Raw genomic sequence first — 41,483 nt, forward strand, 5'->3', positions numbered from 1 at the left:
GCGAATCATCCTGTTGACCACCCTGGCCCTGATCCTGGCCGTGGCGCTGGTGGAGGTGCTGCTGCCGTCCTTCACCGCCTTCCTGGGCAAGTCGTCGCTGTCCTTCGACTACCTGAGGGACGTGCGCGTCATCGGCTGCCTGGTGGCCCTGGTTCTGGTGGTGGGCGGCGTCGGCGGCCTATACCCCGCCGTCTTCCTGTCGGCTTTCCAGCCGGGGCCGGTGCTGAAGGGCAACAGCGGCGGCACGGGCGCCGGCGGTCGGCTCCGGGTGGCCCTGGTGGTGCTGCAGTTCGCCATCTCCATCGGCCTGATGGTGGCGACGGGCGTGGTCTATGGCCAACTGGCCTACGCCCAGGGCCGGGCGCTGGGCTTCAACAAGGACAACGTGGTCGTCCTGACCGACCTCTACGCCCCCGACCTGCAGCAGAAGGCGCTAACCCTGCGCGACACGCTGCGGCAGGACCCGCGCATCGTGTCGGCCGCCTTGGCCGAGTCCTATCCCGGCAGTGGGACGGAGAACAACACGGGCGTGATCCGCCCCGGTTCGCCGTCCGACGACGGCGCCATGGTCCTGCGCCGTGACGCGGTGGACTACGATTACTTCGCCACCCTGGATGTGCGGCTGGCGGCCGGACGCGTCTTCGACCGGCAATACGCGGCGGACGCCATTCCGCCGGCGGATCCGGCCAATCCCCAGGTGCAGCGCCATGGCAGCGTGGTGCTGAATCAGTCGGCCGTGCGGCGCCTGGGCTATGCCAGTCCCGAGGCGGCGCTGGGCCAGCCGCTGATACTGCCCGGCAAGGCGGGTGAGGCGGGGGTGCGGGTGACGGTGGTGGGCGTGGTGGAGGACTTCCACCAGGGCAGCGTTCACACCGCGGTGGCGCCGCAGATGTTCCTGCTGATGCCCCGGAACTACAGCCAGCTGTTGATCCGGGTGAAGGCGGGGGAGATGCCGGCCGCGCTGGAGGCGATCGATCGCGCCTGGCGGGCCATGGTGCCGGACCGGCCGGTGCCCCGCGTCTTCCTGGATGCCCAGCTGCAGAGCGTCTATGAGCGCGAGATCAAGACCGGTCAGCTGTTCGCCGCCTTCTCAGGATTGGCCCTGGTCATCGCCGCCCTGGGCCTGTTCGGCCTGGCGGCATTCACCGCCGAACGGCGGACGAAGGAGATCGGGCTGCGCAAGGTGCTGGGCGCCGGCGTCGCCGACATCGTCCGCCTGCTGGTCTGGCAGTTCTCGAAGCCCGTCCTGGTGGCCAACCTCATCGCCTGGCCGGTGGCCTGGTTCGCCATGCGCCATTGGCTGGACGGCTTCGCCGACCGCGTCCCGCTGAACCCGCTGCTGTTCGTGGCCGCCAGCCTGTCGGCCTTGGCCATCGCCTGGGCGACGGTGGCCCTGCACGCCGCCCGGGTGGCGGCCACCAAGCCGGTCGCCGCGCTGCGCTATGAATAAGGAGGCTGTCAGATGACCGTGATGGGTAATTCGGTGAAGATGGCGCTGCGCATGATGGCGGGGCACAAGCTCTATTCGGCCATCACCGTCGTCGGCCTGGCGCTGGGCCTGGCGGTGGCCATCCTGATCGGCCTGTTCGTGCGCAACGAGCTGACCTACGACCGCGACTTCACCGATGCCGACCGCATCTATCAGGTCGACATGACGGCCACCCTGCCAGGCCGCGCGCCGATGGACACCGTGCGCCTCCCGGCCCCCACCGGTCCCGCCCTGCGCCAAGCCTTCGGCGAGGTGGAAGAGGTGACGCGGATGAGCGAGCAGCAGTCCGCCGTTAAGCGGGGCGACGCCGTCTTCTCCGAAGACCTGACGGTGGCCGATCCCACCGTGTTCCGCATGTTCGACTGGGCCTTCCGCTCGGGTGACCGGGCTACGGCGCTGGACGATCCGGCCTCCATCGTCCTGACGGAGAAGACGGCGCGCAAATATTTCGGCGACGCCGATCCCATCGGCCAGACCTTGCTGGTGGACGGTGCGCACGAGGTGCGGGTGACGGGCGTGATGCGCGACCTGCCGTCCAACACCCAGTTCGCGTTCGGCGCCCTGATCCCCCTGACCGGCGTGGCGTCGCAATACCCGCCCGAAATGCTGGGGATGTGGGGCGGCATGAGCATGCTGACCTTCGTGAAACTGGCCCCGGGGGCGGATCCCGCCCGGCTGACGGCAGGCCTCCCCGCTTTCACCGCCGCCATCCCGCCCCGGACCAGCAGCACCGGCGTGATCCATTTTGACACCATCTTCCACTTCTTCCTGGTGCCGCTGGCCCAGGCCCACCTGACGCCCGCCCTGCATGCCCAGGTGGCGACGATCACGCCGGCGGAGATCGCCACCTTTTCCGCCGTGGCCGTCCTGGTGCTGGCCATCGCCTGCATCAACTTCATGAACCTGGCGACGGCCCGCGCGTCCTTGAGGGCGCGGGAGGTAGCGTTGCGCAAAGTCGTGGGGGCCAGCCGGCGCCAAGTCATGGCCCAGTTCCTGGGGGAATCCCTGCTGCTCAGTGTCGTGGCCCTGGTCCTGGCCCTCGCCCTGACGGAGATGGCGCTGCCCTCCTACGCCGCCTTTCTGGGCAGGGATGGCCTGGCCTTCCAGTACTGGCGCGATCCCGTGGTCCTGGCGGGCCTGGCCCTGCTGATCCTGGTGGTCGGCGGCGTCGGTGGCTTCTATCCCGCCGTCGTGCTGTCCGCCTACCAGCCCGGCCCGGTGCTGAAGGCCGGGCGGACGGGGGGGGCCGCCGGCGGGCGTGCCCGCGCGCTGCTGGTGTTGCTGCAGTTCGCCGTATCGATCGCGTTGATGGTGGCGACCGGCGTGGTCTACAGCCAAATGTCCTTCGCTCAGGGTCGCGCACTGGGCTTCAACAAGGACGACGTCGTCATCCTGCCCCTGCCGCCGGAGGGCGTGGACCGAAAGGGGAGCCGGGCTGATACGCTGGCCGACACGCTGCGCCGCGATCCCCGCATCGCCGTCGTGTCCGCCGCCGCCACCATCCCCGGTGGCCAGATGGAAATGTCCGCCGGCATCCACCGCACGGGGGAAGGGGCGGATGAGCCCATCGTCATGCGCCAGGACGCCGTGGATTATGATTACTTCGCGGCCCTGGGCATACCGCTGGCGGCCGGCCGGGTCTTCGACCGCCAGCGTCCGGGCGACATCCTGGCCCCGGGCGGCGGCCACGCTGTGCGGCACACGTCCGTCATCCTGAACCAGACGGCGGTGCGGCGCCTGGGCTACACCACCGACGCGGCGGCCCTGGGCGCCACCTTGGTCGTGCCGTCTGATCATGACGAGCCTGGCGTCCAGGCCACGGTCGTGGGCGTGGTGAGGGATTTCCGCCAGGGCAGCGTGCGCACCATCATCGCCCCCAACCTGTTCATCCTGCAGCGGGAGGAGTTCCACCAGCTGATCATCCGGGTGAAGCCGGGGCAGATGGCGGGCGCCTTGGCGCTGATCGACGACACCTGGCGCCACCTGGTGCCGGACCAGCCCGTACCCCGCTTCCTGCTGGATGACCAGTTGCGCATCGTCTACGGCACGGAAACCAGGGCCGGCCAAATGTTCGCGGCGTTCTCCGGCCTGGCCATCGTCATCGCGGCGTTGGGCCTGTTCGGTCTGGCCGCCTTCACCGCCGAGCGGCGCACCAAGGAGATCGGCGTGCGCAAGGTGCTGGGCGCCAAGGTGGCGGACATCGTGCGCCTCCTGGTCTGGCAGTTCTCCAAGCCCGTGCTGGTGGCCAACGTCGTCGCGTGGCCGGTGGCCTGGTTCGCCATGCGGCACTGGCTGGATGGCTTCGCCGAGCGCGTGTCCTTGAACCCCCTGTTGTTCGTGGCCTCCAGCCTGTCGGCCTTGATGGTCGCCTGGGCCACCGTGGGCCTGCACGCCGCCCGCGTGGCGACGACCAGGCCCGTTGCCGCCCTGCGATATGAATAAGGAGTCACCGCCATGAAGATGCTGGGCAGTTTCCTGAAGGTGGCGGTGCGCATCCTGGTGCGTGACCGGATGTACACCGTGCTGAACGTGGCGGGCTTGGCCATCGGCATCGCCGCCGCCAGCATGCTGGGCCTCTATGTCTGGCATGAGACCAGCTACGACGCCTTCTTCACCAACGCCAACCGCATCTACCGCGTGGACAAGACGGAGCTGCTGCCCGGCCGGGCGGCCATCACCTACGATTCCACGGCCAAACCCCTGGCACCGCTGCTGAAGCAGGACTTCCCCGAGGTGGAGGCGGCGGTGCGTGTCCATTCCGAACCGGTGGTGGTGGCGCATGACGGCACCGCCTTCCGCGAACGGGCGCTGGTGGTGGACGCGGACTTCTTCCACCTGTTCGACCTACCCTTCATCGCCGGCGACCCGGCCACGGCCATCCGGGAGCCGGGCACCATCGTCCTGCCGGAAAGCATGGCGCGCAAATACTTCAACGGGGTGGATGTGCTGGGCCGGACGCTGACCCTGACCAATGGCATCAGCCTGACGGTCACCGGCGTCATGCGCGACCTGCCCACCAACACCCACCTGCGCCGCGACGCCATGGTCACCGCCATCACCACGCGCCTGGGCCCCAATTTCGACGACTGGTTCGCCCGCATGGACACGCGGTGGAACACCAATTTCCTGCGCACCTACATCCTGGTGAAGCCCGGCACCGACACCGCGGCGTTGACGGCGCGATTCCCCGCCTTCCTGGCGTCGCGCGACAGTGACTATCTGTCCCCCGGCACGGGCAAGCCCAGCAAGGCCCTGGTGCTGACGGGCCTGACCCACATCCACACCGACCCCACCGGGGTCGGCGCCAACCTGCTGGGCGTGCTGCATGGCCTGGTCGCCGTGGCCGGCGTGGTGCTGGGCATCGCCATCATCAATTTCATCAACCTGTCCACCGCGCGCTCCTCCCTTCGGGTGCGCGAGGTGGCGGTGCGCAAGGCGCTGGGCGCGCCGCGGGGGACCCTGATCGCCCAGTTCATGGTGGAATCGGTGCTGCTGACGCTGGGTGCCGCCCTGCTGGCCGTGGCCCTGACGGAAATAGCCATGCCCGTCTTCGTGCGGCTGCTGGGCATCCGCTTCGACCAGAGCTACCTGGCCAGCCCCTGGCTGATCCTGGCGGAGCTGGCCGGCGTGGTGGTGGTGGGCGGCCTGGCCGGCATCTACCCCGCCGTGGTGTTGTCGCGGCCGGCGGCGTCCGTGCTGCTGAAGGGTGGGCCGGCGTCGGCCGGGGGCGGGTTCGTGCGCACCATCCTGGTGGTCGCCCAATTCACCGCCGCCATCCTGCTGGCCATCTCCACCGTCGTCATCTTCCAGCAGACCCGCTACGCCAGCAGCCAGCAACTGGGCTTCCAGGCCGAGGGCGTGCTGCTGGTGCGCGAACTGCACCAGCCCGAGGCGCGCGATCATATCGACAGCTTCCGCCAGGCGCTGCTGCGCATCCCCGGCGTGGCCGGTGCCGGCGCCAGCGGCCACGCGCCCAGCGATGGGTCGGACAGCACCGACAACTACCATATGCCGGCCACCGTGGACGATGGCACCATCGTCTTCCGCAGCGAATTCATCGGCCACGATTATCTGCAAGCCATGGGCGTGCGCCTATTGGCCGGCCGCCTGTTCGACCGCCAAGCGACCGCCGACGCGTTGCGCAGCAAGACGGCGGCCGGCCAGGGGGAAGGCCAGGGGATCGGCAACGCCCGTCCCACCGACCCCCAGGGGCGCACCACCGTGCTGTCGTTGCGCGCCATCCAGCGCCTGGGCTTCCACACGCCGGAAGAGGCGATCGGCCGCCAGGTCATCTACGATGTCGACTATCCCCTGACCATCATCGGCGTCATCGACGACCTGCAGTTCAACAGCGCCCGGACGGAGCTGCAGCCCACCGCCTTCCTGCTGGATGAAAAGGGGCTGGATGTCATGGCCGTGCGCCTGGACCCCAGCGCCGGCCCCGCCACCCTGGCGGCCATCGACCGGCTGTGGGCGGACACCTTCCCCACCATTCCGCTGAACCGGCAGTTCCTGGATGACCACATCCGTGACGCGTACGTGGGCGAACAGCGCCAGGGCATGCTGCTGGGCGGTTTCACCGGCCTGGCCATCCTGATCGCCTGCCTGGGTTTGTTCGGCCTCGCCGCCTTCACCGCCCAGCGGCGGACCAAGGAGATCGGGCTGCGCAAGGTGCTGGGCGCCGGGGTGCTGGACATCGTGCGCTTGCTGGTCTGGCAGTTCAGCAAGCCGGTCATGGCGGCCAACCTGATCGCCTGGCCTCTGGCCTGGCTGGGCCTGCACCGCTGGCTGGAGGGCTACGCCTACCGCATCCAGATGAGCCCCCTGGTCTTCGCCGTGGCGGGTCTGGCGGCCCTGGTGATCGCCTGGGTGACGGTGGCGGGGCATGCGGCCCGGGTGGCGGCGGCCAAGCCGGTCAACGCCCTGCGCTATGAATGAGCCCAAGCCGCCGGATGGCGGCGCCCGGCGATTGAGGGGATGAAAATGCTGGGGAATTTCCTGAAGGTGGCGGTGCGGGTGCTGGTGCGCCAGCGGCTCTACACCATCCTGAACATCTCAGGCCTGGCGCTGGGCATCGCCACGGCGGCCATGATCGGCCTCTTCGTCTGGCATGAGATGCACTATGACGGCTTCTTCACCCATGCCGATCGCATCTACCGCGTGGTGCGCACCTATCAGACGCCCAGCGGCGCGCCCATGACGGTCGCGGCCGAGGCGAAGCCCTTGGGGCCTGCCCTGGCCCGCGATTTTCCGGAAATGGAGGTCGTGGTGCGGGCGGCCGGCCATGGCGTGGCGGTGCGCCGCGACGGCGCCGTGTTCGAGGCGCGGGTGACCGTGGCCGACCCGGACTACTTCCGGCTGTTCGACTGGCCCTTCCTGGCGGGCGATCCGGCAACGGCCATCCGGGGGTCGGGCACCGTGGTCCTGACGGAAACGGCGGCCCGCAAGTATTTTGGTACTACCGACACCCTAGGCCGGGTGCTGACCCTCACGTCGGGCGCCACGTTGACGGTGACAGGCATCGTGCGCGACCTGCCGTCCAACACCGTCTTCCATCTGGAGATGCTGACCAACATCGCCACCCGCTTCAACGACGGCTGGGACCCGATGTTCGCGGCCGCCGATGGGCAATGGGACCACAGCTTCCTGCGCACCTACGTCCTGCTGAAGCCGGGGACGGACCCGGCCGTCCTGACCGCCCGGCTGCCGGACTTCCTGCTGGCGCGCATGAAGGACTATCTGAGCGAGACGACGGGCAAGCCCAACATCCGCCTGGCCCTGCAACCGCTGACCCGCATTCATGTGGAAGGCATCAGCGACGACGGCGTGCCCTTGTCCCTGCTGCTGACCTTCGTCGGCATCGCCTTCCTGGTGCTGGGCATCGCCATGGTGAATTTCATCAACCTGTCGACGGCCCGCTCCTCCCTGCGGGCACGGGAGGTGGCGATCCGCAAGACCATGGGCGGCGGACGCGGCCTGCTGGTGGCGCAGTTCCTGACGGAATCGCTGCTGCTGGCCCTGGTTTCGGGCGTGCTGGCGCTGGCGCTGGTGGAACTGGCCATGCCGCGCTTCCTGGGCGCGCTGGGCCTGCACATGGACCAGCGTTTCCTGTCCGGTTGGTGGGTGGCGGCGGTGACCCTGCCGCTGGTGGCCGTGGTGGGGCTGCTGGGCGGCCTCTACCCGGCGCTGGTGCTGTCACGGCCCCGGCCGGGCGAGTTGTTGAAGGGCGGCACGGGGGCGGCCGGCGGCGGGCGCCTGCGCGGCGCCCTGGTCGTCATCCAGTTCGCCGCCGCCATCGTGCTGGTCATTTCCACCGTCATCGTGGTGCAGCAGACCCGCTACGCCAGCACCCAGCGCCTGGGCTTCCTGCCGGAGAACGTGGTGCTGCTGCGCGGGCTGGACAGCCCGGAGGGCCATGCGCACCAGGATGCCCTGCGCCAGGCCCTGTTGCGCATCCCCGGGGTCATGCGGGCGGGCGCCACCCTGGCACCGCCGGCCGATGGCTCGGACTGGTTCGCGACCTTCCATATGCCCGACGTCCCCAAGGACGGGTGGATGCGCCTGCGGACCGAGGGCGTGGACATGGGCTATATGGAGGCGCTGGGCATCCACCTGCTGGCCGGGCGCCTGTTCGACCCGACCCGCGCCATAGACATCGTCCTGGACCGGGGGGAGCCGCCGGAGCTTCCGGACATGCCTCGGGGCGGCACCATCATCCTGTCGTCCCTGGCCGTGGCCCGCCTGGGCCTGGGCACGCCGGAACAGGCGGTCGGCCGCACCCTGGTGATGGAGGACCGTACGGTCATGACCATCATCGGCGTGGTCGACGACGTGCAGTTCAGCACGGCGCGCGAGGTGCTGGAGCCCACGGTCTATGTGATGGCGCCGGGGCATGTGGAGACCATGGCCGTGCGTGTGGCGGCCGGCAGCGGCCCCGCCACCCTGGCCGCCATCGACGACGCCTGGCGCGGCCTTTACCCCGACCTGCCGGTGAAGCGGGAGTTCATGGACGACAATATCCGCGCCGCCTATGCCGGGGAGCGCCAGCAGTCGCTGCTGCTGGCCACGTTCGCCGGCCTGGCCATCCTGATCGCCTGCCTGGGCCTGTTCGGCCTGGCGGCCTTCACGGCGGAACGGCGGACGAAGGAGATCGGGCTGCGCAAGGTGCTGGGCGCCACCATTCCGGACATCGTGCGCCTGCTGGTCTGGCAGTTCAGCAAGCCCGTGGCGCTGGCCACCCTGGTCGCCTGGCCCGTGGCCTGGGTGCTGGCCGGTCATTGGCTGGGCGCGTTCGTCTACCGCATCGACCGTGATCCGCTGGTGTTCGCCGTGGCCGGCCTGGCGGCGTTGCTGGTCGCCTGGGTGACGGTGGCCGGCCACGCCGCCCGGGTGGCGGCGGCGAAGCCGGTCGACGCGCTGCGATACGAATAAGGGGGCCCTTCATGCTGACGAATTATCTCCGGGTGGCGGTGCGGGTGCTGGTGCGCCAGCGGCTTTACACCGTGCTGAACGTGGTGGGTTTGGCGCTGGGCATCGCTACGGCGGCCATGATGGGCCTGTTCGTCTGGCATGAGACCCACTACGACGGCTTTTTCCGCGACGCCGGTCGCATTTTCCGCGTGTTGCCGGCGCAATACCTGCCCGGCCATGCGCCCGGCCGCATGACGGTGACGGCCAAGCCCCTGGGACCAGTCCTGGCGCAGGATCTGCCGGAGGTGGAGGCCATGGTGAGGGTGGCGCGCCACGCCGTGGTGCTGCGCGACAGGGGCGCGCCTGTGGAGGACCGCATCACCCTGGTGGACGCGCCCTTCTTCCGCCTGTTCGACTTTCCCTTCCTGGCGGGCGATCCGGCCACGGCGCTGGCCGGCCCCGGCACCGTGGTCCTGACGGAGGGGCAGGCCCGCCGCTATTTCGGCACGGCGGAGGCTTTGGGCCGAACCCTGACCCTGACGTCGGGCGCCGGGCTGATGGTGACGGGCGTGGTGCGGGATCTGCCGTCCAACACCCTCTTCAGCCGCGACCTGCCCACCCAGATCTGGACCAACATCGCCACCAAGTTCCAGGATGGCTGGGACCCCCTGTTCGCCGACAAGGACACCCGGTGGCGGGACGAGTTCCTTCAGACCTTCGTGATGCTGAGGCCAGGCGTGGATCCGGCGGCCCTGGCGCCGCGCTTCCCGGCCCTGCTGGCGGCCCACCGCGAAGGCATGGAGGCCGTGGCCCCGGGTTTGGTGGAAACCCTTGAGTTGCAGCCGCTGACGGCCATGCACACCGACCCGATCGAGGGCAGGGGCGTGTCTCCCGCCACGCTGGCCGGGTTTGTGGCCATCGCCGGCCTGGTTCTGGCCATCGCCATCGTGAATTTCGTGAACCTGGCGACCGCGCGCTCCTCCTTGCGCGCGCGTGAGGTCGCCATCCGCAAGACCCTGGGCGGGCGGCGCGGTCAATTGGTGGCGCAGTTCCTGCTGGAATCGGTACTGCTGGCCCTGGTGGCCGGTCTGTTGGGCCTGGCGCTGGTGGAACTGGCGATGCCCCGCTTCCTCACCCTTCTGGACGTGCGACTGGACGCGTCGTTCGTGTCCGGCGCCTGGCTGCTGGCGACCATCGCGCCATTGGTGCTGGTCGTCGGCCTCCTGGGGGGCCTTTATCCCGCCTATGTTTTGTCCCGTCCCCGGCCCACCGACCTGCTGCGGGAAAGCCGGGCGGCCGGCGGCGGCCGGTTGCGGGCCGCCCTGGTGATGCTGCAGTTCACGGCGGCCATCGTGCTGGGGATCGCCACCATCGTCATGGGGCAGCAGACCCGCTACGCCAGCACCCAGAACCTGGGCTTCCGGGCGGAGGGGGCGGTGGTGCTGCGGGGATTGGACCGTCCGGCGGGACTGGCCGGCATCGATGCCCTGCGCGACGCGCTGCTGCGCATTCCGGGTGTCGCCGCCGCCGGCGCCGCCGCCAATGTGCCCAGCGACCGCAGCGCGTGGACGAACAACTACCGCCTGCCGGAGACGCCGGCGGGCACGCCCGACCTGCTGATCCGCACCGAGCAGGTGGACGCGGATTATCTGCAGGCCCTGGGCGTCCCCTTGCGGGCGGGACGCCTGTTCGACCCGGCGCGGCCTGGGGACATCACCAGCCATGCCGCCCTGCGGGCGGGCGGCGGCGGCGTCACCATTCCCGCTGTCCTGTCCGCCACGGCGGTGCGGCGTTTGGGCCTGGCCACGGCCGAACAGGCGGTGGGGCGGACGGTGGTGTATGGCGGTGGCACCGCGCTGACCATCGTCGGTGTGGTGGACGATGTGCAATTCGACAGCGCCCACGCCGACTTCGAACCCACGATTTACCTGGCCATGCATGACGACCGCTCCATCCTGCTGGTGCGCCTCGCCCCGAACGCCGACGCCGCCACCCTGGCCGCCATCGACGACACCTGGCGCCGGCTGCTCCCGGATCTGCCGCTGACGCGGGAGTTCCTGGACGACCATATCCGCCAAGTCTATGCGGAGGAGGCGCGGCAGGGCGACCTGCTGGCCTTGTTCTCCGGCCTGGCCATCCTGATCGCCTGCCTGGGCCTGTTCGGCCTGGCGGCCTTCACGGCGGAGCGGCGGACCAAGGAGATCGGCTTGCGCAAGGTGCTGGGCGCCACCGTCGCCGACATCGTGCGCCTACTGGTCTGGCAGTTCAGCAAGCCGGTGCTGCTGGCCAACCTGGTCGCCTGGCCCCTGGCCTGGGTGCTGATGGGGCGGTGGCTGGGCGGCTACGCCTACCGCATCCAGATGAACCCCCTGGTCTTCGCCCTGGCCGGCTTGGCCGCGCTGGCCATCGCCTGGGTCACCGTGGCGGGCCATGCCGCCCGGGTGGCGGCGGCCAAGCCGGTGACGGCGCTGCGGTATGAATAAGGGCAGCCATGCCGGGCGCCGCGCTTGCGCGGACGCCCCGGGGGGTGCCAGCCTGTGCCCCACGGAATCGCATAGGGAAGGGACAGTCATGGGCATGGCGGTAACCGGCGGGGATGTCGAGGCGGCGGCGGATTTGCTGGCAGGCAAGGCGGTGGTCACGCCGCTGATCACCAACGCGGACCTGGACGCGGCGGTGGGTGGCCGGGTGTTGCTGAAGCCCGAGGTGCTGCAGCGCACCGGCTCCTTCAAGTTTCGTGGCGCCTACAACCGCCTGGGCCGCCTGACCGCGGAGGAGCGGGCGCGCGGCGTGGTCGCCTGGTCGTCCGGCAACCATGCCCAGGGTGTCGCGGCGGCGGCGGGCCTGGTCGGCACCAAGGCCACCATCGTCATGCCGGCCGACGCCCCCGCCATCAAGGTGGCGGGCACCCGCGCCCTGGGCGCGGAGATCGTCTTCTATGACCGCTATACCGAGGATCGCGAGGTCATCGGGCGTGAGTTGTGCGCCCGTACCGGCGCCGTCCTGGTGCCTTCCTACGACGATGTCCATATCATCGCCGGCCAGGGCACCGTGGGGCTGGAGATCGGCCGTCAGGCGGCGGCGCTGGGGCTGGCCGTCGACACCTGCCTGGTGAATTGCAGCGGCGGGGGCCTGGCCACCGGTACGGCGCTGGGGCTGAAGCGGATGTTTCCCCAGGCCAGCGTGCACACGGCGGAGCCGGAGGGGTTCGACGACATGGCGCGGTCGCTGGCGGCGGGCGAACGCCTGGCCAATCCGCCAGGTGGCAAATCCTCCTGCGACGCCCTGCTGGCCCCCATCCCCGGCACCATCACCTTTCCCCTGGCCCAGGCGCTGCTGGGGCCGGGCCTGGTGGTGACGGAGGCGGAGGTGCGCGCCGCCATGCGCTTCGCGGCCGCGAACCTCAAGCTGGTGGTGGAACCGGGCGGGGCGGCGGCGCTGGCGGCCCTGCTGTCCGGCAAGGTGGAGACGGCGGGCCGCACCATCGCCGTGGTGCTGTCGGGCGGCAATGTCGACCCGGCCTTCTATGCCGAGGTGCTGGCGGAGGCTTGAGCGGACGGGGACCGGTCGCCCGGCCCCCGCCACCGCCTCCACCACCACCTCCGGGCCGTCACTTGGGTTGCGGCACGATGCGCAGATAGGGTTTGGGTGCCGTCCAACCGTCGGGGAATTTGGCCTTCGCCGCCTCATCGGTGACCGACAGGGCGATGATGACGTCGCCACCCGCCGTCCAGTCGGCCGGGGTGGCGACGCTATGCCGGTCGGTCAGTTGCAGGCTGTCGATCACCCGCAGGACTTCGGTGAAGTTGCGGCCCGTGGTCTGCGGGTAGGTCAGCAGCAGCCGCACCTTCTTCTTGGGGTCGATGACGAAGACGGTGCGCACGGTGTGCGTCTCATCATGGTTGGGATGGATCATGTCGTACAGCTTGGCCACCGTCCGGTCGGGGTCGGCGATCAGGGGGAAGTTCAGGGCGGTGCCCTGGGTCTCCTCGATGTCGCGGCCCCAATCGCGGTGGCTGCCCACCGGGTCCACCGACAGGCCGATGGGCTTCACGCCGCGTTTGTCCCATTCCGGCTTCAGCCGGGCGACGGCGCCCAGCTCGGTGGTGCACACCGGCGTGAAGTCGCGGGGGTGGGAGAACAGGACGGCCCAGCCGTCGCCGATCCAGTCATGGAAATGGATGGGGCCTTCCGAGGTCTCGGCCTGGAAATCGGGGGCGATGTCGCCCAGACGCAAGGTCATGACATTCCTCCTGGCGATTGCCCACGCGACGGGTGGTCACGGGGCAACGGGTGGTCACGGGGGATGGGGTGATGTGCGCCGGTGGGGGTTGGTGCCGCCGGCGATTATGCGCTATCGGAAAGGAAGCGGCGCACGGCCCCGTCAGGGCGTCGGACGCCGGGACAGGCTGAAGGGGTGGCCCATGGAACTCGAGGATCGGTTGGCGGTGAAGCTGCTGGCCCAGGCCCAGGCCCTGCTGGGCAAGGCCGTGAACGAGACGTTGTGCACCCATCCCGACCGCCGCCTGGTCCGCGCCCTGGTGGACGAGGCCCAGGCGATGATCGCCGAATTCGGGGACACGTATTTCGAGGACAGATCCGGCGGGGCTGCCGCCGGCGGGGATCAGGCCGCCTCGGGCTGATCCGTTCCGGCCGCGCCTTCCCAGCTGCGCCAGATCTGGCCGCGGCTGTCGCGGGTGCGGCGTTGGTCGGTGATGGCGGCTTCCAGGCTGCTCACCGCCCGCTCCAGCGCCCGCACGCTGCGGAATCGCTGACCGTCCAGGGCCAGGAACAGGCTGTGCGAGGCGAAGAACTGGACGTCCCGGCCGTCCTGGACGGCTAGGCCCGCCGTGTGACGGGCGGTTTCGATGATGACCGCGGCGGGCGCGGGCGCCCGGGCAGTTTCCGGTTGGGAAATTCGCTGGCTCATGGTGAGACCCCTCTACACCCCCGCCGTTACGGGGGTGTGAAAACAACACGATGGTTTTGTGGCTCAGGGCCAGTGGCCCGGACCATTGCGGCTGGAGGCGGCGGGACACGGCGGGCGCGTCCGGCGGGGCATCAACAGCGGCAGTCCATGCGCATGAGGGGACAGCGGGAACGCAAGGCGGCGGCCTGGCGGTGGAGTGGCTGTGGGGGCTGGGAAGTATGGGTCATTGCCTGGTCCTTCACGTTCCGTGGGCACGTTCCGGAGGAACCACGAAGGGGCTTCGTGGCGCTTTAGCGGTTGGTGACGCGGCGCAAGCTGCTCCGTCAAATGGCCGCGGGCCGGGTGGCCGGGGCCCTTGCCTGGTCGGGGAACGAACGGGCGGTTGTTCCGGTGTTAGCAAGAGCCCCGGCGCTGGCCGGGAAAGAGGGCTGGGGGCCCCTTCCTTGACGCCAAGGCTGGCACTCGCAACTTATGCTGTCAATAAGGATAATAATGACGAATCTTTAATGTTGAATTAAGGATCGCGTCATCATTGGCTCTTTACCTGAACTTTGTCCCCATACGATGGCAGGGGAAGATGGCGGGGCGCACCTCCCTTGTCGGTGATCATCGTCACCCCAGACCCTAATCCGTTCGGGTGTGCGGCAATTCAACATATTGCCGTGTTGAATTTATGGTAGAACCCCCGCGCGGGCACGGGCATTGACAGACGCCCGCTCTCGTTGATCCTATGCCGGCCGGCATAAATTCCCATAAAGCCCATCCACGCCGGTCACACTTTCTAGGGAGCTGCCCCATGCGTCGTGCCTATTCCTCCCTGCTGACGGCGTTGCCGTTGATCGGCGCCCTGCTGGCCGCTCCGGCCCAGGCCGCCGATCCGGTGATCCACATCGGCTATATCCCCGTACTGGGCGCGGCGCCGGCCTACATCATCAGCCAGGAAGGCTGGGACAAGCAGGCGGGGTTCGAGCTGAAGCTGACGCAGTTCGACAGCGGCCCCAACATGATCCTGGGCCTGGCCTCGGGCACGCTGGAGGCCTACATGGGCGGCATCGGCCCGCTGATGGTCGCCGGCTCCCAGGGCATCACGGTCAAGGTCGTGGCCTCCACCGCGGTGGAGGAACTGGTGGTGGCCGGCGGGCCGGACCTGGCGGCCGAGGCGGCCAAGGGCGGCACCAAGGCGGAAGCCATCGCCCGCCTGGCGGCCAAGCTGGGCCGGCCGGTGAAGATCGCCACCCAGCCCGTGGGCTCCATCCCCGACACGGTGCTGAAGTACTGGCTGCAGGAGGATGAGCATGTCGACCCGGCCAAGGTGCAGATCGTGCCCATGGGCATCGACGCCACGCAGCAGGCGCTGCTGGCCGGCGCGGTGGACGCCGCCACCGTGCGCGAACCGGCCCTGACCATCATCCAGGACCGCCTGCCCACGGTGAAGGTGCTGGCCTACGGCAAGGACATGATCCAGGATCAGCCCGGCACCGTGCTGGGCGTCACCGGCGCGCTGGCCAAGGATCATCCGGAACTGGTGCAGAAGCTGGTGGAACTGGTGGACAAGGCCGTCACCCTGATCCACCAGGATCCCGCCCGCGCCGCGGCGGATGTGGAAAAGGTGCTGGGCCGGGGCATCGTGGACGTGAAGACCATGCAGCGCGCCCTGACCTCCCCCGCCTCGCAGTTCGTGGTCGATCCCAAGCGTATCGTGGAAAAGACCAAGGTGCTGCAGGACTTCCAGGTGAAGACCGGTGTCTTGAAGAAGGCGGAGCCGCTGGATACCCTGTTCGACGCCAGCTATTACGAAAAACTCCATAAGTGAGCGACGTCGTTTGACTTCCCCCCCATCGCCTGACCAGCCCGGGACCGGCCTTCCGGCCCCGGGCAAGCGCATACCCCCGTCCGCCTTCCTGGCCAAACCGTCGCGGCGGTATCGCGGCCTGTGGGCGGCGCTGGGCGTCATCGCCTTCCTGGCGATTTGGGAGGCGGTGCCCCGCCTGGGCTTGGTGCGCCCGGTCCTGCTGCCGCCGCCCAGCGCCATTCCCACGGCCTTCGTGGCGGAGGTGCGGAGCGGCCAATGGACGGATGCCATCCTGCACAGCCTGGTGCATTACACCTGGGGCCTGGTCCTGGGCTCCGTCGGCGGCATCGCCGCCGGCGTCCTCACCGGCATGTCGCGCCGGCTGGAGGACTTCACCAGCTGGGTGGTGCGCCTGCTGCGGCCCATCCCCGGCCTGGCATGGGTGCCGTTCGCCATCATCTGGTTCGGGGTGACGCCCACGGCGGCCACCTTCATCATCGTGCTGGGTGTCTTCTGGATCAATTACTTCGCAGCATTGGGTGCCGTGCAAGCGGTGGACCGCGACCTGCTGGAACTGGCCGACGCCTTTGGCCACCCGCTCACCCTGGCCAAGCTGGTCAAGATCGTGCTGCCGGCGGCGTCGGGCGCCATCCTGGGGGGATTGCGCACGGGTTGGGCCAGGCCTGGATGTCGGTGGTGGCGGCGGAGTTGTTCGGCGTGCCCGGCCTGGGCCAGCGCATGATGCAGGCCAGTTCCCTGCTGGCGACCGATATCGTCATCGTCTACATGGCCACCATGGCCCTGTTCTACGGCCTGGTCGACATGGGCTTCGTGGCCTTGCGCGACCGTTTGATGCGGTGGAAGCCCTGAGATGGCCGGAAACACGCCCATGATCGAGATCCGCGATCTCAGCCTCGCCTTCCCCAATCCCGCGGCCGCCGATGGCCGCACCGTGGTGCTGCGCGATTTCAACCTGTCGGTGGCGCCGGGTGAATTCATCGCCATCGTCGGCGCCTCGGGCGTGGGCAAGTCCACCCTGCTGCGCGTGGTGGCGGGCCTGGTGCCGACCAACAGCGGCACGGTCAGCCACGCCCAGGGGGGCGGCGACCTGAAGGGCCGCCGGCCCTACGGCATGGTTTTCCAGGACGCCCGCCTGCTGCCCTGGCGCACCGTGCGCTCCAACGTCGCCTTCGGGCTGGAAGGGCTGGGCCTGTCCCGTGCCGACCGCCGTCGGCGGGCGGAAGAGGCGCTGGCCCTGGTGGGCCTGGCCGACAAGGCCGGCCGCTGGCCGCACCAGCTGTCGGGCGGACAGCGCCAGCGCGTGGCCATCGCCCGCGCCCTGGCGGTCGACCCCGACCTGCTGATGATGGATGAGCCGTTCGGCGCGCTCGACGCCATCACCCGCCAGACCCTGCAGGACGAACTGCTGGACCTGTGGCGGCGCACGTCCAAGACCATCCTGTTCGTGACCCACGACATCGACGAGGCCGTCTACCTGGCCGACCGCGTGATCCTGCTGGCGGGTTCCCCCGCCACCGTGCGGTCGGAAGACCGCATTACCACCGCCCGCCCCCGCGCCCGCGACGACAGCGCCGCCCGCGCCCTGGCCACCCGCATCCGCGACCGCCTGTCCGATCTGATGGATGGCGGGGGGATTTGATATCGATGCCCTCAGGTGCCGGGCGGCCACATCCGTGGCCTTGGCTTCCTCGCTTTCCAGTCCGCTGACGCTCCCCGGAAAGCTCCGGCGGCCGCAGTCGCGGCCTATGACAAAAAGAAAAGGCCAGGGTGATCGCCCCGGCCTTTTGACTTCAATGGTTTGCTTCCCCGTTCAGAACTGCTCTTCCGACAGGGCCATCAGGGTGCGGTGACCGGTGCGGATGACCTCGGCCAGGCCCAGGGACGGGCCCACCACCTGCTCCACGAAGAAGCGGGCGGTGACCAGTTTGGCCTCATGGAAAGCCGTGTCCTGGCCCTGGGCCAGCGCCTGGTTGGCGGCGATGGCGCCGCGGGCCAGCAGGAAGGCGCCGGTGACGTTGCCGAACAGGGTCAGGTAGGGCACGGCCCCGGCGGCGGCCGCGCGGGCGTCGGCCTTCACATGGTCCACCAGGAAGGTGGTCGCATCCTCCAGCGCCGCGATGCCCCGCTTCAGGCCCTGGGCGATGGGGGCCAGGTCATCGCCCGGTTGGGCGGCGGCATTTTCGGCCGTCTCCGCCATCAGGGCGAACAGGGCGCGGGCGGCGGCGCCGCCGTCGCGGCCCAGCTTGCGGAACACCAGGTCGTTGGCCTGGATGCCGTTGGTGCCTTCATAGATCGGGGCGATGCGGGCGTCGCGGTAATATTGGGCGGCCCCCGTCTCCTCGATGAAGCCCATGCCGCCGTGCACCTGCACGCCCAGGCTGGCCACCTCCACGCCGATGTCGGTGCTCCAGGCCTTGGCCACCGGGGTCATCAGGTCGTTCAGCAGACCCGCCTGCTTCGCGGCTTCCGCGTCCGGGTGATGGTGGCGGCCGTCCAGGGATGAGGCGGTGAAATAGACGATGGCGCGCGCCGCTTCCACCTTGGACCGCATGGTCAGCAGCATGCGGCGCACGTCGGGGTGGTGGATGATGGTCACCGGCTGCGGCCCGCCGGCCACGTCGCGGCTCTGCACCCGGGTCTTGGCATAGTCCAGCGCCTGCTGGTAGGCGCGCTCACCCACGGCCACGCCCTGCAGGCCCACGCCCAGGCGGGCGTTGTTCATCATGGTGAACATGTACTCAATGCCACGGTTCTCCTCACCCACCAGGTAACCGACGCAAGAGCCGCTGTCGCCATAGCTCATGACGGCGGTGGGGCTGGCGTGGATGCCCAGCTTGTGCTCCAGGCTGACGCAGTGGGCGTCGTTGCGCTCACCCGGCGTGCCGTCGGCGTTCAGCAGGAACTTGGGCACGATGAACAGGGAGATGCCCTTGGTGCCCGACGGCGCGTCCGGCGTGCGGGCCAGCACCAGGTGGACGATGTTGTCCGTCCAGTCGTGGTCACCATAGGTGATGAAGATCTTTTGGCCGCTGACGCGATAGGTGCCGTCCTCCTGCCGCACGGCGCGGGTGCGCACGGCCCCCACGTCTGAGCCGGCCTGCGGCTCCGTCAGGTTCATGGTGCCGGCCCATTCGCCGGAGATCAGCTTTTCCAGGTACCGCTTCTTCTGTTCGTCCGAGCCGTGGGCGGTCAGCAGCTCCACCGCCCCCTGCGTCAGCAGCGGCCCCAGGGCGAAGGACATGTTGGCGCTGGTCCAGGTTTCCAGCAGGGCGATGAACAGGGTCCAGGGCAGACCCTGGCCGCCGTGGTCGGGGTCGAAGGGCACGCTGTTCCAGCCGCCCTCCACGAATTGGCGGTAGGCGTCCTTGAAGCCGTCGGGGGTGCGCACGCCGCCGTCCACCAGCTTCGCCCCCTGGCGGTCGCCCACCACGTTCAGGGGCGCCAGCACGTTGTCGGCCAGCTTGGCGCCTTCCTCCAGCACGGCGTCCACCAGGTCGGGGGTGGCGGCCTCGAAGGCCGGAAGGGCGGCAACTTTGTCCAGGCCGACGACGGAGTTGAGGACGAAACGGATTTCCTTCAGGGGCGCTTGGTAGGTCATGGTCTCTCGGGTCCTCCCGGGGGCCCTACCGGTGGCGGCCCGACACACCCCATCGCTTCAGGACAAGGGGGAACGGGGCCCGGCACGGCCGGCGGGCATGCTCAATGTTATTGGGCGGGCGGGCCCGATCATTGAGCGGAAGGGCCGCGTCCCGTCGACGCGGGTGCCATCCTGCCGGGATGGCGGCGGCCGGGCAAGGGCCGGCGCGATTCCGGATGAGATCCCGCCAGCCGTGACGGACTGGCACGCCCCTTGCTTTCCTGTTGGGCCAACATCGGATCGGCCCCCTCGGCCGGTCGCTTTCCAGGTTAGTGAGGTCCGGTCGTGAACAGCGCACTGTCCACCACGCAGTTGACTGCGGCACAGGGTTTGGCGTCCTCCGCCCCCGCCAAGATCGTGGCGGCGGTCCAGCAGGCCAGCACCAGGGCCGGGGTAGATTTTTCCTATCTGCTGAAGCAGGCCTCGGTGGAAAGCGGCTACAACGTGAACGCCAAGGCCAGCACCAGCAGCGCCACCGGCCTCTACCAGTTCACCGACTCCACGTGGCTGAACATGGTGCAGCAGCACGGGGCCGAGGTCGGCCTGGGCCAGTACGCCAGCGCCATCAAGACCCGGGGCGACGGCAGCGCCTACGTGTCCGATCCGGCCACCCGGCAAAAGATTCTCGATCTGCGCAAGGATGCCAACACCTCCGCCATGATGGCGGCGGCGCTGGCCCAGGACAACAGGACCACCCTGCAGCAGCAGGTGGGGGGCACCATCGGCAGCACCGAGCTGTACCTGGCCCATTTCCTGGGTGCCGGCGGCGCCGCCAAGTTCCTGAACGCGCTGAAGAAAAACCCCAACCAGGCGGCGGACACCGTCGTGCCGGACGCGGCCGACGCCAACGACGCCGTGTTCTACAGCGACAGCGGCAAGGCCTTGTCGCTGGGGCAGGTCTACGACCGCTTCGCCAAGAAGTTCGAGGGCACGGGCGCCACCGGCACGGACAAATATGCCGGGTCCACCACCCTGGGCACCGTCCAGGCGGCGGACAGCACCTCACAGCCGTGGGACATGGTGCGGGGCGCCAGCAGCTCCAAGATGCCGCTGTCCACCTACACCATCATGATGCTGAACGCCCTGGCCGCGCCCACCGAGAATGACGACGACCAGCAGAAGGACGATGGCTACAGCCAGCAGGAACAGCGCATGACCACCAACCGTGCGCCCAACATGGCCGCCGCCTATATGCTGAACGCCTGATATCAGCCTTCAAGGCGCCGGCCGGATACGCTCAAGCGGCCGGGGCCACCGGCACGGCCAGCCACGCTTTCAGCCCGTTGTCGCTGATCTGGCCCACCTGGCCGCCGCTTTGTCGCGCCAGCTGTTCCAGCAGCAGATGGCCCAGGCCGGCGCGGTGGGTTTTGCCCGGTCCCGCCGTCGTGGCGGAATCTTCTGCCGGGCCCTCCGCCGTGGGCAGGCCCACGCCGTCATCCTCCACCCGCAGGACCCAACTGCCCCCCTCCGTCGCCAGGCGGACCGCCACGGTGCCGGCGCGACCCTGGGGGAAGGCATATTTCAGGGCGTTGGTCAGCAGCTCGTTGGCGGCCAGGCCCAAGGTCACGGCGGCCCGCTGCGGAAGATTCAAATCCTCCACCTCCACCGTGAAGGCGATGGGCCGGCCGGCGCCGTGGGCCACCGCCAGGTTCTCCACCAATTGGCCCAGGAAGGTCCGGGCCGGGACGAAGGGCTCGCGTTGCAGCCGTTGCAGGCTGGAATAAACCAGGCCCAGCACCCGCACCCGTTCCCCGGCCTTGGCCAGTTCCCCCGCCTCCATGGCCCCGGCGCGGGCTTCCGCCACCGTCAGCAGGCTGCTGACGGATTGCAGGTCGTTGCGGATGCGGTGATAGATCTCCCGCAACAGCATGGCCTGCTCCCGCTCGGCGGAGGACAGCGTATCCAGGGCGTCGTGCAGGGCGGCGATGATGGCCACCACCACCAGGCTGATGACGACGAACAGTACGGGCCCGGTCCAGCCCTTGGCGGGCAGGGCGGCCAGCCGGTCGGGCAGGGTGATGAGCTGTTGCATCCAGGGCATGGCGTCGTCCCCCGGCGCCACGAAGGGCAGGGCGAACACCGTGCTCAAGCCAACGGCCAGCATACCGGGCCCCACCCCGAACCACAGGGTGGCCAGGACCAGGGCGGGAAAGAAATGCACGACGGGATAGCCGTCCAGAATGCCATCCAGCGCGATGCGCAGGGCGAAGGACAGGCACACCAGCAGGACCGCGCCCGCGTAGCGGGTGGGCGCGGACCGCTGGCGCAGCGAGAGGAACGTCGTGATGAATGGCTTCATGGCGGTAGATCATACCGCCCATCGGCCGAACGCACTATGGCGAACGGCTAAATATGACGATCATGCGCCATTTCTGGCGCAAGTGTCAGAAGTGCACCAGTGCCGGATCTTCGGCGCGACCGGCCATCATCTGGGCGGTGCCGCAGCTGCCCATCATCTGGGCGGCAGCGGGATTGGCCGGGGCGTCCCGGCCGTTGTCATGCGGCGGTACGGGGCGCGCCGCGGGATTGCCCCGAAGCGACCTGAGGTATGTCGCGACGGGCCAGGAAGGGCTGGGGGTCGAGGTCTTGCCAGGCATAGGCTCTCTCCCTCTCTTAGGGCGACCGCGCCGGCACGGGCGGCGGCGCCACAGGCTCCTTTATCCAGGGCGATCAGCGTCTCACGCTGTCCGAGTCGCCGTCAATTGACGCCAAAGGTCAGTATTCGCCTACCCCTATGGCCGGTGTCGCGTGGCCGCACTGCCTATTGGGGTAGGATTTTTCCAGGATTCATCAAATCCTGCGGGTCCAGCAGCTTTTTGAACCCGGCCATCAATTCGATTTCCAGCGCGGTCCGTGCGCGGGCCAACTCATCGCGCTTCTTGTTGCCGATGCCGTGCTCGGCGCTGATCGACCCGTCGAGGTCCAGCGCCACATCGTGCACCGCCCGCATGATGGTGGGGCCCAGGGCCAGGAAGGCGTCGCGGTCGGCCGGATCGTCCGTATCGGGGCGGGCGATGTTGTAGTGGATGTTGCCGTCCCCCAGGTGGCCGAAGGGGTAAGGGCGGGCGCCGGGGGAGAGTTTCGCCACGGCGGCGTCGGCGCGCTCGATGAACTGGGGGATGCGGCTGACGGGCACCGCCACGTCATGGTGCAGGGCGCCGCCCACCTTGCGCCCGATCTCCGGCAGGCCCTCGCGCAGGCGCCACAGCTTCTGCCGCTGGTCGCCGCTGGCGGCCAGGGTGGCGTCGGTGGCCTCCCCCGCCTCCAGGGCCTCGCCCAGGGCCGTTTCCACCGTTTCCCGCAGGGCGTCGCCGGCCGTGCCGGCCGTCAGCTCGGCCAGGATGTACCAGGGGGATGGTTCGGACAGCGGGTCGTTCTGTTCGCCCAGGTAGCGGGCGGCCCCATCGATGGCGAAGCGGGGCATGATCTCGAAGGCCGACACGGCGTCGCCGCTGGCCTGGCGCAGGCGTTTCAGCAGGCGCAGGGCGGCGGTCACGTCCGGCACCGCCACCAGCGCCGTCTCCATCTGCCGCGGCCGGGGCACCAGCGACAGGGTGGCGGCGGTGATGATGCCCAAGGTGCCTTCGGCGCCCAGGAACAGCTGCTTCAGATCATAGCCGCTGTTGTCCTTGCGCAGGCGGCGCAGGCCGTTCCACACCCGCCCGTCCGGCAGCACCACCTCCAGCCCCAGCACCTGGGCCCGGGCGTTGCCGTAGCGCAGGGTCAGGATGCCGCCGGCGTTGGTCGACAGGTTGCCGCCGATGGTGCAGCTGCCTTCGGCCCCCAGGCTCAGGGGGAACATCAGGTCCACGTCCAGCGCCGCTTGCTGGACGGTGGCCAGGATGACCCCGGCCTCCACCGTCATGGTGTGGTCCAGGGCGTCGACCTCGCGGATGCGGTTCAGGCGGCCCAGGTTCAGCAGCAGGGTACCCCGACCCGCCAGGGCGCCGCCCACCAGGCCGGTGTTGCCGCCCTGGGGCACCAGGGCGATGCCGGCCTCCGCCGTCAGGCGCACCACCGCCGCCACCTCTTCCGTGGTGGACGGGCGCAGAACGGCCAGGGGCGTGCTGACGGCATTGCCGCGCGCCTCGGTCAGGTAGGGGCCTTGCGTTTCGGCGTCGGTGATGACGCCGGCGGGGCCCAGCAGGTCGGTCAGGGCGGCCAGGCAATCTTGCACGGTCTTAGGGGCGGGTGTGCTCATGGGGCTTCATCTGGAATCAAGGCCGCCAGAGTGGCCGGTCCCGGCCCACGGGATCAAGTGCTAACGCGCCCGCCAAGCCCGCCCACCGGCTCCGGTCGTGGCCTATGTCAGGAGCGCGGTGCCGCCGCCCGGCGCAGGCGGTCGTTGATGGCCAGGCCCAGGCCCACGTCAGGGATGGTCATGACGGCGATGCCGGCGCGTTCCGGCTTGTCCAGACGGCGCAGCATGGCGAACAGGTTGGCGGCGGCCTCGTTCAAGTCACCGGTGGGCGACAGGTTCAGCCGCTCCGCCCCGCCCAGGACGAAGCGGTCGGGGCCGAAGCCCAGCAGCGCCTCGTCCTTGGCCGCGTTGACGGCGTTCAGGCGGACGGGGATGCCGGGGGCGTAATGGCTTTCCAGCATGCCGGGTGCCTTTATGCCCGTGCCGGGCGTTACGGCGCGCTGGATGGGGCCCAGCACGGCCTCGATCTCCTCCGGCGTCACCGACCCGGGGCGCAGCAGCACGGGATGCCCGCCCGACAGGTCCAGCACGGTGGACTCCACCCCCACGGGGCAGCGGCCGTCGGCGAGGATCAGGGCGAGGCGTCCGCCGCCGCCCTCGGGGAACTCCTCGCGCACATGGATGGGGGCCGTGGGGCTGACATGGCCGGAGCGGTTGGCGCTGGGTGCCGCGATGGGCCGGCCGCTGGCCTGCAGCAGGGCGCGGGCGGTGGGGTGGCGCGGCACGCGAACGGCCACGGTGTCCAGCCCGGCGCTGACCAGCAGCGACAGGGGGGCGTTGGCCCGGCGGGGCAGCACCAGGGTCAGGGGCCCGGGCCAGTACAGGTCCGCCATCTGGTGCGCGCGCTCATCCATCACGGCGTAGCGCTCCACCGCCGCCACGTCCGGCAGGTGGACGATCAGGGGGTTGAAGGTGGGGCGGCCCTTGGCGGCGAAGATGTCGGCCACCGCCTGGTCGTTGCCGGCGTCGCCGCCCAGGCCATAGACCGTTTCCGTGGGGAAGGCCACCAGCCTGCCGCTGGCCAGCGCCTCGGCGGCGCGCGCCAGGGCCGCCGGCGTGGGCGGGGACATGTCGGGGGCGGCGTGGGCGGTGGCGGAACTGGGCTCGGTCACGGGCGGCACCTGGTCGGAAACCAGTCGGAAATGTCCGGCTGGGCAATCGCAGGCCTCCTATCTAGCCCACCCGCCCGCCGGGTCCAAGGGCGGCGGCCGCAGGGCCGGCCCCCCCTTTTGAGGCATCATCCATTGTGCGCTGCACACTTGCCCGTCACCGCGCCGGGGTCCACACTGCCGGCCAGATCATTCCTCGGGGGGAGCCATCATGGCGGGACACGTCGTCACCATCGCGCAGCAGAAGGGCGGGGCGGGCAAGACCACGCTGGCCATCCAGCTGGCCGTGGCCTGGTCGCTGGCCGGCCTGCGGGTGGCAGTGGTGGACATCGACCCCCAGGGCAGCCTGACCGCCTGGTTCGGCCTGCGCGAGCAAACCCTGGACGATCCCGGCCTGACCCACATGCAGATCAACGGCTGGCGCACCCAGAAGGAGGTGGAGCGCCTGGCCCGCGAACATGATGTGGTTGTGGTCGACAGCCCGCCGCATGCGGAGACGGAGGCGCGCATCGCCGTGCGCGTGGCCAACCTGGTGGTGGTGCCGGTGCAGCCCAGCCCGATGGACCTGTGGGCCACCCGCCCGACGCTGGAGATGGCGAAGGCGGAAAAGCGCCCGGTGCTGGTGGCGCTGAACCGCGTGCCCCCCCGCGCCAAGCTGGCCGACCGCCTGACGGAGGCGGTGGCCGGCCTGGGCGTGCCCATGGCCGACGCGGTCATTGGCAACCGGGTGGGCTTCGCCGGCGCCATGATGGACGGTCTGTCCCTGCAGGAAACCGACCGACGGGCCAAGGGGTCGGAGGAGATCGCGGCCCTGGCCGGCGAAATCCTGGCCCGCCTGGGCGGCACCTTGGGGGCTGGCGCGAAAAGCGCCAGCGCGTAGACGCCGCCGCACGGTGCGTCAGTTCCCGAACTATGGCAAGCTGGGCGGCATCGCATTGCCGGGGCTTGCCCATGGACGCCATGTCATCACGCCTGGTTTCGGTCCGCCGCCACGATGAAGGGCGCGACGCCTGGCATGTGGCCAGCCTGGCGCCGCCGCCGGCCCTGTCCGGCTTGGTGGACGGCTATGCCGACTACCGCGAACGGACCAGCTTCACCACCCGCCGTGAATTGCCGCATGCCCAGGCCGTCCTGATCCTGAACCTGGCGGAACCGATAGACATCGTGGGCGGCGACGGGCGGCGGATCACCTTGCGTGCCGGGCAGGGGTTCGTGGCCGGCGCCCACCTGGCGCCGGCGCTGTCCCGGTCGGGCGGGACCCAGGCGGGGATGCATGTCTTCCTGCCGCTTTCCAGTCTGCGGCGCCTGCTGGGGTGCCCGTTGACGGAGCTGGTCGACCGCGTGGTGCCCCTGGACGCGGCGCTGGGCCCGGCGGCGACGCGGCTGGGCCAGGCGTTGGCGGAAGCGCCGGAGGGGGCCCATCGCATGGCGATCCTGGATGAGGCGCTGACCCGCCGTTTCGCCGCCATGCCGGGCCTGCCGCGGGCGCAGATGCACGCGCTGGCCCTGCTGCGCCACCGGCCCGACCTGGACATCGCCGATGTGGCGCGAGAGATCGGGTGGAGCGCCAAGCATCTGGCCGCCCGGGTGAAGGACGCGCTGGGCGTGGGCCCGCGCACCTACCGCCGCCTGATACGGTTCGAGGCGCTGACCAACCGGCTGGGGGCAACCCCGCCGGACGGGGGCAGCGGCGGCTGGGCCGGTATCGCCATCGACGCCGGCTATTGCGACCAGTCGCACATGATCCGGGAATTCCGCGAATTCGCTGGCCTCACGCCCGGGCAATACCTGGCCCGGTCCCTGCCCGACGGCGGCGGCCTGGTGGAGGCCGGAATTGGGGAGGCCGGAATCGGAGAGGTAAGTTAGATCCAATCCAGGCCGCGTCGTCGTGCGCTATGGTCCGGGCGGCGGCATCAAGCCGCCCGACAGGAGACTGAACGCAATGCCCACCCATTCCCTGATCCCCTGCCTGCGCTATCAGGACGCGCCGGCCGCCATCGACTTCCTGTGCGCCGCCTTCGGCTTCCAACGCCATGCCGTCTATGCCGACGACCAGGACCCCGGCCTGATCCATCACGCCCAGCTGACGCTGGGGGATGGCATGGTCATGCTGGGATCCGCCCGGCCCGGGCCATCCACCGACGCCTATCGCTGGAAAACGGCGGCGGAGGCGGGGGGCGTCACGGCGTGCGTCTACGTCGTCGTCGACGACCTGGACGCCCATCATGACCGGGCCCGCGCCGCCGGGGCGGAGATCGTGACCGCGCCGCATGACAATGAAGGCTACCCCGGCCGCGGCTACCACGCCCGCGATCCGGAAGGGAACAGCTGGAGCTTCGGCACCTACGATCCCTGGGCGCCGCTTTGAGGGTCCGACGAAAGCGCATCACCACCATCCGCCCCCGCCTGTGGGGCCAAGGCTCTCAGCTTGTCCATCCAGCCATGGAAGTGGGCGCACTCCCGTTCCATAGCCGCCAATGTGACATGCCCCGCAGCCAGGGGGCCATGACGGGTCTTGTGGTATTTGGGGCTGAGGGCCGTTTCCAGGCGCCGGGATGGTTTGGTGTCGAAGCTGTTGTTGATGTGTTCGGGAGTCTGGAAACCCTTACGAATTTTCTGAAGCTTCGCCAAATATGCACTCCAGCCTGGCTCCGTCGTTGCCAACGCCTCGACATCGGAAAAGAGCAATCCCTCGAATTCATAGGGCTGGATGTGAGCAACGAACCGGCCGGGTTCGCATCCAACCTCCTGGACAATCGCGGCCGCCAGGCTGACTTCCACGCTTTCCGCCTTGCGTAGCGGGTCCGTAAACCGCCTGGACTGATCAAGGCCGGGAAACGAGGTATCCAGGCCATAAAGGTCGAGAAAGGTCGTCAGGACGGCGTCGGTATATTGGCGCAGGGTGTTGCGCGCATTGAATCTCAGCCGGTCGAACGTCACGGCACCGCCCTTGGCGTCCCGCGATGTTTTCAGCAACTGGGGTTTCAGGAAAACGCCCAGGCCCCGCAGCGTGGGGGCGACGATCCGTTTGATGAATTGCTCTTCCGTCGGGCCCTCGGCGAAGACGATGACCTCCATGACGGGTCAGGGCCTCCCGCCCAAAATATTCCGCTTCCAGATTTCACCCAGGGAATACTCCTGCAGCCAGCCGGCCAATTCCTCTTCGGAATAGCGCTTGAAGGTTGAGGCGCCGTCCTCCTGATCGACGACGATAATGTCCTCGGGCGCCAGTTCATTGACCAGTTCGACCGACTGCGTGGACACGATCAATTGGCGCTGTTCCGCCACTTGCTTGAATATGTCGGCCAATACCGAAATGGCGTAGGGGTGCAGGCCCAGTTCGGGCTCATCAATCAGGATGGTATCCGGAAGCTTGGACGTCGGTTGCAGCAGCAGGGTCGTCAGGCACATGAAGCGCAAGGTGCCGTCCGAGAGCATGTGCGCCTTGAAGGGCGTATCTGGCCGACCCGCCTGGGTCCACTCCAGCTCCACGAACTCGGCATCCTCCCGGTGCACGAAGTCACCGAAGAAGGGGGCCACGAGGCGGATTGTTTCGACGATGCGTCGGTATGCCAGGGGGTGCTTCTGGTGAAGCAGCGTCAGATAGGCCGCGAGATTGCCGGCGTCCGTTTCCAGCCGGAGATTGATGTTGGCGGCGTGGGGCTGCTTAACTCGCGCGGTTTCGCCCGTATCATGGAAATGATAGACACGCCAGTTACCCACCGAGTCTCCTATGTGGAGTGCATATTTATTGCTTGCTTCCTTTAGATTTGATTCGGCGTGGCTTGTTTTTAGAAGAGTAGGTGCATCACGATATGGTCCGAACCAGCTTTCTTCCCGTTCATAGATCAGGCGATTATCTACTGTAGGGACCAGATCGAACACATATCCGCTGTTCTCAATATGGAATTGGATATGTATGCGATCCGTTGTCTTTCGGCCGAAATGCAAAAGGGCATCAGGGCCACCTTGGACTTGGACGTAAGTCTGAAGTCGCTGCTCATACATCTGGTTGAGCAGGCGAAAGAGGCTGATGAAGTTGCTTTTCCCCGCGCCATTGGCGCCGATCAGCACATTCAACGGGTTCAGCTTGAAGTCGCGCAAGCTCCGGATCGATTTGAAACCGGTGACGGTGAGCGAGCTGACTCGGGACATCGGAACTCTTTCGCCTTGCTCACATCAGGATGTCACAGCCCCTGCACCGCCGCCAGCACCGCGTCGACATGGCCGGGGACCTTGACCTTGCGCCAGATCTGGGCGACGCGGCCGTCCTTGTCGATCAGGAAGGTGGCGCGTTCGATGCCGAAGTACTTGCGGCCGTACATGTTCTTTTCCACCCACACGCCGTATTCCTCGCACACGGTGGTGTCGGCGTCCGACGCCAGGGTGAAGGGCAGGTTGTACTTCTTCTTGAACTTGTCGTGGCTGGCCACGCTGTCCTTGGACACGCCGATGATGGTGGCGTCCACCTTTTCGAAATGCGGCAGGGATTCGCCGAAGCCGCAGGCCTCCGCGGTGCAGCCGCTGGTGTCGTCCTTGGGGTAGAAGTACAGCACCACCGGACGGCCCTTCAGGGACGACAGGGTGACGCTGCCGCCGCCATCGGTGGGCATGGTGAAATCAGGGGCGGGGGTTCCGACCTCAACGGCCATGGTGCTTTTCCTTCCTGGGTTTGGGCCTGGGTTCGGGCCTGGGTTCGTGCCGAGGTTTGCGATGGTGGACTGACGACGGGGACTGATACGGACCAGCCCGCCGGTTGGATCCCCGCCGGTTGGATCCCCGCCGGTTGGATCAAGGCGCCGGTGCCGGCAGGCGCGCGGCGGGCTCCTCCACCACCTTCTGGAACAGGGCGTGGGCCTGTGCCGCCGCGGCGCGGATCTTCGCCTCCGCCGCGTCGAAGTCAAGGCCATCGCCCACGGCCGCCGCCAGCGCCAGGCGCAGCGCGGGCGGGGCGTCGGCCACCTTGACCTCTCCCGCCACCGTCAGGCGCAGGAAGGCCTGCACCCGGCGCCACAGGCGGTGGATATCGATCAGGGCGTCGGCGTCGGCCGCCTCCATCAGTCCGGCATCGCGCAGGCGGGCCAGGGCGTCGGTGGTGTTGGGCGTGACGATGTCCGGATGGTCGGCGGCATGGCGCAGGGTCAGGTATTGCGCCAGGAACTGGATATCGACCATGCCGCCGCGCACGTGCTTGACCGACCACGGGTCCTTGGTGTGGTGCTCCCTGTCCATGCGGGCGCGCATGTCGGCCACGTCGGCCAGCAGCTTGTCCGGATCGCGCCGCTGCACCAGCACGGCGCGGATGGCCGCCGTCAGCTGGGCCCGCAGGGCGGGCGGGCCGGTCAGCACCCGGGCGCGGGTCAGGGCCATGTGCTCCCACGTCCAGGCGCTTTCCCGCTGATAGCGGACGAAGGCGTCCAGGCTGACGGCCAGCGGCCCCTTGTTGCCGGAGGGGCGCAGGCGCATGTCCACCTCATACAGCGCCCCCTCGGCCGTGGGCACGGTGATGGCGTTGATCAGGCGCTGGGTCAGGCGGATGAAGTATTCGCTGGGTGACAGCGGCTTGGGCCCGTCCGACTGCTCCGCCCCGTCCGGCACATGGTAGACGGTGATGAGGTCCAGGTCCGACCCCAGCGACAGCGAGCCCGCGCCCAGCCGCCCCATGGCCAGGATGGCCATGCCGCATTCCGCGCCCGGCGTTCCCGCGCCCGCCGTCCCCGCTGTCCCCGCGCCCGTGGGGGCGAACCGGCCGTGGCGGGGCGTGTATTCCGCCTCCACCCGGTCCTGCAGCACGGCCAGGGCCGTTTCCGCCACCTCCGTCAGGAAGGGGCCGCACTGGTCCCCGTCCGCCAGGTGGCGCAGGATCTGGATGCCGGCGCGCAGACGCTGGTCACCGGTCCAGCGCCGCGTCAGGTCCAGCACCTCCTCGAAATGGTGGGCGTCGGCCAGCTGGCGGGATAGGCCCTCGCGCAGTTCCGCCGCGTCCGGCAGGTGTTCGAAGAAGCCCGGGGTCAGCACGGCGTCCAGCTGCGACGGCCGGCGGGCCAAGCTGTCGGCCAGGCGGGGCGCCGTGCCCATGATCAGGGCCAGCAACTCCAGCAGCCTGGGGTTGGCGTAGAACAGGCTGAACAGCTGCACGCCGGCCGGCAGGCGGCCCAGGAACTCGTCGAACTTCAGGAAGGCCTGGTCCGGCTGGGCCGTGCCGCCCAGCGCCGTCAGCAGGCTGGGCACCAGCTCGGTCAGCAGTTCGCGCGCCCGGGTGCTGCGGGTGGCGCGGTAGCGGCCGTGATGCCAGGCGCGGATCTGCCCCGCCGCCACCGCCGGGTTCTGGAAGCCCAGGCCCCGCAGCGTGGCGATGGTGTCGGGGTCGTCGTCCGTACCGGTGAAGACCAGGTTGCCCGGGCCGGACAGGGGCGGCGCCTCCTCGAACAGGGCGGCGTAGCGGTCCTCCACCTGGCCCAGGGTGGCCAGCAGCTCGGCGCGGAAGGCGTCGGCGTCGGCATAGCCCAGGAAGGTGGCGATCGCGGCCACGCCGGCATCGTCCACCGGCAACTTATGGGTCTGCTGGTCGTCCACCATCTGCACCCGGTGCTCCACCCGGCGCAGAAAGCGGTAGGCGGCCTTCAGGTCCTCCGCCGCCGACTCGCCCACCCGGTCCGCCGCCACCAGGGCGTCCAGGGCCATCATGGTGGCCGGCACCCGCAGATGGGGGTCGCGGCCGCCATAGATCAGCTGCTGGGTCTGGGCGAAGAACTCGATCTCACGGATGCCGCCCCGGCCCAGCTTGATGTCGTGGCCGTTCACCGCCTTGTCGCGGTGGCCCTTGTGGGCGCCGATCTGGCGCTTGATGGAATGGATGTCCTGGATGGCGGCGAAGTCCAGGTTGCGGCGCCAGACGAAATGGCGGATCAGGCCCATGAAGTCCTGGCCGGCCTTGCGGTCGCCGGCCACCGGCCGCGCCTTGATCATGGCCGCCCGTTCCCAGTTCTGGCCCAGGCTGCCGTAATAGGCCTCGGCGGCGGAGACGGAGACGGCCAGCGGTGTGGCGCCGGGGTCCGGGCGCAGGCGCAGGTCGGTGCGGAAGACATAGCCGTCCACCGTCCGCTCCTCCATGATGCGCACCAGCTCGCGCGCCAGGCGCACGAAGGTGCGGGTCATCTCATCCGGGTCGCGGGCCTGGACCACCCCGTCGTCGTACAGCACGATCAGGTCGATGTCGCTGGAGTAGTTCAGTTCCAGCGCGCCGAATTTGCCCATGGCCAGAACGATCAGGCCGCTGCCGGCCTCCGGATCGTTCTCCGGATCGGGCAGGCGGATTTCCCCCTTGGCGGCCAGCTGGCGCAGCAGATGGCGGGCGGTCAGGCGCAACGCCGCCTCCGCCAGCTGGCTCAGCGCGCCGGTCACCTGTTCCAGCGTCCAGGCGGACGATATGTCGGCGGCGGCGATCAGCAGCGCGGCGCGGCGCTTGGCCACGCGTAGGGCCTTCATCAGCCCGTCGGTGGCGGTGGGGCCGCCGACCTCGGTCCACAATCCTTCCAGCAGATCCATGAAGGCCGCGTCGAAGCCCAGCGTGACCACCTGGCGGAAGAAGGCCTGTTCCTTCAGCAGCGCCTGGCCCAGGAAGGGGCTGTTGCCCAGGATGGCCCGCAGCAGGGCGGAACCGTTGGCATCGGCGGCGTAGGTGCTGGCGAATTCGGCCAGTCCGGCATCGCCGGAATCCTCCGCCCGCCGGTGCCAGGACTCCAGGCCGCGGGCCAGAAGTTCGGTATCTGCCGCCTGGGGTAGGGATTTCGCATTGAACATGGATATCTGACCGGGCTATGCCAGGAATTGGGCCGTGCCCCCGTGTAACCCGTCCAACCAGCCCTATCTTGCTGGAACCGACGCGCGTTCGGGGAGCGAAGCCCAGTTCGCCGTTCGTGTCGGCGGGAACCGGGGCAGAGTGCCCGCGGGCCCCCGACGCGGTCAAGTCATGCCGGAAGTCTGAACCTTTGCCTCGTCCGACGCCTCCCATCCCACCCGCCGAGGCGCCTTCCGAGGCGCCGGCCGGGTTGCAGGTGCCCGGAAGGCGGCCTCCCGAGCCAACGCCTCCCCTCCCTTCGCCCAAAGGGCGCCGGCGGCGCGGCGTGGTGGGCCACGTGGCCCTGGTGCTGCTGGAACTGACGGCGGGCGTGCTGCTGGTGGCGCTGGTCACCGTAGGCCTGCTGACGTGGCGGCTCAGCCGCGGGCCCATGCCCATCTCCTGGTTCGCGCCCTATCTGGAGCAGGCGGTCAACGCCGATGGGCCGCTGCACATCTCCGTCCACAAGGTGCTGCTGGCCAGGGCGCCCAAGGGGGCGGCGGTGGAGATCCTGGCCGACGACGTGGTGCTGACCGGCACGGGCGGCGCCACCGTGGCGACGCTGCCGGAATTCCGCGTGGCGCTGTCGGTGCCGGCCCTGCTGCACGGCCGCCTGGCGCCAACCCGCATCGTGCTGGTGCGCCCGCGCCTGAACGCCATCCGCGAGGTGGACGGCCGCTTCCGTCTGGCCCTGCTGTCGGACGACGACACCGACGACGGCAACGACTTCATGGCCGATCTGCTGGCGGCCCTTAAGCGGCCGCCGGATCCGTTGGAGCCGCTGGGCGCCCTGACCAAGCTGGTGGTGTCGGAGGCGCGGCTGTCGGTGGACAACCGCCAACTGGGCCTGGTGTGGGTCGCCCCCCGGGCGGACATCGCCCTGACGCGCGACCGCAAAGGCATCAGCGGCACCGCCCAGCTGTGGGTGGATCTGGGCGGACACATGACCCAGGTGGCCGCCGATCTGGGCTATCGCCTTTCCGACGGCACGGTCAGCGCCGTGGCCCATTTCTCCGGCGTCAGTCCGGCCGATCTGGCCCGCGTCACGCGCGCGTCCGACGGCGTGCTGGCGGCGGTGGGCGGCATCGACATGCCGCTGGCCGGCACCATCACCCTGGACCTGGCGTCCGATTTCTCCCCCCGCATCTTCGACCTGGCGCTCAGCGGCACCGCCGGCACCGTCACCCTGCCGGGCCGCCTGAAGGCGCCGCTGGCCGTGTCCAACCTGGATCTGCAGGCGCGGCTGGAGCCGGGCGGGCTGACCCTCACCCACCTTAACCTGACCTTGCCTGGCGCCAACGGCACCGCGCCCGGATCCACCATCGCGTTGACGGGCAAGGCCACGAAACGCGACGACGGCAGCTACCGGGTGGGATTGTCCACCGAGATCAAGGCCGTGCCCTTGAACGCGCTGGACGCGTTGTGGCCCCTGGACGCCTTGCCCAAGCCGCGCGCCTGGATCATGGAAAACCTGTCGGACGGGGCCTTCGACAAGGTGACCTTCGCCCTGGACGGCAACGCCCCGGCCGACCTGTCGGACCTCGCGCCCACCCGCATGGCCGCGACCTTCGCCTTCGCCGGCGCCACCGTGAACTACATGGACGGCATGCCCAAGGTGAAGGATGTGGCCGGCACCGCCACCTTCGACGGCAGCCACTTGGGGATCGAACTCACGCGGGGCCATCTGCTGGATCTGTCGCTGGGCACGTCGAAGCTGGACATCACCGGCCTGGACAAATCCCTGCAGAAGATGGAGATGACCCTGCCCGTCAGCGGGCCCATCGCCTCCGCCCTTACCGTCATCGACACCCCACCCCTGGGTTACGCCAAGAAGGTCGGGCTGGTGCCGGCCGCGGTGGGCGGCACCGCCGACATGACCCTGCGCTTCGACTTCCCGCTGGTCGCCACCTTGAAGATGGACCAGGTGAAGCTGGGCGTGCAGGCGCACCTGAGGAACGTGGCGGCGGACAACCTGGTGGCCGATATCAAGGCGACGGACGGCGACCTGACCCTGGTGCTGGACAACAAGGGCATGGACACCAACGGCACCGCCCGCCTGAACGGCATGCCGGCCCATATCCTGTGGCGGGAGAATTTCCCGGAGGAGGCGCCGATCGGCACCCGCGTCGCCGTGCAGGCCACCGCCAGCGACCGCGACCGCCAGACCTTCCACCTGGACTTCCCCGACTGGCTGCGCGGACCGGTGGGCGTCAGCATGGTCTATACCCGCGACGCCCAGCATCAGGAGACGATCCTGGCGGACCTGGACCTCACCCGCGCCGCCCTGGGCGTGGGCCTGATGGACTGGCGCAAGGTGCCGGGCACGCCGGCCTCCGGCCATGTCGAGGTGGGCTTCGACCAGGGCCGCCCCCTGCACGTCACCCGCTTCCAGCTGAAGTCGGACGGCATGGAGGCCTCGGGCAGCATCGATTTGAAGCATGACTTCTCCATCGGCCACCTTGCGGTGGACCGTTACCGCCAGGGCCGCACCGACCTGGCGATGACGGTGGACGTGGACGATGGCGGCGGCATGCGGGTGAAGGCGGCCGGCCCGTCGATGGATGCGCGGCCCTTCCGCCGCTCCGCCGGCGGGAACGGCAACCGTCCCCTGACCGAGGCGGAGCTGAAGGCGCTGGACGCGCGGCCCCCGCTGGACATCGACTTCAACTTCGACCGGGTGGTGACAGCCGGCGGCGGGCGGGAGGTTGGCGCCACCAAGGGCCAGTTCTCCCGCCGGGGGCGCACTTGGCGTTCCGTCACGCTGGATACGCGCGTCGGCAAGAACGACGCTGGCCACCTGGCCTTGCGCTATGTCCCCGATGGCGACGCCATGGCCCTGACCATCACATCGGACGACGCCGGCGCCGCCCTGCAGCAGTTCGACGTGCTGGACCACCTGCGCGGCGGCAAGCTGGTGGTGAAGGGCCACAGCATGCCCGGCGACCCGCATGAGGTGGTGGACGGCACCCTGGACGTCACCGACTACCAGGTGGTGGAGGCGCCGGTGATGGCGCGCCTGCTCTCCGCCGCCAGCTTCCAGGGCTTCTCCGACTTCATGAGTGGCGCTCCCATCACCTTCAGCAAGCTGGAGGGCGGCTTCCACTGGACCGACACCGGCGTCACCTTCCATGACGTCCGCACCTCGGGTGCCGCCATCGGCCTGACCATGGAGGGGGAGATCAACATGCGGCGCGGCACCGCCGACCTGCAGGGCACCATCGTGCCCTTCTCCACCCTCAACAAACTGCTGGGCGCCATTCCCCTGGTGGGGGATTTGCTGACTGGCGGCGAAGGGCAGGGCCTGCTGTCGGCCACCTACCGGGTGAAGGGGCCGCTGGACGATCTGGACGTCTCGGTCAACCCGCTGGCCGTGCTGGCCCCGGGTTTCCTGCGCAACCTGTTCTTCCTGTCGCCCACGGATGAGGATGGCAAGCCGGAGAAGCCGGCGTCCAGGAAGAAGCCGGCCGCCGACACGCCGAAATAAATCATTCCACTTCGTTTGGGTGGAGGCGCGCCTTCAGCCAGTTACCGACTGTGGTCAGCACCTCGGGCGCGGACACCGCCGGTTCCATCGGCCCCGGCGTGTGGGTGTCGACGTGCTGGAAGCCGTGGTTCACGCCGGGTATCTCCAGCACCGTGGCGTCCGGGTTGCCGCGTAGGGCGCCCCGCGCCTCCGGCAGCGCGCGCGGCGTCGCGATGTAGGGGTCCCGCCCGGCGTATAGGGCCAGGACGGGGGCCCGGATTTTGGCCAGCGCCTCATTGGGCGCCGCCTGGTACATCGACAGGACGGCGGGGGTGTCCAACTCCGCCACCACGGCGTTCGCCTGGTCCAAGCTCCAGCCACCCGCGATGAAGGCGTCGATCAGGGCCTGACGCGCGGGGCTTGTCACCGTGGCGGGTGCTGCCGCGATGCGCGCCGCGTACAGGGTCTGCAGGGTGGCGACGGCCCGCGCGTTGGCATCTCCCACGATGCCGCCCTGGGCCAGCTTCTCCCGCATGTCGTCGGTGAACAGCGTGCCCCTCTCACCAGCCGGGCCCGCCAGCATGACGACGGCGGCGATTCCGGGATCGCGGGCTGCGACGGCAGGGCCGACATAGGCGCCTTGGCTCAATCCCAGAAGCGCGACGCGCGCGCCGTCGATGTCCGGCCGCGCGCGCAGGTAGGCCACCGCCGCCTCCGCGTCCCGCTGCATCAGATCCAGGGTATCCACGAAATCGCCCGTGGAATCGCCCACTCCGCGCTTGTCGTAATCCAATGTCGCGATGCCCAGGGCCAGCAGCCTGTCCTCCACCAGGGAGAAGGTCCCCCGCTTGCCGGGCCCGCTGCCATTCAGCAGCACGACGGCCGGGAAGGGGCCTGGACCGCTCCGCCCCGGGATCTTCAGCCGTCCGGCCAGCACCACGCCAGGGTCCGACGGGATTGGGACATCCTGAATGAAGTGCGACGGCCGATAGCTGGCGAACACCGCCTGGGTGTCGGCATCGCTGGCCTCGCCTGCCTGGAAAAGCACAGGGCCCAGCAAGACGTCGGTCGGCACCCTGCCCAGATGCAGGGTCAGGAATTGAGTACCTGCGGCGCAGTCGGCTGGTGCCGCGCCGCTGAGGGTGATGGGGCGCCACCCCGGCGCCAGGTCGACCGTCCGGCTGGCCAGGGCGGTGTGGGGCGGCGCGGCGCCGTTGATCATGATCGGCACCGCCACCGGCCGGTCGGCGCGGGCCCAGAAGGTGGCGCTGACCCGCGTACCGGCCTTCAGCGCCAGGGGAATGGAGGCACCGGCGCCGCTGGCCCAGGGGTCGCCGTTTTCATCCCGGCGCGCGGCGGCGGTGACGGCGTTGCCGCCCGGCACCGCGCCGTCCTGGACAAAGGTGGCACGCGTGCCCCAGATGGACCATACGCCGACGCCCATCGGCGGCACGTCCTGCGCTTCAACATCCAGGACTGATGCGACCGTCAGAAAAAACATCAAAGCAACACGAACCATCGCCCTCTTCATAGCCGCATGCCCCTCTGTGCCATATCAGGTCGGGTTGGGGATGGTCTTCGGGGCGCCTGCCGGGGGCATGCCCAGCCCCGCCTGGGATGTGCCCATTTGAAGAGACTGGGCAGGGGGCGGTGCAGGGGGCAGGCCAGGGGGCGGGGCGGTGTCCCGCCAGGCCACCCAGAAATGGGCCACGGTCTGGCGCCGGGCTTCGGCCCGCTTGTTCATGAGGGTCAAGGCCAGGATCCGGCTCCCGGTCTCTCGGGTGCCGCTGTACTGGCTTCCCGTGTACATGCTGTCGGCGATGAAGGTGGCGACCCCGTCACCGCAGACATAGCGGGCGCATTCGCCCATGGGGGCCCGGTCCTGTGAGATGCCGCAATAGACGGCCACGACCTGGGCGGTCCCCGGCAGTTCCACCAGCAGGTTCTCTTCCCGTCCCGGGCGGATGGCGGTCCGCGTCTCCACCTCGGTGATCCTGACGCCTTGGCCGCCCAGGTCCCGCGCCATGCGGTTCTGGCCCTGGTAGTCGGTCCAGGCCTGGCAGAAGGGATAGTCCACCAGGTTGGGGCTGACGAAATTGCCGGGGTTGGTGCGTAGGCCCGCCTGCCGCCACCATGGGTCCGGTATCGAGGCGTTCAACAGGCCATAGACCAGGCAGCAGGACAGGGTGGCCGAGATCAGGCTCGCCAGCAGTCGGCTCATGGTCTCAACGGGAAACGGCATCGGGGTCTCCAGCGACATGGCTGTGCTCATGGCACATGCACTCCCTATTATTTATACAATGTAGAAGAAATAGATGCGCCGCGCCGAGGATGGCGAAACGGATGGTTCAGGGGGTGGGGGTCGTGTCCTGCCAGGCCACCCAGAAATGGCCGGTCACATGGTCCTCGGGGGCGGTGGAGCGGGTGGCCATGCCCAGGGTCAGGACACGCCCGTTGGCATAGGCGCTGTCCTCGATGAAGGGGGCGAGCCCGGCGTCGCAGCCGCCCCGGGAACATTCCTCGATGGGCGCGCTTTGCCGGGCGGTGCCGCAGTAGATGGCCACCACCTTGGCCGTCCGGGGCAGTAGGACGGACAGATTCTGCCCGGCCCTTGAGCGTACCGCGTCCTGGGTCGCGATCGGCAACACGTGGACGCCACGCCGGTACAGGTCCCGTGCCATGCGGTTATTGCCCTGGTAATCGGTCCAGGCCTGACAGACGGGATAATCGGATGGGTTGAAGCCCTGGAACTGGCCAGGATAGATCGGCAGGCCCGCCTGTGCCCACCATGGGTTCGGCACCAGTACCGACATCATGCCATAGCAGACGGCGCCGGCCAGGATGACCACGGCCAGCGACAGCAGCAGACGGCCCCGGTCCAGGAAGCGCAGCAGCACCAGATTCTCAAACCGCCGGCTGGCAATGGCCAGGACGCAGGAGGCGATGTCGCGGCGATAACGGTCCAGGGCCGCTTCCGGTCCCAGGGACGCCAGGGCGTTGACATAGGATTCCTCCAAGTCGCCCATACGGTCCTCCACCTCATCGGGGGTGGCCACCAGCATCAGGCAGAGGCGGGGGAACAGGGGCAGGACGGTGGTGGTGACGACGGTGTCGCAGGTCTGGGAAGGCGTCGTCATCGCTTCAGGCCCCCTTGCCCGCCAGGCCCAGGCCGTACTCCAACTCATGACGGGTGTTGACGGCGTGATCCAGCGCCTGGCGACCGTCACCGGTCAGCTTGAAATAGCGCTTCGCCCGGCCCCCACGCGTCGGCGTCGGTTCCCCCAGGTAGGACACCAACAATTCCTTGGCCGTCAGCCGGTCCAGCGTGGTGTAGACCGCGCCCAGCGTGTGCTCCCGCCGGGTGCGGCGGCTCAGTTCATCGCGAATGGCCACGCCATAGGCGCCGTCGCCCAGCGCCAGGATGACCATCATGACCGCCTGCTCCAGGGTGCCCAGGGTGTTTCTGCCCATCGCGCCAAGCCCGCTCCGCTATTTCTTCTACAATGTAGACTGATGTGCGCCGACCGTCAACGGCGGCTGGCGATGCTTCAATCGCCCTCACGTGTCCTTATCCGTCTCCACCGCCTGCGAAAGCGGCGAAACGCCGGCGGGAGGGCGGGGACGAACGAAGGACTTTTCGATGAAGCGGAAATAGCGGTGCAGGGCCAGCCCGAAAAAGGCGAGGAACAGAAGGATGCGGATGCCTTCCCAGGAGGCGGGCGGCAGACCCAGCCAGGCGAGAATGCTCCGGCCCGCGATGACGGGGCTGAGGCTCCAATAGTCCGCCAGGTTGAGGACCAGCAGTGCCGCGACGATGGGCATCAGCAGGACGATGAACATCCGCCCCCGCCGCAGGCGCGTAAGGGCGCTGTTTGACAACACCGCATCGTCCATATGTGTCTGGTCCGTCCTTCCCTGAAACAGGGGCGCGCCGCCGTTGACTGGCGGTCGCGAAGTCCGCAGTCTCGGCTGAACGGGGTACCATTGCAACCGCAAGAAGAGCGGTTGGTTGGACGATGGTGGCAAGCATGGTCCGATAAGGGGAAACGATTGCAACCAACGCTCTACTGGATGGCTGTCGATGGCCTACCCTGGACGGGCCGCCTGGCCATCATGGCACGGCCCCGGGCGGGCGATTGGCTGGAGGACGAGGTCGCGGCTGGCGCGCCGCCGGGGTCGATGAGGTGGTCAGCCTGCTGGAACCGGGCGAGGTCAGGGAACTGGCGCTCGGGGAAGAGGAGGCGCTGTGCCGGGGGCGGGGGCTGGCCTTCACCTCGCTCCCCATCCCTGATCGCGGCGTGCCGGAGTCGCGGCGCCAAATGGCGGCCTTGGTGCGGCGTCTTTCCCAGGACCTGATGGGCGGCCGTTCCATCGCCGTGCATTGCCGTGCCGGTATCGGGCGGTCGTCATTGCTGGCGGCTGGCGTGATGGCCTGCGCCGGCCTGGATGTGTCAGAGGCGTTCGCGCGCATCGCCCAGGCCCGGGGCGTGCCCGTGCCGGATACGGACGGGCAGCGCGCCTGGGTGCTGTCCTTTGCCGAGGCGCTGCCGCTGCTGGTCTGAATCAGCCCGCGTCCACCAGTTCGACGCCCAGGCTGGCCAGGGCCCGCCAGTAGCCGGGGTAGGTCTTGGCGACGCAGCCCGGGTCCAGGATGGTGATGTCGCGGATCTTCAGGCCGGCCAGGGCGAAGCTCATGGCGATGCGGTGGTCGGCGTAAGTCTCGATGCGGGTGGGCAGGCTCTGGCCCGCCAGGGCCGGGTCGCTGGCCACAGCCAAGTCGTCGCCTTCCTCCACCCCCAGCCCGGGGCGGATGCGCGACAGCTCGGTCGCCAACGCCGCCACGCGGTCGCACTCCTTGACGCGCAGGTTGGCGATGCCGGTGAAGCGCACCGGCGTGGCGTTGAAGGCCGCCAGCACCGCCAGCGTGGGGATGGCGTCCTGCATCTGCGATCCGTCGATGACGGCCGGCAGGTGGGGGAACAAACGGATGAAGTCGTAGGCCTTGGCGTCCGGCTGGGTGAAGGCCGTCGCCGGGGTGCCCAGGTCGATCGATCCCGCCGTCAAGGCCTCCGCCGCCCACAGGTAGGTGGCGGCCGACGCGTCGGGCTCGATATGGAAATCGGCGGCGGTGTAGCCGGTGGCGGCCACGGTCCACACCGTGTCGCTGGGGTGGCTGACCTTGGCGCCGAAGGCCGCCATGGCGGCGGTGGTGAGGTCGACGTATCCCTTGGCGCCGATGTCGGCGCCGGTCAGCACCACGTCGGTGGGCTGGGACCCCAGGGCGCCCATCATCAGCAAGGCGGAGACATACTGGCTGGACAGGCCGCCGTCGATCTCCACCCGGCCACCGGCGTAGCCCTTCTGGCCGTTGACGGTGACGGGCGGGCAGCCGGTGGGGGCGTCGATGTCGATGCCCAGGGTCCTGAGGGCGGTGACCAGGGGGGCGATAGGGCGCTTGCGCATGTGGGCGTCGCCGTCCACCACCACCGTGCCATCCACGGCGGCGGCCACGGCGGCGGTCAAAAAGCGGGTGGCGGTGCCGGCGTTGCCCAGGAACAGCGGTTGGGCGGGGGCCCGCAGCCGGCCGGTGC

At 69.1% G+C, this 41,483-nt stretch carries 32 protein-coding genes and 1 pseudogene; 16 read left to right on the forward strand and 17 right to left on the reverse strand.

From position 1 onward, the window contains the following. From I55_RS26670 to I55_RS26695, 6 genes are all read left to right on the forward strand, one after another. The coding region (locus I55_RS26670; protein WP_044563767.1) for an FtsX-like permease family protein at positions 1 to 1,450 on the forward strand (1,450 nt) is incomplete at its 5' end. Positions 1,451 to 1,462: 12 nt separating this feature from the next. Continuing rightward, a complete protein-coding gene (locus tag I55_RS26675) occupies positions 1,463 to 3,931 on the forward strand; it encodes an ABC transporter permease (protein WP_049974530.1) in 2,469 nt (822 codons plus the stop codon). Positions 3,932 to 3,943: 12 nt separating this feature from the next. Then, entirely contained in the window at positions 3,944 to 6,427 is a 2,484-nt protein-coding gene (locus I55_RS33530) for an ABC transporter permease (protein ID WP_049974531.1), read from the forward strand. Between the two features lie 45 nt (positions 6,428 to 6,472). Beyond that, a complete protein-coding gene (locus I55_RS33535) occupies positions 6,473 to 8,920 on the forward strand; it encodes an ABC transporter permease (RefSeq protein ID WP_049974532.1) in 2,448 nt (815 codons plus the stop codon). A gap of 11 nt (positions 8,921 to 8,931) precedes the next feature. Next, positions 8,932 to 11,382 (forward strand): ABC transporter permease, encoded by a 2,451-nt coding sequence (locus tag I55_RS33540; protein WP_049974533.1) that lies wholly within the window; start codon positions 8,932 to 8,934, stop codon positions 11,380 to 11,382. 88 nt (positions 11,383 to 11,470) lie between these two features. Then, a complete protein-coding gene (locus I55_RS26695; protein ID WP_044563768.1) occupies positions 11,471 to 12,451 on the forward strand; it encodes a threonine/serine dehydratase in 981 nt (326 codons plus the stop codon). A gap of 58 nt (positions 12,452 to 12,509) precedes the next feature. On the opposite strand, the gene I55_RS26700 is transcribed toward I55_RS26695, so the two are convergent. Next, entirely contained in the window at positions 12,510 to 13,142 is a 633-nt protein-coding gene (locus I55_RS26700; RefSeq protein ID WP_044563769.1) for a peroxiredoxin, read from the reverse strand. Positions 13,143 to 13,323: 181 nt separating this feature from the next. Between I55_RS26700 and I55_RS26705 the strand changes: the two genes are divergently transcribed. Then, positions 13,324 to 13,542: a hypothetical protein gene (locus I55_RS26705; protein WP_044563770.1), complete on the forward strand. Its 219-nt coding sequence runs from the start codon at positions 13,324 to 13,326 to the stop codon at positions 13,540 to 13,542. Here I55_RS26705 and I55_RS26710 read toward each other — a convergent pair. Then, the gene (locus tag I55_RS26710) at positions 13,524 to 13,829 is read right to left on the reverse strand and encodes a hypothetical protein (RefSeq protein ID WP_044563771.1); all 306 of its coding nucleotides are present in this window, start codon (positions 13,827 to 13,829) and stop codon (positions 13,524 to 13,526) included. The genes I55_RS26705 and I55_RS26710 overlap by 19 nt on opposite strands. Positions 13,830 to 14,625: 796 nt before the next feature. On the opposite strand from I55_RS26710, the gene I55_RS26715 reads away from it, so the two are divergent. The 3 genes and pseudogenes from I55_RS26715 (at position 14,626) to I55_RS26725 (ending at position 17,281) form a co-directional block, all read left to right on the forward strand. Beyond that, positions 14,626 to 15,642 carry an ABC transporter substrate-binding protein gene (locus tag I55_RS26715; RefSeq protein WP_044563772.1) on the forward strand — a complete coding sequence of 339 codons (1,017 nt, stop codon included), beginning with the start codon at positions 14,626 to 14,628 and terminating at the stop codon, positions 15,640 to 15,642. Between the two features lie 88 nt (positions 15,643 to 15,730). After that, positions 15,731 to 16,491 (forward strand): annotated as a pseudogene (locus I55_RS26720) (ABC transporter permease). Between the two features lies 1 nt (position 16,492). Then, a complete protein-coding gene (locus I55_RS26725) occupies positions 16,493 to 17,281 on the forward strand; it encodes an ABC transporter ATP-binding protein (RefSeq protein ID WP_044563773.1) in 789 nt (262 codons plus the stop codon). Between the two features lie 171 nt (positions 17,282 to 17,452). On the opposite strand, the gene I55_RS26730 is transcribed toward I55_RS26725, so the two are convergent. Next, complete coding sequence (locus I55_RS26730; protein WP_044563774.1) at positions 17,453 to 19,240, reverse strand: acyl-CoA dehydrogenase; 1,788 nt, start codon at positions 19,238 to 19,240, stop codon at positions 17,453 to 17,455. A gap of 324 nt (positions 19,241 to 19,564) precedes the next feature. Here I55_RS26730 and I55_RS26735 point away from each other — a divergent pair, with 324 nt between their 5' ends. Further along, complete coding sequence (locus tag I55_RS26735; protein ID WP_148293985.1) at positions 19,565 to 20,485, forward strand: transglycosylase SLT domain-containing protein; 921 nt, start codon at positions 19,565 to 19,567, stop codon at positions 20,483 to 20,485. A gap of 31 nt (positions 20,486 to 20,516) precedes the next feature. Here the strand turns inward: I55_RS26735 and I55_RS26740 are convergent, their stop codons facing one another. The 4 genes from I55_RS26740 to I55_RS26755 form a co-directional block, all read right to left on the reverse strand. Next, positions 20,517 to 21,578 carry a sensor histidine kinase gene (locus tag I55_RS26740; protein WP_044563775.1) on the reverse strand — a complete coding sequence of 354 codons (1,062 nt, stop codon included), beginning with the start codon at positions 21,576 to 21,578 and terminating at the stop codon, positions 20,517 to 20,519. A gap of 85 nt (positions 21,579 to 21,663) precedes the next feature. Further along, positions 21,664 to 21,876 (reverse strand): hypothetical protein, encoded by a 213-nt coding sequence (locus I55_RS26745; RefSeq protein WP_044563776.1) that lies wholly within the window; start codon positions 21,874 to 21,876, stop codon positions 21,664 to 21,666. 164 nt (positions 21,877 to 22,040) lie between these two features. Next, the gene (locus I55_RS26750; RefSeq protein WP_044563777.1) at positions 22,041 to 23,480 is read right to left on the reverse strand and encodes an FAD-binding oxidoreductase; all 1,440 of its coding nucleotides are present in this window, start codon (positions 23,478 to 23,480) and stop codon (positions 22,041 to 22,043) included. Positions 23,481 to 23,587: 107 nt separating this feature from the next. Continuing rightward, on the reverse strand, positions 23,588 to 24,550 hold the full coding sequence (locus tag I55_RS26755; RefSeq protein WP_044563795.1) for an L-threonylcarbamoyladenylate synthase: 963 nt from the start codon (positions 24,548 to 24,550) through the stop codon (positions 23,588 to 23,590). A 250-nt stretch (positions 24,551 to 24,800) separates the two neighbouring features. Here I55_RS26755 and parA point away from each other — a divergent pair, with 250 nt between their 5' ends. The 3 genes from parA (at position 24,801) to I55_RS26770 (ending at position 26,957) form a co-directional block, all read left to right on the forward strand. Beyond that, positions 24,801 to 25,469, forward strand: a complete 669-nt coding sequence (gene parA, locus I55_RS26760; RefSeq protein WP_044563778.1) for a ParA family partition ATPase — start codon at positions 24,801 to 24,803, stop codon at positions 25,467 to 25,469. 80 nt (positions 25,470 to 25,549) lie between these two features. Further along, positions 25,550 to 26,455: an AraC family transcriptional regulator gene (locus I55_RS26765; RefSeq protein WP_148293986.1), complete on the forward strand. Its 906-nt coding sequence runs from the start codon at positions 25,550 to 25,552 to the stop codon at positions 26,453 to 26,455. 76 nt (positions 26,456 to 26,531) lie between these two features. Further along, positions 26,532 to 26,957: a VOC family protein gene (locus I55_RS26770; RefSeq protein WP_044563779.1), complete on the forward strand. Its 426-nt coding sequence runs from the start codon at positions 26,532 to 26,534 to the stop codon at positions 26,955 to 26,957. Here the strand turns inward: I55_RS26770 and I55_RS26775 are convergent. The 4 genes from I55_RS26775 to I55_RS26790 all read right to left on the reverse strand — a co-directional run bounded on the left by I55_RS26775 (position 26,933) and on the right by I55_RS26790 (position 32,392). Next, positions 26,933 to 27,667, reverse strand: a complete 735-nt coding sequence (locus I55_RS26775) for a DUF4276 family protein (RefSeq protein WP_064742543.1) — start codon at positions 27,665 to 27,667, stop codon at positions 26,933 to 26,935. The two genes, I55_RS26770 and I55_RS26775, sit on opposite strands and share 25 nt — an antisense overlap. Positions 27,668 to 27,673: 6 nt before the next feature. Beyond that, positions 27,674 to 28,744 carry an AAA family ATPase gene (locus tag I55_RS26780; protein WP_044563780.1) on the reverse strand — a complete coding sequence of 357 codons (1,071 nt, stop codon included), beginning with the start codon at positions 28,742 to 28,744 and terminating at the stop codon, positions 27,674 to 27,676. Positions 28,745 to 28,776: 32 nt separating this feature from the next. Next, positions 28,777 to 29,241, reverse strand: coding sequence for a thioredoxin-dependent thiol peroxidase (bcp, locus tag I55_RS26785; RefSeq protein WP_044563781.1), 465 nt, complete (start codon positions 29,239 to 29,241; stop codon positions 28,777 to 28,779). Positions 29,242 to 29,380: 139 nt separating this feature from the next. Then, complete coding sequence (locus I55_RS26790) at positions 29,381 to 32,392, reverse strand: bifunctional [glutamine synthetase] adenylyltransferase/[glutamine synthetase]-adenylyl-L-tyrosine phosphorylase (RefSeq protein WP_044563782.1); 3,012 nt, start codon at positions 32,390 to 32,392, stop codon at positions 29,381 to 29,383. A gap of 323 nt (positions 32,393 to 32,715) precedes the next feature. Here I55_RS26790 and I55_RS26795 point away from each other — a divergent pair, with 323 nt between their 5' ends. Next, a complete protein-coding gene (locus tag I55_RS26795) occupies positions 32,716 to 35,913 on the forward strand; it encodes an AsmA-like C-terminal region-containing protein (RefSeq protein WP_044563783.1) in 3,198 nt (1,065 codons plus the stop codon). Between the two features lies 1 nt (position 35,914). Here I55_RS26795 and I55_RS26800 read toward each other — a convergent pair whose 3' ends face one another. The 5 genes from I55_RS26800 to I55_RS26820 all read right to left on the reverse strand — a co-directional run bounded on the left by I55_RS26800 (position 35,915) and on the right by I55_RS26820 (position 39,732). Then, positions 35,915 to 37,336, reverse strand: coding sequence for a S9 family peptidase (locus I55_RS26800; protein ID WP_148293987.1), 1,422 nt, complete (start codon positions 37,334 to 37,336; stop codon positions 35,915 to 35,917). A gap of 111 nt (positions 37,337 to 37,447) precedes the next feature. After that, positions 37,448 to 38,164 carry a hypothetical protein gene (locus I55_RS26805; protein ID WP_148293988.1) on the reverse strand — a complete coding sequence of 239 codons (717 nt, stop codon included), beginning with the start codon at positions 38,162 to 38,164 and terminating at the stop codon, positions 37,448 to 37,450. A 76-nt stretch (positions 38,165 to 38,240) separates the two neighbouring features. Further along, complete coding sequence (locus I55_RS26810; protein ID WP_044563786.1) at positions 38,241 to 39,029, reverse strand: hypothetical protein; 789 nt, start codon at positions 39,027 to 39,029, stop codon at positions 38,241 to 38,243. Positions 39,030 to 39,033: 4 nt separating this feature from the next. Continuing rightward, positions 39,034 to 39,363, reverse strand: coding sequence for a PadR family transcriptional regulator (locus tag I55_RS26815; RefSeq protein ID WP_044563787.1), 330 nt, complete (start codon positions 39,361 to 39,363; stop codon positions 39,034 to 39,036). Positions 39,364 to 39,450: 87 nt separating this feature from the next. Beyond that, entirely contained in the window at positions 39,451 to 39,732 is a 282-nt protein-coding gene (locus tag I55_RS26820; protein ID WP_148293989.1) for a hypothetical protein, read from the reverse strand. A gap of 296 nt (positions 39,733 to 40,028) precedes the next feature. On the opposite strand from I55_RS26820, the gene I55_RS26825 reads away from it, so the two are divergent. After that, positions 40,029 to 40,454 carry a protein-tyrosine phosphatase family protein gene (locus tag I55_RS26825; protein ID WP_159107285.1) on the forward strand — a complete coding sequence of 142 codons (426 nt, stop codon included), beginning with the start codon at positions 40,029 to 40,031 and terminating at the stop codon, positions 40,452 to 40,454. Position 40,455: 1 nt separating this feature from the next. Here the strand turns inward: I55_RS26825 and I55_RS26830 are convergent. Then, on the reverse strand, positions 40,456 to 41,483 hold a 1,028-nt coding region (locus I55_RS26830; protein WP_044563789.1), incomplete at its 5' end, for a 3-phosphoshikimate 1-carboxyvinyltransferase.

This window comes from Azospirillum sp. B4 (assembly GCF_000333275.1).
In the GTDB taxonomy this organism is placed as follows: domain Bacteria; phylum Pseudomonadota; class Alphaproteobacteria; order Azospirillales; family Azospirillaceae; genus Nitrospirillum.

Coding starts and splice junctions, on each gene's coding strand:
- I55_RS26755 (WP_044563795.1), bottom strand. CDS start 24,550: ATGTCCCCGCCCACGCCGGCGGCCCTGGCGCGCGCCGCCGAGGCGCTG.
- I55_RS26675 (WP_049974530.1), top strand. CDS start 1,463: ATGACCGTGATGGGTAATTCGGTGAAGATGGCGCTGCGCATGATGGCG.
- I55_RS26705 (WP_044563770.1), top strand. CDS start 13,324: ATGGAACTCGAGGATCGGTTGGCGGTGAAGCTGCTGGCCCAGGCCCAG.
- I55_RS33530 (WP_049974531.1), top strand. CDS start 3,944: ATGAAGATGCTGGGCAGTTTCCTGAAGGTGGCGGTGCGCATCCTGGTG.
- I55_RS26750 (WP_044563777.1), bottom strand. CDS start 23,480: ATGAGCACACCCGCCCCTAAGACCGTGCAAGATTGCCTGGCCGCCCTG.
- I55_RS26715 (WP_044563772.1), top strand. CDS start 14,626: ATGCGTCGTGCCTATTCCTCCCTGCTGACGGCGTTGCCGTTGATCGGC.
- I55_RS26815 (WP_044563787.1), bottom strand. CDS start 39,363: ATGGGCAGAAACACCCTGGGCACCCTGGAGCAGGCGGTCATGATGGTC.
- I55_RS26695 (WP_044563768.1), top strand. CDS start 11,471: ATGGGCATGGCGGTAACCGGCGGGGATGTCGAGGCGGCGGCGGATTTG.
- I55_RS26810 (WP_044563786.1), bottom strand. CDS start 39,029: ATGACGACGCCTTCCCAGACCTGCGACACCGTCGTCACCACCACCGTC.
- parA (WP_044563778.1), top strand. CDS start 24,801: ATGGCGGGACACGTCGTCACCATCGCGCAGCAGAAGGGCGGGGCGGGC.
- I55_RS26700 (WP_044563769.1), bottom strand. CDS start 13,142: ATGACCTTGCGTCTGGGCGACATCGCCCCCGATTTCCAGGCCGAGACC.
- I55_RS26730 (WP_044563774.1), bottom strand. CDS start 19,240: ATGACCTACCAAGCGCCCCTGAAGGAAATCCGTTTCGTCCTCAACTCC.
- I55_RS33535 (WP_049974532.1), top strand. CDS start 6,473: ATGCTGGGGAATTTCCTGAAGGTGGCGGTGCGGGTGCTGGTGCGCCAG.
- I55_RS26765 (WP_148293986.1), top strand. CDS start 25,550: ATGTCATCACGCCTGGTTTCGGTCCGCCGCCACGATGAAGGGCGCGAC.
- I55_RS26745 (WP_044563776.1), bottom strand. CDS start 21,876: ATGCCTGGCAAGACCTCGACCCCCAGCCCTTCCTGGCCCGTCGCGACA.
- I55_RS26740 (WP_044563775.1), bottom strand. CDS start 21,578: ATGAAGCCATTCATCACGACGTTCCTCTCGCTGCGCCAGCGGTCCGCG.
- I55_RS26780 (WP_044563780.1), bottom strand. CDS start 28,744: ATGTCCCGAGTCAGCTCGCTCACCGTCACCGGTTTCAAATCGATCCGG.
- I55_RS33540 (WP_049974533.1), top strand. CDS start 8,932: ATGCTGACGAATTATCTCCGGGTGGCGGTGCGGGTGCTGGTGCGCCAG.
- I55_RS26790 (WP_044563782.1), bottom strand. CDS start 32,392: ATGTTCAATGCGAAATCCCTACCCCAGGCGGCAGATACCGAACTTCTG.
- I55_RS26800 (WP_148293987.1), bottom strand. CDS start 37,336: ATGGGCGTCGGCGTATGGTCCATCTGGGGCACGCGTGCCACCTTTGTC.
- I55_RS26710 (WP_044563771.1), bottom strand. CDS start 13,829: ATGAGCCAGCGAATTTCCCAACCGGAAACTGCCCGGGCGCCCGCGCCC.
- I55_RS26775 (WP_064742543.1), bottom strand. CDS start 27,667: ATGGAGGTCATCGTCTTCGCCGAGGGCCCGACGGAAGAGCAATTCATC.
- I55_RS26770 (WP_044563779.1), top strand. CDS start 26,532: ATGCCCACCCATTCCCTGATCCCCTGCCTGCGCTATCAGGACGCGCCG.
- I55_RS26725 (WP_044563773.1), top strand. CDS start 16,493: ATGGCCGGAAACACGCCCATGATCGAGATCCGCGATCTCAGCCTCGCC.
- I55_RS26805 (WP_148293988.1), bottom strand. CDS start 38,164: ATGAGCACAGCCATGTCGCTGGAGACCCCGATGCCGTTTCCCGTTGAG.
- I55_RS26820 (WP_148293989.1), bottom strand. CDS start 39,732: ATGTTCATCGTCCTGCTGATGCCCATCGTCGCGGCACTGCTGGTCCTC.
- bcp (WP_044563781.1), bottom strand. CDS start 29,241: ATGGCCGTTGAGGTCGGAACCCCCGCCCCTGATTTCACCATGCCCACC.